At 44.7% G+C, this 54278-nt stretch carries 46 protein-coding genes, 4 tRNA genes and 1 pseudogene; 37 read left to right on the top strand and 14 right to left on the bottom strand.

All coding sequences use genetic code 11. From position 1 onward, the window contains the following. Positions 1 to 430 precede the first annotated feature (430 nt). The 6 genes from ilvL (at position 431) to ilvA (ending at position 6996) form a co-directional block, all read left to right on the top strand. Positions 431 to 526 carry an ilv operon leader peptide gene (ilvL, locus tag IQ211_RS03320; RefSeq protein ID WP_152669737.1) on the top strand — a complete coding sequence of 32 codons (96 nt, stop codon included), beginning with the start codon at positions 431 to 433 and terminating at the stop codon, positions 524 to 526. Between the two features lie 142 nt (positions 527 to 668). Then, positions 669 to 2315, top strand: coding sequence for an acetolactate synthase 2 catalytic subunit (gene ilvG, locus IQ211_RS03315; RefSeq protein ID WP_189760756.1), 1647 nt, complete (start codon positions 669 to 671; stop codon positions 2313 to 2315). Beyond that, complete coding sequence (ilvM, locus tag IQ211_RS03310) at positions 2312 to 2569, top strand: acetolactate synthase 2 small subunit (protein WP_189760757.1); 258 nt, start codon at positions 2312 to 2314, stop codon at positions 2567 to 2569. The genes ilvG and ilvM overlap by 4 nt, the downstream gene beginning before the upstream one ends. Positions 2570 to 2593: 24 nt before the next feature. After that, on the top strand, positions 2594 to 3520 hold the full coding sequence (locus tag IQ211_RS03305) for a branched-chain amino acid transaminase (protein ID WP_189760758.1): 927 nt from the start codon (positions 2594 to 2596) through the stop codon (positions 3518 to 3520). 75 nt (positions 3521 to 3595) lie between these two features. Beyond that, the gene (gene ilvD / locus IQ211_RS03300) at positions 3596 to 5446 is read left to right on the top strand and encodes a dihydroxy-acid dehydratase (protein ID WP_189760759.1); all 1851 of its coding nucleotides are present in this window, start codon (positions 3596 to 3598) and stop codon (positions 5444 to 5446) included. A gap of 2 nt (positions 5447 to 5448) precedes the next feature. Beyond that, positions 5449 to 6996 carry a threonine ammonia-lyase, biosynthetic gene (gene ilvA / locus IQ211_RS03295; RefSeq protein WP_399478409.1) on the top strand — a complete coding sequence of 516 codons (1548 nt, stop codon included), beginning with the start codon at positions 5449 to 5451 and terminating at the stop codon, positions 6994 to 6996. A 139-nt stretch (positions 6997 to 7135) separates the two neighbouring features. Here the strand turns inward: ilvA and ilvY are convergent, their stop codons facing one another. Continuing rightward, positions 7136 to 8017: an HTH-type transcriptional activator IlvY gene (ilvY, locus tag IQ211_RS03290; protein WP_189760760.1), complete on the bottom strand. Its 882-nt coding sequence runs from the start codon at positions 8015 to 8017 to the stop codon at positions 7136 to 7138. A gap of 160 nt (positions 8018 to 8177) precedes the next feature. Between ilvY and ilvC the strand changes: the two genes are divergently transcribed. After that, the gene (gene ilvC, locus IQ211_RS03285; RefSeq protein WP_189760761.1) at positions 8178 to 9656 is read left to right on the top strand and encodes a ketol-acid reductoisomerase; all 1479 of its coding nucleotides are present in this window, start codon (positions 8178 to 8180) and stop codon (positions 9654 to 9656) included. A 53-nt stretch (positions 9657 to 9709) separates the two neighbouring features. Here the strand turns inward: ilvC and IQ211_RS03280 are convergent, their stop codons facing one another. Further along, a complete protein-coding gene (locus tag IQ211_RS03280) occupies positions 9710 to 10825 on the bottom strand; it encodes a class II histone deacetylase (RefSeq protein WP_189760762.1) in 1116 nt (371 codons plus the stop codon). Between the two features lie 826 nt (positions 10826 to 11651). Between IQ211_RS03280 and rep the strand changes: the two genes are divergently transcribed. After that, positions 11652 to 13685 (top strand): DNA helicase Rep, encoded by a 2034-nt coding sequence (gene rep / locus IQ211_RS03275; RefSeq protein WP_189759381.1) that lies wholly within the window; start codon positions 11652 to 11654, stop codon positions 13683 to 13685. Positions 13686 to 13741: 56 nt separating this feature from the next. Here rep and gppA read toward each other — a convergent pair whose 3' ends face one another. Beyond that, on the bottom strand, positions 13742 to 15250 hold the full coding sequence (gene gppA, locus IQ211_RS03270; protein WP_189759382.1) for a guanosine-5'-triphosphate,3'-diphosphate diphosphatase: 1509 nt from the start codon (positions 15248 to 15250) through the stop codon (positions 13742 to 13744). 102 nt (positions 15251 to 15352) lie between these two features. Beyond that, positions 15353 to 16636 carry an ATP-dependent RNA helicase RhlB gene (rhlB, locus tag IQ211_RS03265; RefSeq protein ID WP_189759383.1) on the bottom strand — a complete coding sequence of 428 codons (1284 nt, stop codon included), beginning with the start codon at positions 16634 to 16636 and terminating at the stop codon, positions 15353 to 15355. Positions 16637 to 16755: 119 nt separating this feature from the next. Here rhlB and trxA point away from each other — a divergent pair, with 119 nt between their 5' ends. The 19 genes from trxA to IQ211_RS03170 all read left to right on the top strand — a co-directional run bounded on the left by trxA (position 16756) and on the right by IQ211_RS03170 (position 34626). Next, entirely contained in the window at positions 16756 to 17082 is a 327-nt protein-coding gene (trxA, locus tag IQ211_RS03260; RefSeq protein ID WP_189759384.1) for a thioredoxin TrxA, read from the top strand. A 758-nt stretch (positions 17083 to 17840) separates the two neighbouring features. Then, entirely contained in the window at positions 17841 to 19100 is a 1260-nt protein-coding gene (rho, locus tag IQ211_RS03255; protein ID WP_074020680.1) for a transcription termination factor Rho, read from the top strand. Between the two features lie 340 nt (positions 19101 to 19440). Beyond that, a complete protein-coding gene (gene wecA, locus IQ211_RS03250) occupies positions 19441 to 20529 on the top strand; it encodes a UDP-N-acetylglucosamine--undecaprenyl-phosphate N-acetylglucosaminephosphotransferase (protein ID WP_189759385.1) in 1089 nt (362 codons plus the stop codon). 30 nt (positions 20530 to 20559) lie between these two features. Next, a complete protein-coding gene (gene wzzE / locus IQ211_RS03245) occupies positions 20560 to 21630 on the top strand; it encodes an ECA polysaccharide chain length modulation protein (RefSeq protein WP_189759386.1) in 1071 nt (356 codons plus the stop codon). Between the two features lie 71 nt (positions 21631 to 21701). After that, a complete protein-coding gene (gene wecB, locus IQ211_RS03240; protein ID WP_189759387.1) occupies positions 21702 to 22832 on the top strand; it encodes a non-hydrolyzing UDP-N-acetylglucosamine 2-epimerase in 1131 nt (376 codons plus the stop codon). Continuing rightward, positions 22829 to 24091, top strand: a complete 1263-nt coding sequence (gene wecC / locus IQ211_RS03235) for a UDP-N-acetyl-D-mannosamine dehydrogenase (protein ID WP_189759388.1) — start codon at positions 22829 to 22831, stop codon at positions 24089 to 24091. Before wecB ends, wecC begins: the two co-directional genes overlap by 4 nt. Next, a complete protein-coding gene (gene rffG / locus IQ211_RS03230) occupies positions 24088 to 25158 on the top strand; it encodes a dTDP-glucose 4,6-dehydratase (protein ID WP_189759389.1) in 1071 nt (356 codons plus the stop codon). Before wecC ends, rffG begins: the two co-directional genes overlap by 4 nt. Before the next feature lie 17 nt (positions 25159 to 25175). Continuing rightward, a complete protein-coding gene (rfbA, locus tag IQ211_RS03225; RefSeq protein WP_189759390.1) occupies positions 25176 to 26057 on the top strand; it encodes a glucose-1-phosphate thymidylyltransferase RfbA in 882 nt (293 codons plus the stop codon). Next, entirely contained in the window at positions 26035 to 26763 is a 729-nt protein-coding gene (gene rffC / locus IQ211_RS03220; protein WP_189759391.1) for a dTDP-4-amino-4,6-dideoxy-D-galactose acyltransferase, read from the top strand. The genes rfbA and rffC overlap by 23 nt, the downstream gene beginning before the upstream one ends. Further along, a complete protein-coding gene (gene rffA / locus IQ211_RS03215; protein WP_189759392.1) occupies positions 26750 to 27880 on the top strand; it encodes a dTDP-4-amino-4,6-dideoxygalactose transaminase in 1131 nt (376 codons plus the stop codon). The genes rffC and rffA overlap by 14 nt, the downstream gene beginning before the upstream one ends. A 1-nt stretch (position 27881) precedes the next feature. Beyond that, the gene (wzxE, locus tag IQ211_RS03210) at positions 27882 to 29132 is read left to right on the top strand and encodes a lipid III flippase WzxE (RefSeq protein ID WP_189759393.1); all 1251 of its coding nucleotides are present in this window, start codon (positions 27882 to 27884) and stop codon (positions 29130 to 29132) included. Next, a complete protein-coding gene (locus IQ211_RS03205) occupies positions 29129 to 30226 on the top strand; it encodes a TDP-N-acetylfucosamine:lipid II N-acetylfucosaminyltransferase (RefSeq protein ID WP_189759394.1) in 1098 nt (365 codons plus the stop codon). The genes wzxE and IQ211_RS03205 overlap by 4 nt, the downstream gene beginning before the upstream one ends. A 2-nt stretch (positions 30227 to 30228) precedes the next feature. Beyond that, a complete protein-coding gene (wzyE, locus tag IQ211_RS03200; RefSeq protein ID WP_189759395.1) occupies positions 30229 to 31656 on the top strand; it encodes an ECA oligosaccharide polymerase in 1428 nt (475 codons plus the stop codon). Continuing rightward, positions 31643 to 32380 (top strand): lipopolysaccharide N-acetylmannosaminouronosyltransferase, encoded by a 738-nt coding sequence (gene wecG / locus IQ211_RS03195; protein ID WP_189759396.1) that lies wholly within the window; start codon positions 31643 to 31645, stop codon positions 32378 to 32380. The genes wzyE and wecG overlap by 14 nt, the downstream gene beginning before the upstream one ends. Positions 32381 to 32651: 271 nt before the next feature. Then, the gene (gene thrP / locus IQ211_RS03190) at positions 32652 to 34025 is read left to right on the top strand and encodes a bifunctional threonine/serine APC transporter ThrP (RefSeq protein ID WP_189759397.1); all 1374 of its coding nucleotides are present in this window, start codon (positions 32652 to 32654) and stop codon (positions 34023 to 34025) included. A 171-nt stretch (positions 34026 to 34196) separates the two neighbouring features. Then, positions 34197 to 34273 (top strand) — tRNA-Arg (locus IQ211_RS03185). Positions 34274 to 34348: 75 nt separating this feature from the next. Continuing rightward, positions 34349 to 34424, top strand: a tRNA-His gene (locus IQ211_RS03180). A 15-nt stretch (positions 34425 to 34439) separates the two neighbouring features. After that, positions 34440 to 34526: transfer RNA gene (locus IQ211_RS03175), tRNA-Leu, on the top strand. Between the two features lie 23 nt (positions 34527 to 34549). Beyond that, positions 34550 to 34626: transfer RNA gene (locus tag IQ211_RS03170), tRNA-Pro, on the top strand. A 780-nt stretch (positions 34627 to 35406) separates the two neighbouring features. Here IQ211_RS03170 and hemY read toward each other — a convergent pair. Genes hemY through hemC form a run of 4 tightly spaced genes read right to left on the bottom strand, consistent with a single transcriptional unit; the run spans position 35407 to position 39459 of the window. After that, the gene (gene hemY / locus IQ211_RS03165; RefSeq protein WP_189759398.1) at positions 35407 to 36612 is read right to left on the bottom strand and encodes a protoheme IX biogenesis protein HemY; all 1206 of its coding nucleotides are present in this window, start codon (positions 36610 to 36612) and stop codon (positions 35407 to 35409) included. A gap of 2 nt (positions 36613 to 36614) precedes the next feature. Beyond that, positions 36615 to 37760, bottom strand: a complete 1146-nt coding sequence (gene hemX, locus IQ211_RS03160) for a uroporphyrinogen-III C-methyltransferase (protein WP_223281675.1) — start codon at positions 37758 to 37760, stop codon at positions 36615 to 36617. A gap of 20 nt (positions 37761 to 37780) precedes the next feature. Continuing rightward, entirely contained in the window at positions 37781 to 38521 is a 741-nt protein-coding gene (gene hemD / locus IQ211_RS03155) for a uroporphyrinogen-III synthase (RefSeq protein ID WP_189759400.1), read from the bottom strand. Continuing rightward, on the bottom strand, positions 38518 to 39459 hold the full coding sequence (gene hemC / locus IQ211_RS03150) for a hydroxymethylbilane synthase (RefSeq protein WP_189759401.1): 942 nt from the start codon (positions 39457 to 39459) through the stop codon (positions 38518 to 38520). Before hemC ends, hemD begins: the two co-directional genes overlap by 4 nt. An 833-nt stretch (positions 39460 to 40292) precedes the next feature. Here hemC and IQ211_RS03145 point away from each other — a divergent pair. Next, positions 40293 to 42911 (top strand): class I adenylate cyclase, encoded by a 2619-nt coding sequence (locus IQ211_RS03145; RefSeq protein WP_189759402.1) that lies wholly within the window; start codon positions 40293 to 40295, stop codon positions 42909 to 42911. 115 nt (positions 42912 to 43026) lie between these two features. Here IQ211_RS03145 and cyaY read toward each other — a convergent pair whose 3' ends face one another. Further along, positions 43027 to 43347, bottom strand: a complete 321-nt coding sequence (cyaY, locus tag IQ211_RS03140) for an iron donor protein CyaY (protein WP_189759403.1) — start codon at positions 43345 to 43347, stop codon at positions 43027 to 43029. Between the two features lie 78 nt (positions 43348 to 43425). Here cyaY and lptM point away from each other — a divergent pair, with 78 nt between their 5' ends. The 7 genes from lptM to corA all read left to right on the top strand — a co-directional run bounded on the left by lptM (position 43426) and on the right by corA (position 50116). Then, positions 43426 to 43623, top strand: coding sequence for an LPS translocon maturation chaperone LptM (gene lptM, locus IQ211_RS03135; protein WP_189759404.1), 198 nt, complete (start codon positions 43426 to 43428; stop codon positions 43621 to 43623). A gap of 37 nt (positions 43624 to 43660) precedes the next feature. Continuing rightward, positions 43661 to 44485, top strand: coding sequence for a diaminopimelate epimerase (gene dapF, locus IQ211_RS03130; protein WP_189759405.1), 825 nt, complete (start codon positions 43661 to 43663; stop codon positions 44483 to 44485). A gap of 48 nt (positions 44486 to 44533) precedes the next feature. Next, the gene (locus IQ211_RS03125; RefSeq protein ID WP_223281676.1) at positions 44534 to 45238 is read left to right on the top strand and encodes a DUF484 domain-containing protein; all 705 of its coding nucleotides are present in this window, start codon (positions 44534 to 44536) and stop codon (positions 45236 to 45238) included. Continuing rightward, positions 45235 to 46149 carry a tyrosine recombinase XerC gene (gene xerC / locus IQ211_RS03120; RefSeq protein ID WP_189759407.1) on the top strand — a complete coding sequence of 305 codons (915 nt, stop codon included), beginning with the start codon at positions 45235 to 45237 and terminating at the stop codon, positions 46147 to 46149. The genes IQ211_RS03125 and xerC overlap by 4 nt, the downstream gene beginning before the upstream one ends. After that, the gene (yigB, locus tag IQ211_RS03115; protein WP_189759408.1) at positions 46149 to 46865 is read left to right on the top strand and encodes a 5-amino-6-(5-phospho-D-ribitylamino)uracil phosphatase YigB; all 717 of its coding nucleotides are present in this window, start codon (positions 46149 to 46151) and stop codon (positions 46863 to 46865) included. The genes xerC and yigB overlap by 1 nt, the downstream gene beginning before the upstream one ends. 46 nt (positions 46866 to 46911) lie before the next feature. Further along, the gene (gene uvrD, locus IQ211_RS03110) at positions 46912 to 49077 is read left to right on the top strand and encodes a DNA helicase II (protein WP_189759409.1); all 2166 of its coding nucleotides are present in this window, start codon (positions 46912 to 46914) and stop codon (positions 49075 to 49077) included. An 88-nt stretch (positions 49078 to 49165) separates the two neighbouring features. Further along, positions 49166 to 50116: a magnesium/cobalt transporter CorA gene (corA, locus tag IQ211_RS03105; protein WP_189759410.1), complete on the top strand. Its 951-nt coding sequence runs from the start codon at positions 49166 to 49168 to the stop codon at positions 50114 to 50116. Positions 50117 to 50320: 204 nt separating this feature from the next. Here the strand turns inward: corA and rarD are convergent, their stop codons facing one another. Next, positions 50321 to 51211 (bottom strand): EamA family transporter RarD, encoded by an 891-nt coding sequence (gene rarD / locus IQ211_RS03100; RefSeq protein ID WP_189759411.1) that lies wholly within the window; start codon positions 51209 to 51211, stop codon positions 50321 to 50323. A 406-nt stretch (positions 51212 to 51617) separates the two neighbouring features. On the opposite strand from rarD, the gene IQ211_RS03095 reads away from it, so the two are divergent. Beyond that, positions 51618 to 51896, top strand: a complete 279-nt coding sequence (locus tag IQ211_RS03095; RefSeq protein ID WP_189759415.1) for a SymE family type I addiction module toxin — start codon at positions 51618 to 51620, stop codon at positions 51894 to 51896. Between the two features lie 70 nt (positions 51897 to 51966). On the opposite strand, the gene IQ211_RS03090 is transcribed toward IQ211_RS03095, so the two are convergent. From IQ211_RS03090 to IQ211_RS03080, 3 genes are all read right to left on the bottom strand, one after another. Continuing rightward, entirely contained in the window at positions 51967 to 52323 is a 357-nt protein-coding gene (locus IQ211_RS03090; RefSeq protein ID WP_189759412.1) for a hypothetical protein, read from the bottom strand. Positions 52324 to 52327: 4 nt separating this feature from the next. Beyond that, a complete protein-coding gene (locus IQ211_RS03085) occupies positions 52328 to 52519 on the bottom strand; it encodes a hypothetical protein (RefSeq protein WP_189759413.1) in 192 nt (63 codons plus the stop codon). A 431-nt stretch (positions 52520 to 52950) separates the two neighbouring features. Beyond that, complete coding sequence (locus tag IQ211_RS03080) at positions 52951 to 53190, bottom strand: hypothetical protein (RefSeq protein ID WP_193836323.1); 240 nt, start codon at positions 53188 to 53190, stop codon at positions 52951 to 52953. 23 nt (positions 53191 to 53213) lie between these two features. Between IQ211_RS03080 and IQ211_RS03075 the strand changes: the two genes are divergently transcribed. Then, complete coding sequence (locus IQ211_RS03075; protein WP_193836322.1) at positions 53214 to 53528, top strand: hypothetical protein; 315 nt, start codon at positions 53214 to 53216, stop codon at positions 53526 to 53528. Between the two features lie 218 nt (positions 53529 to 53746). Here IQ211_RS03075 and IQ211_RS19465 read toward each other — a convergent pair. After that, a pseudogene (locus IQ211_RS19465) lies at positions 53747 to 53989 on the bottom strand (hypothetical protein); the annotation flags it as partial. Positions 53990 to 54278 lie beyond the last annotated feature (289 nt).

Here is a 54278-nt window from a genome sequence, read left to right as displayed (position 1 = left end):
CAATCTGGAACTTTTAAGATAAAAAAATATAACGGTAATAAGTGGTATTTTTTGATAATTATAACCATATAAAATACATAAATTTAATTTAATAAATTTTGGTTCTATATACTGATGTCGTGATAATAATTAACTATAAGAATTAATTTCGATCACATTTTTGTCATGTTATCAAGACTTAGACGATTAACTCATTTTTCTATTGTTTTATTGATTAATAATTTTATTAAACAAACAGATAGTAATTTTTTCTGAGCTAAAAATGAATGAATTCCAGTGGATTTAACTGTTTTTTAGTTATCTAAATGAAAAATATAAATAAAATAATTTTGTTATAAAAAAACAAAAATAATCGTTGTCAACAATCATAGAAAGTGATAACTCTTAAATATACGTCAAGCATACGAATTAAAAACGAATAAAGTAAATTATGAACGCATTTGTCCTAGTGATTAGCCTAATTATTGTGAGCGTGGTGGTGATTATCCCACCGTGCGGGGCGGCACTTGGACGAAGAACGGCTTAGACAGAAGAATAGCCAGATTCCAAAAACCCCCGCACCGAAAGGCGCGGGGGTTTTTTTTAGGTCTGATACTAGGTTCGATAAGCAAAAGTCATAAAACATCACAACAGCCAATGACAAGGTAAACATAACAGGGGAGACGGCAATGAACGGGGCACAATCGGTTGTAGAGGCATTACGAAAACAGGGAATTGAAAAAGTTTTTGGTTATCCAGGTGGAGCCATCATGCCAGTTTATGATGCGCTGTATGATGGTGGTGTGGAACACATTTTGTGCCGCCATGAACAAGGCGCTGTTATGGCAGCAATTGGCTATGCAAGGGCAAGTGGCAAGCCGGGTGTTTGCATCGCGACATCAGGGCCTGGGGCGACAAACCTAATCACGGGATTGGCTGATGCATTATTGGATTCGGTTCCTGTTGTCGCGATTACCGGACAGGTGAGTTCTGAATTTATCGGGACGGATGCTTTTCAGGAAATTGATATACTGGGAATGTCTCTTTCTTGTACAAAACACAGCTTTCTTGTTGATTCACTGGAAAAATTACCCCAAATCATGGCCGATGCTTTCTCCATTGCCATGAGCGGTCGCCCAGGCCCTGTTCTGATTGATTTACCAAAAGATATTCAGTTAGCTCAAGGTGATTTTGCCCCCTATTTAATACCGACATCTCCCCAGTTTTCTCTTCCAAAACAAGAGATTGAATTAGCCCGTCAATTGTTAGCTTCATCTCGAAAACCTATCTTGTATGTGGGTGGAGGGATTGGCATGTCTGGCGCTGTTCCTGAATTACGTCATTTTGTCTCTGAAACGGGTATTCCCGTTGTTTCCACATTGAAAGGATTGGGAGCAGCAGATTTTGAACATGAATGTTATTTGGGCATGTTAGGGATGCATGGTACTAAAGCGGCTAATCTTGCTGTTCAATCCTGTGATTTGTTAATTGCTGCTGGCGCGCGGTTTGATGACCGTGTTACAGGGAAATTGAATACCTTTGCGCCTCATGCCAACGTTATTCATTTGGACATTGATCCTGTTGAATTCAATAAATTACGCCAAATCCATGTGTCATTACTGGGCGATTTAAAAACGCTATTGCCTCATTTACAACAACCTTTATCCATCCAAGCCTGGCAGCAAGAAATCAAACAATTAAAAAACGAACATGCATGGCGTTATGACTATCAGGGTGAAAGTATTTATGCTCCGTTACTGTTGAAGCAGGTTTCTGATCGTGCTTCGTCCAGTACGGTTATCACAACCGATGTTGGGCAGCATCAGATGTGGGCGGCTCAGCACATGACTTTTAGTCAGCCAGAAAACTTCATCACATCAAGTGGATTAGGCACGATGGGATTTGGTATTCCGGCGGCGATTGGCGCCCAGATGGCTCGTCCTGAAGATATGGTTATCTGCATATCTGGTGACGGTTCCTTCATGATGAATGTTCAGGAATTGGGCACGATTAAACGCAAGCAATTGCCGGTCAAATTGATCTTATTGGATAACCAAAGATTGGGTATGGTTCGCCAGTGGCAAGAGCTGTTTTTTGACAAACGTTATAGTGAAACGATCTTAACTGATAATCCTGATTTTCTTACGTTGGCGCAGGCGTTTGGTATTCCGGGACAGAAAGTGGCTCACAAAGCACAAGTGGATGAAGCATTGGATGCTTTGTTCAACAGCGAGGGCGCGTATTTATTACATGTGTCTATTGATGAATTAGAGAATGTCTGGCCATTGGTTCCACCGGGTGCAAGCAACGAAACCATGTTGGAGAAATCATTATGATACAGCATCAACTTGCTATTAAAGCGCGGTTCTGTCCTGAGATTTTGGAACGAATTTTGAGAGTTACCCGCCACCGCGGATTTCAGATATGCGCATTGAATATGGATCATATAACAGATAGTGATAATGTAAATATTGAACTCACCGTGTCTAGCCAACGTCCAGTTAGTTTACTTTTTTCCCAACTGCTGAAATTGGTGGACGTTGCGGGTGTTGAGATCAAACATAAAGAATCACGATTAATAAGCGCATAATGCGCCCTTGAAGGAAAACTGAGAATGACAAAGCAAGCTGATTATATTTGGTTCAATGGGGAAATGGTGCCGTGGGCAGAGGCTAAAGTTCACGTTATGTCCCATGCCTTACATTATGGTACTTCGGTATTTGAAGGGATTCGTTGCTATGACTCTCACAAAGGGCCTGTTGTTTTTCGTCATCGTGAACATATGCAGCGCTTGCGTGACTCAGCCAAGATTTACCGTTTTCCCGTCAGTCAAAGTGTGGACGAATTGATGGCAGCTTGCCGTGAAACGCTGCGTAAAAATAAATTGGTCAGTGCTTATATTCGCCCATTGGTATTTGTGGGTAATGTTGGCATGGGAGTAAACCCACCTGCTGGTTATCAAACAGACATTATCATTGCCGCTTTTCCGTGGGGCGCTTATCTCGGTGAGGAAGCCTTAGAGCAGGGTATTGATGCGATGGTCTCTTCATGGAATCGCATGGCAGCAAATACGATCCCTACAAGCGCAAAAGCGGGAGGTAATTATCTCTCTTCTTTGCTGGTGGGAAGTGAAGCACGACGCCATGGTTATCAAGAAGGTATTGCATTGGATGTGCATGGCTATATTTCAGAAGGTGCGGGTGAAAACCTATTTGAAGTGAAGGATGGAATTCTATTTACACCGCCATTTACTTCATCTGCCCTGCCAGGGATCACCCGTGATGCCATCATCAAGTTAGCACGGGATCTTGGTCTGGAAGTTCGTGAACAGGTACTTTCTCGCGAATCGCTCTATTTAGCGGATGAAGTCTTCATGACAGGAACGGCTGCGGAGATCACTCCGGTTCGTAGTGTAGATGGTATTCAGGTGGGTATTGGTAAATGCGGCCCAATTACTAAAAAAATCCAAAGTGCGTTCTTTGGCTTATTTGATGGTACGACAGAAGATAAATGGGGTTGGTTGGACCCGGTTAATCCGTAATAAAAAATATAAAACCCAACGGGCGGTCGTTCCCCGCCTGTTTTAGTTAATTGATAAGACTTGGGAGTGAAGACAATGCCTAAATACCGTTCTGCCACGACGACTCATGGCCGCAATATGGCGGGAGCCCGCGCCTTATGGCGAGCCACAGGTATGACAGATGCAGATTTTGGAAAACCTATTATTGCGGTTGTTAACTCATTCACCCAGTTTGTACCAGGACATGTACATCTGCGTGATCTCGGTAAGCTGGTGGCAGAACAGATTCAGGCATCAGGAGGGGTTGCGAAAGAGTTCAATACCATTGCTGTTGATGATGGTATCGCAATGGGGCATGGTGGAATGCTCTATTCGTTACCTTCGCGGGAGTTGATTGCTGACTCAGTGGAATACATGGTCAATGCCCACTGTGCTGATGCTATGGTATGTATTTCCAACTGTGACAAAATCACGCCTGGCATGTTGATGGCCTCTTTGCGCTTAAATATTCCGGTTATTTTCGTTTCTGGTGGCCCTATGGAAGCGGGTAAGACGCGATTATCCGATCAGCTGATTAAACTGGATTTGGTTGATGCCATGATTCAGGGTGCCAACCCCAATGTCAGTGACGAACAGAGCGAACAAATCGAACGTTCTGCCTGTCCGACGTGTGGTTCTTGCTCAGGGATGTTTACGGCGAATTCGATGAATTGTTTGACCGAAGCACTTGGACTTTCACAGCCAGGTAATGGGTCACTGCTCGCTACTCATGCTGATCGTAAGACCCTGTTTATCAATGCCGGTAAACGCATTGTTGAACTGACTAAACGCTATTATGAACAAGATGATGCTAGCGCTCTCCCGCGTAGTATCGCGACCAAAGCGGCATTTGAAAATGCCATGATATTGGATATTGCGATGGGTGGATCGACTAACACCGTTTTGCATTTGTTAGCCGCAGCACAGGAAGCTGAAGTTGACTTCACGATGGCGGATATTGATCGTCTGTCTCGTCAGGTGCCGCATTTATGTAAAGTTGCTCCGAGCACCCAGAAATACCACATGGAAGATGTCCATCGTGCTGGTGGAGTGATTGGGATACTTGGTGAGCTTGATCGGGCGGGGCTTTTGCGCCGTGATGTGAAAAATGTTTTGGGTTTGGATTTGCCACAAACGCTGGCCCAATACGACATCATGCTGACAAAAGATGAAAGCGTTAAAAGGATGTATGCCGCGGGGCCAGCAGGCATTCGTACCACACAAGCTTTCTCACAAGATTGTCGTTGGCCGTCGTTGGATGCAGATCGCGAGACAGGATGTATTCGTGAACGTAACCATGCTTACAGTCAGGATGGTGGATTGGCTGTTTTGTTCGGCAACATTGCAAAAGATGGCTGCATTGTAAAAACAGCAGGCGTTGATAAAGAAATCCTGACTTTCCGTGGCCCAGCCAAAGTTTACGAGAGCCAGGAGGAGGCAGTAGAAGCCATTCTCGGTGGAAAAGTCGTGGCGGGCGACGTAGTTGTCATTCGTTATGAAGGGCCGAAAGGTGGTCCAGGTATGCAAGAAATGCTCTATCCCACCACCTATCTGAAATCGATGGGATTGGGAAAAAGTTGTGCATTGATTACGGATGGACGTTTCTCAGGCGGAACATCGGGTTTATCTATTGGTCACGTCTCTCCAGAAGCGGCAAATGGTGGCTTGATTGGTCTGATTTATGACGGTGATATCATCAATATTGATATTCCAAACCGTAAAATTCAGTTGGATGTGACGGAAACAGAACTGGCAGAACGTACACAGGCAGAATTATCTCGCGGAGATAAAGCATGGACACCTAAGTCCCGTGAACGTCAGGTTTCTTTGGCATTACGTGCTTATGCTTCATTGGCGACCAGTGCTGACAAAGGCGCTGTGCGCGATAAAACCAAACTGGGGAGTTGATTGTGGCGGTTTATCCTCTTAATACTGAACCCAAGGGAGCGGAATATCTCAAGGCGGCACTGAGTGCGCCAGTTTATGATATTGCTCAAGTCACTCCCTTACAGGAAATGAAAAAAATCTCTGCGCGTTTAGGCAATACGATTTTGGTTAAACGGGAAGATCGCCAGCTGGTACATAGTTTCAAATTGCGCGGTGCGTACGCGATGATCGCAGGTTTGACGGAAGAACAAAAAAGTAAAGGTGTCATCACGGCTTCCGCGGGCAACCATGCGCAAGGCGTTGCATTATCGGCCAGTAAGGTTGGCATAAAAGCCACTATTGTCATGCCGATAGCGACAGCGGATATTAAAGTCGATGCAGTCCGCAGTTTTGGTGGCGAGGTGCTGTTGCATGGTACGAACTTTGATGAAGCGAAGGAAAAGGCCCTTGAGATAGCAAAAGAGTACGGTTACACCTTCATCCCACCCTTTGATCATCCTATCGTGATTGCAGGCCAGGCGACACTGGCAATGGAGTTGCTACAGCAGGATGTTCATCTTGATCGCATCTTTGTTCCGGTTGGCGGCGGCGGATTGATTGCAGGGGTTGCTGTTCTCATTAAACAGCTTGTACCTGAAATGAAGATCATTGGTGTGGAAGCCGAGGATTCTGCCTGTTTGAAAGCCGCGCTGGAAGCTGGGCATCCGGTTGATTTGCCGAGAGTTGGATTATTTGCGGAAGGTGTGGCGGTTAAACGCATTGGCGACGAAACGTTTCGCTTATGCCAGCAATATGTTGATGATGTCATTACAGTAGACAGTGATGCTATCTGTGCTGCCATGAAAGATATCTTTGAAGATGTCAGGGCAGTGGCCGAACCTTCTGGTGCTCTGGCGCTGGCAGGCTTGAAGAAATATGTCCAGCAACACCAGATTCAGGGAGAACGGCTGGCACATATTCTTTCTGGGGCTAATGTGAATTTTCATGGATTGCGTTACGTTTCAGAGCGCTGCGAACTTGGAGAGCAACGTGAAGCTTTGTTGGCGGTAACTATCCCTGAACAAAAGGGGAGTTTCTTACAGTTTTGCCAGATATTGGGTACTCGTGTCGTCACTGAATTTAGCTATCGTTATTCGGATGCAACAGATCCAAACCAAGCCTGTATCTTTGTTGGTATCAGATTGAGTCGGGGAAATACTGAGCGTCGTGAAATCATTGAAGAATTAAAAACATCGGGGTATCAAGTTGCTGATTTTACGGATGATGAAATGGCGAAGCTGCATGTTCGTTATATGATCGGTGGCAGGCCATCCAAGCCGTTGCAGGAGCGATTGTTTAGTTTTGCCTTTCCTGAATCTCCGGGAGCTTTGCTGAAATTTTTGCAAACATTAGGGACGCATTGGAATATCACACTGTTTCATTACCGCAGTCATGGCACGGATTATGGGCGTGTATTAGCTGCCTTTGAACTTTCAGGACCAGAAGTCTGTTTTGATCGTCATTTGGATGTGCTGGGCTATGAATATCATGATGAAACCGATAATCCTTCATTTAAATTATTTCTGACTTAGTCATCAATCAGTTAAAGAAATAAACAGCAAAATATCTTCTAAAAATACCAATTGCCTTTCAAGATGCGTCTAATATCTCCCCGCGTAGCAGGGGAGATATTAGCAATTGCAAGCTAGCCAAATAATAACGATAGTCAGACTACAATAGTTCCCAAAATGCCTTAATCAACGGTTCGTTTAAGCGTTTATTCAACGCACAGACACCCAATTCAAACGGCTCGACCAGTGCAATATTTTCCAGCAGTGAAATTCGGTTACGTACAGGTTCAGGGCTATTTTCAACCACAACCGTAGGGATCAGTGCAACCCCGCAACCTAGTGCTACCATAGAAACAATCGCTTCATGGCCGGAAACTGTTGCGTAAATGACGGGGTGTAGGATCTTATGCCGCCGAAACCACAGTTCAATGCGCTGGCGGGAAGGCCCATGCTCAGGCAGGATAAAAGGGATGTTATTCCAGTCGGGATGTTCTTGTATAGCGAGATTTCTCACGATACAAGGCAGAGCAGGGGCAATCAATACCAATGGTACTTCGCCTATTTTGGTAAAGCTGACATTATCAGGTAGTTTCTCTGGTTTGCCCGCAATCCCTAAATCTACAGCGTCGGATTGAACTTTATCAACGGCATCAGCAGCATCTCCTGTTGTCAGTTTAATTTCCACCAAGGGATGTTCTGCCCGAAATTTATCCAATACTTGTGGAAGATGGCTATACGCAGCCGTAACTGAACAGAATAGACGTAATTCTCCCGTCAGTGATGAACTTTGGTGGTTTAATGAATGCTGTAACTGTTTATATTGCAGGAGAGTTTGCTGAGCAAATTGTTTGAATTGTTCACCGGCGGCGGTCAATTTTACTGTTCGGTTATCCCGCAGAAAAAGCGGATGCCCCAATAATTCCTCAAGGCGCTGGATCTGGCGTGAAAGTGTGGATGGGCTGACGTGCATGGCTTTGGCTGAGCGGCCAAAATGACAACTTTCCGCAAGGTGTAAAAACACTTTTAAATCACGTAGATCCATCGTTTTTAGGCCCTTTATTGAGAGGTTGTTTGTCGTGAAAAAGTTTGTTGCATAAACTGCAATGTAGTCTTGTTAATATATCAATTTCAGCAATGGCTCGCATGTCATATATTGTTTCTATGCAAACGACCTCACATCTAATTATTAAATCGGAGTCACCATGGCTAATTATTTTGATACGTTGAATTTACGCCAACAATTGGCGCAGTTAGGCAAATGTCGGTTTATGGCGCGGGAAGAATTTGCTGACGAAGCAGGGTATTTGAAAGGCAAGAAAGTGGTGATCATCGGTTGTGGTGCGCAAGGGCTAAACCAGGGACTGAATATGCGTGATTCTGGTTTAGATATTGCTTATGCCTTGCGTAAAGAAGCGATTGATGAAAAGCGACCATCATGGCGTAAAGCAACCGAAAATGGTTTCAAAGTTGGCACTTATGAAGAGTTAGTTCCACAGGCTGATTTGGTTATCAACCTGACGCCAGACAAACAGCATTCCGCGGTGGTTCAGGCAGTGCAACCTTTGATGAAAGAAGGGGCAGCGCTAGGCTATTCTCACGGCTTCAACATCGTCGAAGTGGGTGAGCAAATACGCAAAGATATTACCGTTGTGATGGTTGCCCCTAAATGTCCGGGTACGGAAGTGCGTGAAGAGTATAAGCGTGGATTCGGTGTACCCACTCTGATTGCTGTACATCCAGAAAATGATGCAAAAGGCGAAGGGATGGCGATTGCGAAAGCATGGGCAGCCGCAACAGGAGGGCACCGCGCTGGCGTACTGGAATCTTCCTTCGTAGCAGAAGTTAAATCAGACTTGATGGGAGAACAAACCATCTTGTGTGGCATGTTACAGGCAGGTTCTTTGTTGTGCTATGACCAACTGGTTGCTGATGGTGTTGATTCCGGTTATGCCGGAAAATTAATCCAGTTTGGTTGGGAAACTATCACTGAAGCGCTGAAACAAGGCGGCATTACATTAATGATGGATCGTCTTTCCAATCCAGCGAAATTGCGTGCCTATGCTTTGTCTGAACAACTGAAAAACATTTTAACTCCGCTGTTCCAGAAACATATGGATGACATCATTTCTGGTGAATTCTCTTCCACAATGATGGCAGACTGGGCAAATGGGGATAAAAACTTACTGGCTTGGCGTGAAGAAACGGGTAAAACGTCATTCGAAAATTATCCGGACTATACGGGGCAGATCAGTGAGCAAGAATACTTTGATCATGGTGTCCTGATGATTGCTATGGTCAAAGCAGGGGTAGAACTGGCATTCGAAACGATGGTAGATACTGGCATCATCGAAGAGTCTGCTTATTATGAATCTTTGCATGAACTGCCATTGATCGCGAATACCATTGCTCGCAAGCGTCTGTATGAAATGAACGTGGTAATTTCTGATACTGCGGAATATGGTAACTATCTGTTCTCATACGTCGCTGTTCCGTTGCTGAAAGAGAAATTCATGGCAACCCTGCAAGCCGGAGATTTAGGAAAAGCAGTTGCAGATCGTAGCATTGATAATGCGCAGTTGCGTGATGTGAATGAGGCGATCCGTAACCACCCGATTGAAGTTATCGGCCGTACTTTGCGTGGTTATATGACGGATATGAAACGCATTGCAGTTGGTGGCTAATACAATGTTATCCTGCCCGAAGTGACTTTATCGGGCAGGTAGCTCTTTCATTCTTACAAATTGAATTTCAGTCTTAATTCATCGATGGCTTGTCGCTGACATGCTTCAAATCGTTCTTTCGGTTGCTGTGCTTGGATCATGTTCAGGGCCGGATCGTTGACTTTAGTGCGCACACCGCTTAATTCCTCCATGACAGCTAATCCACAGAAAGGTACATAGGCTTCGGAATACCCCCCTTCGTGAACGATGACTAATTTTCCATGACATAGCTCATCGGCTGCTTGCTGTACCCTGCGGGTCATTTCACGGAAGCTGTCACTATGCAATTGCATTCGTGCCAAAGGATCAAAGGCATTGGCATCATAACCGCAGGCAATGATGATCAATTCTGGTTGGTAACGTCGCAATGCCGGGAGCACAATGTGATCCATAGCATAAAGATAGCTATTGTGCCCAGCTCCTGCCATCAATGGGATATTGATATTGAAACCTTCTCCTTTGCCGGCTCCGATATCTTCCTCGCCACTGTAGCCTTCGGGATAGCAGCCATCTTGATGCAGAGAAATAGTCAAAACATCATCACGTTCCCAGAAGATATGTTGGGTTCCATTGCCGTGGTGGACATCCCAGTCGATGACTGCGACTCGGCCAACCCCAAGCTGCTCTTTTGCGTGCTCAATGGCAAGGGCAATATTGGCAAGGAAACAGAATCCCATTGCTCGATCTGGCAGGCAGTGGTGCCCAGGGGGGCGGGAAAGGCTGTAGGCATTATCCAGCTCGCCTTGTAACACTGCTTTGACTGCGGCATAAGTGAGTCCGGCGGATAGTTTGGCTATTTCATAGCTACCTTGTCCTATTGACGCTTCTAAGCCTAATGTTCCTCCACCATTGTCACTCACGGACTTAAAGCGCTGTAAATACTCTTCGGTATGTACCAGTCTCAGCATTATATCATCAAGAGGTTCTGCCCCCTGCTGTTGCAATGAATGACTTAAGCCCGAAATATCTATTAAGTTTTTCATTCTGCGTTTTGTTTCTGGTGATTCTGCATGTCCTGCACCGTTGGGAGGTTGTACCCATCCTCCAACAGGAAATGTCATAACGTGTGATAATCCAGAATTGTGCCAGAAACAGAGTTCATCAAAGAAAAAGCCTGTTTTACGTAACATATTACATCCCTCTTCGATTCCCTTTATCTTTCAAACTACAATTTGAAGTCTATTGGGTATATTGATTGTATGTCAGTAAGCGTAATTGATGGTTATAAGCATTAAACTTCAAGTTGCAATTGACAACCCTATATGAAATCACACGCATCTTGAAGTTAGATTGGTATATAACATCAACGCAGTTAAATAGAACCTATGTATTTCAATTACAGTAGAAATCAAGATTGATATATACCAATCGCCTTTCAAGATGCGTCTTATATCTCCCCAAGAAGCGGGGAGATATAAACAATCACATTGATTTGCAAGCTGCAACTTGAAGTTGGATTGATATATTTTGACAGAGTAATTTAAATTATTAATGAAAAAATTATTTTGTAATTTATCACATAAATTAATAATAAACCGAATGAGATTTAGTAAAGCATTATGAATAACAAAGGGATATGTGAGTCAGCGATAGTATAAAATAGCGTAAAATAGGTATTTATATACCAATCTCACTTCAAGATGCATGTAATTTCTCCCCGCTTCGCGGGGAGAAATCAGGTGTCATATCGTGTTGTAAATTGCAGCTTGAAGTTTAATGCGTATATATTTATGGATTAAGCACGTTGGTAATAGCTCCATGTTTTCTGCTATTTTCTTTATTCGTTGAAAAATAAAATGCACTATAGTTTTTTCATCATTTTTAAAAAGTGGTGATTGATGTTTTTTTAATTTTTCTTGTGATAGTTCATTAAAGTAAAGAAAATCACCTGTAACCTTGCTTTCTGTTACAATTTCTCTCCCTGATCTTTTATCCTGATATAGCTTTCGAAACAGTATGCGATTAAATCCAAGCCAACAACAAGCGGTTGAATTTGTAACAGGACCTTGTCTGGTTCTGGCGGGTGCAGGCTCTGGCAAGACTCGAGTGATCACCAATAAAATTGCTCACCTGATCCGCACTTGTGGTTATCAGGCTCGCCATATTGCGGCAGTCACTTTTACTAATAAAGCGGCACGTGAGATGAAAGAGCGTGTTGCTCAAACCTTGGGCCGTAAGGAGACACGGGGGTTGATGATCTCGACTTTCCATACCTTGGGGTTAGAGATCGTTAAGCGTGAATACAAAGCGTTGAGAATGAAAAGTAACTTCTCATTATTTGATGATCAAGATCAGATGGCTTTGCTAAAAGATCTCACTGCGGATTTGCTGCAAGAAGATAAAGATCTGCTACAAAAACTGACCTCGAACATTTCTAACTGGAAGAATGACTTAATGTCGCCGGAACAAGTGATGAAAATGGCACGTTCAGCGCAAGAACACCAGTTTGCAGAATGTTACCGTCGCTATGACTTGCACCTGAATAGTTGTAATGTCCTCGATTTTGATGATCTGATTACCAAACCAACTTTGCTGTTGATGCATGATGAGGAAGTCAGGGAGCGTTGGCAGAATAAAATTCGCTACTTGCTGGTAGATGAATATCAGGATACGAATACCAGTCAATATCAACTGGTGAAATTATTAGTGGGTAATCGCGCACGTTTTACCGTGGTTGGGGATGATGATCAATCCATTTATTCATGGCGTGGTGCCCGTCCACAGAATTTGATTTTATTGAAGGACGATTTCCCGCAGTTGAATGTGATTAAGCTGGAACAAAATTACCGTTCATCAGGGCGGATATTGAAAGCGGCGAATATTCTGATAGCTAACAATCACCATGTTTTTGAAAAAAAACTTTTTTCAGAGTTGGGATATGGTGATCCACTCAGGGTGATCGAAGCGAACAATGAAGATCATGAAGCTGAGCGTGTGGTGGGAGAGTTGATCGCTCATCACTTTATCAATAAAACGGACTATAAAGATTACGCGATTTTATATCGCGGTAATCACCAATCCCGTATCTTCGAAAAAATGTTGATGCAAAACCGCATTCCTTACCGAATTTCGGGGGGAACATCGTTCTTTTCTCGGCCTGAAGTTAAAGACCTGCTCTCTTATTTGCGTGTTTTGACCAATCCTGAGGATGACAGTGCGTTTTTACGTATCGTCAATACACCACGGCGAGAAATCGGTGCAGTGACAATCCAGAAATTGGGCGAATGGGCGAATAGTCGTAGCAAGAGCTTATATCAAGCCAGTTTTGATCTTGGGCTGGAACAGCATTTAACGGGACGTGGTTTGGCAGCATTACAGCGTTTTACCCACTGGATGGACGAAATAGCTGGTCAGGCGGAGCGGGAGCCACTGCTGGCGGTGAGAGACTTACTGCGTGGCATGGATTACGAAAGCTGGCTATATGAAACTTCCCCCAGCCCAAAAGCAGCTGAAATGAGAATGAAGAACGTCAACCAACTTTTCACTTGGATGAGCGAAATGCTTGAGGGAGATGATTTGAATGAGCCAATGTCTCTTTCCCAAGTTGTGGCGCGTTTTACGTTGCGGGATATGCTGGAGAGAGGCGAAGAAGATGAAGAGTTGGACCAAGTTCAGTTAATGACGTTACATGCTTCCAAGGGGCTGGAGTTTCCCTATGTTTTTTTGGTTGGTATGGAAGAAGGTTTATTACCACACCAAAGCAGCATTGATGAAGACAATATTGAAGAAGAGCGTCGTTTAGCTTATGTCGGTATTACGCGGGCGCGGAGAGAACTTTTTTTCACCCTCAGCAAAGAGCGTCGCCAGTTTGGTGAACTTATCCGCCCAGAACCGAGCCGATTCTTACTTGAATTGCCACAGGATGATTTGGATTGGCCCCAAGGTAAGCGAGTGATGAGCGCAGAGGAAAGGATGAAACAGGGGCAATCACGCCTTGCCGACATTAAATCCCGTCTGGGGCTTGGGCTGAAAACCAGCAATAATAAATAGTATGATAATAACCCCCTGCATTTATGAATATAATTGCAGGGGAATAAAGTAAAACTTTAGCCGAGACGAGCGTTATTTTGCTCCTCAAGCAGCAATAACCATTGGACATAACTCTGCCACTTCTTCTCTTGCTGTAATGCTTCAGTTCTGAGTGGATGTTTTATCTGCCATTGATGGGGCAAGGTGATAATGAGCGTTTCATTTTTCGCCTGTAATCGTAAAGCTGGCAATGTGTCATCTCGTCGACGGCTGGCGAAAATAATTGCCAGACGCAATAAGCGACATAACCGTTGTGCCTGTAGCGATGGCACAGCATTTTGCTGACTAAGTGATGCCAGATCCACTGGGCCACTTTGATTTTTCAATAGAATAGCCAACAGTCGTTTTTGGGCTGGCGTATAACCAGGCAGATCTAAGTGGCTTATTAAATAAGCCGAGTGTGCAGGCCCCTGACGAAAATCAACAAACAGACCTATTTCATGGAGTAAACAGGCACTGATCAATAACTCACGACAACGCTCGTCTAATTCCCATGACTTAGCAACTTGCTGGCAAAAATTTTCGGCTAACTGTTTGACACGCTGTGCCTGCTCAATATCCAGTTGAAAACGATGCTGAATATTGCGCAGGGTTCTTGTCCGAATATCCGACTCGATCGGCAAATCCAGCATCCCGTAAACCAGGCCTTCACGTAATGCTCCGCCTGCTAATATCATACTTTCGATATTCAATGCCTGAAAAATGGCGATTAAGATGGCCAATCCACTTGGAAAAACCAACGCTCGTTCCAGTGTCAGCCCATCGATTTCTAACTCTTCCAGTTTGCCGCACTCAATCGCCTGATGTTTAAGTTGCTGGAGTTTAGGTAGGGTGATCAGTTCATCCATACCTTGAGCAATCATAATTTCCTGTAAGGCTTGCACCGTACCAGAAGCGCCTACACAAACGTTCCAGCCTTGCTCAAGCAGCTTAGTGGTCACAGGGCTGAGAATATCATGGGCAGCAGCTTCTGCATTGGCGAAATTTTCTGCTGTCAGGCTGCGATCATTGAAATAACGTTCCAGCCAGGTCACACAGCCCATTTCAAGGCTGAAAAGCTGATTGGCTTTGGCTCCGATACCGGTGACCAATTCAGTACTGGCGCCACCAATATCGACAACAAGTCGCTTTTCAGATCCGCCGGTCGTGTGAGCGACACCTTGATAAATGAGTTGAGCCTCTTCTTCGCCGCTGATCACATGAACAGGTTTGCCTAATACTTCTGAAGCCTTTCTGGTAAATTCGTCTGAATTTTTTGCCAGCCTCAAGGTTGCGGTAGCAACAACGCGGATCTGTGAGGCAGGAATATCTTGCAAATATTCGGAAAAGAGGCGCAAGCACTGCCATCCTCGTTCCATTGCCTGTTGTGATAAGTGATTATTTTTATCTAATCCGGCAGCCAGCCTGACTTTGCGTTTAATGCGAGTAACGACTTGAATGCTGCCGGATACTTCACGGACAACCAACATGTGAAAACTGTTTGAGCCTAAATCGATAGCCGCATAAAGCGAAGAAGCACTTAGCATAGTATTTATTCCGGCCTGTGTTGTTTCAGCATCGTGTTATTTCAAAATTACGTTATTCCAATACGATCGTACTATTCCAGTATTTTTCAGCCCTGCTTTATTTTAGCCTGGGCGCTTACTGTTGCGTGTTGCATTGCCACGGCGTGGTATGTTGGTACGCCGAGGGTGTCCCCCTGAGCGGGTGCGATTACGGCGCTTAGGTACTGGCAGATCTTTTAGCAATGCATCACTGTTATATTTGCTAACAGGTATCTGGTGCTGAATATATTCTTCAATGGCCGGTAAGTTGAGCGCATACTCTTCACACGCCAGGCTGATAGAATGACCACTTTCTCCCGCACGGCCTGTCCGACCAATCCGATGCACATAATCTTCACAGTCATCTGGTAGATCATAGTTAAATACGTGTGTCACAGATGGGATATGCAACCCACGGGCAGCAACATCTGTGGCAACCAGAATGTCCAGATTGCCCAGGCTGAATTCTTCAAGAATACGCAGGCGTTTTTTCTGTGCAACATCACCAGTCAGCAAACCAACCCGATGACCATCAGCAGCCAGATGTGCCCAGATGTCTTCACAACGGTGTTTAGTGTTGGCGAAAATGATGCAGCGATCAGGCCATTCTTCTTCCAGCAGAGTCTGTAGCAGGCGCATTTTCTCTTCGTTGGAAGGATAAAATAGCTCTTCCTTAATGCGGTGTCCTGTTTTTTGCAGCGGCTCCACTTCCACATAGTCAGGATTATTCATCTGCTCAAAAGCCAGTTCACGTACTCGATAAGAGAGAGTTGCGGAAAACAGCAAATTCATTCTTTCTGTGGCCGCAGGGAGTCGGCGGAACAACCAGCGAATATCTTTGATAAAGCCCAGATCATACATGCGATCCGCTTCATCAAGTACAACAACTTGAATGGCACCAAGATGGATATGGCCCTGTTTGGCGTAATCGATCAAACGCCCTGTTGTGCCAATGACGATATCGACGCCAGCTTCCAGGACCTTAAGCTGTTTATCATAGCCATCGCCGCCGTAGGCAAGGCCCATTCTCAACCCAGTGACTTGTGCCAATTCTTCTGCGTCAGAGTAGATTTGCACCGCCAATTCACGGGTAGGCGCCATAATCAGCGCGCGTGGCTGATTAGTTTTACGCTCTTTCTTTGCAGGATGAGTCAATAAGTAATTAAAAGTAGACGCCAAAAATGCCAGCGTCTTGCCCGTTCCGGTTTGTGCTTGCCCCGCAACATCTCGGCCTTCGACAGTTAAAGGCAATGTTAGCGCCTGTATCGGCGTGCAGTTGGAAAACCCCTTTTTCTCAAGGGCTTCTAAGACTTTGGGGTGCAATGCGAAGTCGGAAAACTTCTTTTCTGTCAAATGTGTTTTGCTCATAGTAAGGTAGAATATCAGTTAACTATTGCTTTAAGAAAGTGTATCCGCTGAAATAAAGACACCCTTATGTTGGTTAATGTACACTTACACTGTAAAAGATATTACTTTTGGAGCAAAAAATGAGTGCGAATATTATCTCTCTGACTGATGCTGGCTTTGGAAACGATGTTTTGAAAGCACAAGGTCCTGTTCTCGTTGAATTCTGGGCTGAGTGGTGCGGTCCTTGCAAAATGATAGCCCCTATTCTGGATGAAATTGCCACAGAATACGAAGGAAAATTGACAGTTGGCAAGCTGAATATTGATGACAACCCAGCAACAGCACCAGAATACGGTATTCGTGGTATTCCAACTATGATTCTGTTTAAAGATGGTGAAAAGGTTGCTGTAAAAGTGGGCGCTTTGTCAAAAACTCAACTGAAAGAGTTTTTAGAACCACACCTATAATTTAGAATCAGGTCACAGTAATTACGGACGTTTGGCGTATGAGATGATTTATCTCATTGACCGCTAGACGTCCGCTACGAAGCATGGTAAGTTAGCGACCATGTGCTTGTATGAAGCTTTGCTGGAGCGAATTCTTTATTCGATATAAAGGCTTATTGATATAAAGAGTTGACATTAAGCATGTTACATACTAAACAATTTGTAGTGTCTGATAAATCTGTTATCTCTGGGTCACCTGAAGTATCTGATGACATATCGCATTTGGTAAAATTCCTGAGTCTATATACGATTAATCCAGTATATAGCTTAGTACACTCATAGCGTCCTAATGTTAAACTATCTTTAAGCAGAGTGTTTTTATCCTAGGCATTTTTATGTCGAGCCTTCTCCTTCTTGTGCTAGGTGTTAGGTATAGAATCTGCTAACAGTGCTTATGTTAAAAAAACGTTTATGCTGAAAGATGTGTATGCTGAAATAGTGTCCACTGTTAAACTTTAATAGTGTTCGTATTATAAAATTGTATCTATATTATAGATAGTTATAACATATGGCACATAGATAGTTAGAAGATAGTTTTGACAGTTTGTCAGCCTTATTTTGAAATCAATCTAAGTACTTCAAACTATTGCCTTGTAATATAATTTAATATGTTGGAAGGTGTTATTTGTTTCTGGTACAAATAAACAGGCATCGATAATGCTGCCATACCATTCACGTTCATAGTTCGAGATATACCCCGAGTTAAAGAACCCACCATTATGAATCTTACCGAATTAAAGAATACGCCGGTATCTGAGTTGATTACTCTCGGCGAAAATATGGGGCTGGAAAACCTGGCTCGTATGCGTAAGCAGGACATCATTTTCTCTATTCTCAAACAGCATGCGAAAAGCGGAGAGGATATTTTCGGAGATGGTGTGTTGGAGATATTGCAGGATGGATTTGGTTTCCTCCGCTCCGCAGACAGTTCTTACCTTGCAGGCCCTGATGATATCTACGTTTCTCCTAGTCAAATCCGCCGCTTTAACCTCCGTACCGGTGATACCATTTCAGGGAAAATCCGCCCACCAAAAGAAGGTGAACGCTATTTTGCTTTGTTGAAAGTTAATGAAGTCAACTTTGATAAACCTGAAAACGCTCGCAGTAAAATCCTGTTTGAAAACCTGACTCCACTTCATGCTAACAACCGCTTGCGTATGGAACGCGGTAATGGTTCTACTGAAGATTTGACAGCACGTGTTCTGGATCTGGCAGCGCCGATTGGTCGTGGTCAGCGTGGTTTGATTGTTGCACCACCAAAAGCGGGTAAAACCATGCTGCTGCAAAATATTGCAGCTAACATCGCTCATAATTACCCAGATTGCGTTCTGATGGTTTTGCTGATTGACGAGCGTCCAGAAGAAGTCACCGAAATGCAGCGTCTGGTAAAAGGCGAAGTGATTGCATCAACCTTTGATGAACCTGCTTCCCGCCATGTTCAAGTGGCTGAAATGGTGATTGAAAAGGCAAAACGTCTGGTTGAGCACAAAAAAGACGTTATTATCCTGCTGGATTCCATTACCCGCCTGGCTCGTGCATATAACACTGTGGTTCCTGCGTCCGGTAAGGTTTTGACTGGTGGTGTGGATGCGAATGCCTTGCATCGTCCAAAACGTTTCTTTGGTGCTGCACGTAACGTCGAAGAAGGTGGTAGTTTGACCATCATTGCGACTGCGTTGGTTGATACTGGCTCCAAGATGGATGAAGTTATTTACGAAGAATTTAAGGGTACAGGTAACATGGAATTGCACCTGTCCCGTAAGATTGCGGAAAAACGTGTCTTCCCAGCCATCGACTACAACCGTTCAGGAACGCGTAAAGAAGAGCTGCTCACTGCACAGGATGAGCTGCAGAAAATGTGGATCTTACGTAAGATCATTCATCCGATGGGTGAAATCGACGCGATGGAATTCCTTATCAACAAACTGGCTATGACAAAAACAAACGAAGAGTTCTTCGACTTTATGAAACGCTCATAGTTTAGTTTTGCGATAAAGATAAAAAAGATCCTTCTGTGACAACTTAAGCGCCACGTTTTGTGGCGTTTTTTTATGGTTGTATATTATTACATCGCTTGAGTGATGTGGCACATATTTTGCATATCTTATTTGGATGGTCGAGTGGGTATATGCCAAGTAAATTTCTTACAAATATTCAGTAATTGATCATGTACTACGGCCAGCGTTATCCATGTGTTGATTTTCTTGCATGGCAGAACTCCTTATTTTGTGAATACCAACTTATAGGTCAATAGCTACAAGCATCTATAAGTCTATCGATAATAGATGGCCCATCGTTATCTTACAGAGAGTTGTTATTGTGAATATTCCTAGGATGAGCGCCGAAATTTTTTACATTTTTATATTTTCATTCGCGTTTTTGTTTATGGCGCGTAAGGTCGCAAAAAATATAGGTTTGGTTGACAAGCCCAATTACCGTAAGTGTCACCAAGGATTGATTCCTTTAGTCGGTGGTATATCATTGTTTTTTAGTGTTTGTTTTGCGTTTGCAATCACAAAAGAGTTTATCCCTCACAAATGGCCATATTTGGCTTGTGCCGGAATACTGGTTTTTGTCGGTGTACTAGACGATCGTTTTGATGTCAGCGTGAAGATTAGAGCAATTATTCAGGCCTTGGTTGGCATTAGTATGATGTTTTTTGCTGATCTTAAAATTGAGAGTTTAGGAAATTCCTTTGGTCCTTGGGAAATGATCTTGGGACCATTCAGCTATATTGTGACTCTATTTGCTATCTGGGCTGCCGTTAACGCTTTCAATATGATGGATGGTATTGATGGTTTGTTGGGGGGATTATCTTGCGTTTCATTTGGTGCATTAGGGATTTTGCTTTACGAAAATGGAAATATGGCGCTGGCGTTTTGGTGCTTTACATTTATTGCTGGGATTTTGCCTTATATCTTCCTCAACCTTGGCCTACTGGGAAAGCGTTTTAAAGTATTTATGGGTGATGCAGGGAGTACCTTAATTGGTTTTACTGTAATTTGGCTACTGACTGAAACGACTCAAGGGGAACACTATTCTATTAATCCTGTGACAGCATTGTGGATCATTGCCATTCCACTGATGGATATGGTTGCGATTATGTACCGTCGATTGCGTAAGGGACTGAGCCCATTTGCAGCAGATCGTCAGCATATTCACCATTTGATGATGCGTTCTGGATTTACTTCTCGTCAGGCATTTATTTTGATCACTTTAGTTGCGGCGCTGTTGGCATCAATTGGAATGATTGGAGAGTGGTTAAGTTTTGTTCCCGAGTGGATAATGTTGGCATTATTTTTGCTTGCATTTATGTTGTATGGCTATTGCATCAAAAGAGCGTGGAAGGTAGCCCGTTTTATCAAACGGTGTAAGCGCCGTATGCGTCGGGCAGCAAGCCATCATTAACGACATCGACAATCAAAGAGGTTTTGTGCAGTGATAAACTCAGAAACGAAATCTAAACAGGATCAACCTGCTATAGAGCATGAACTGGATATTCGGGCGCTGTGTTATGCTTTGTGGCATGGAAAGATATGGATTATCGCACTGGCAATAATTTTCGCTGCCGCTGCTCTGGGTGCATCTTATTTGATGCAGCAAAAATGGAGCGCAACCGCTATTGTGGACCTACCGACAACGAATAATTTGGGTAGCTACTATTCGCAACAACAATTTCTGCGTAACTTGGATACTCATATCAATGCTGCACCAGAAGCGCAATTACCGACCATTCCAGACGGTGCATACAAAGAATTCATGACACAGGTTTCTGCGTATGATACCCGTCGTGAATTTTGGCTTCATTCCGAATATTACAAACAACGCAAGGAAGAGCGTGCCAAAGCGGATGCTGTATTGTTGGATGAATTGATCAACGCTATTAAAATCACGCGTAGTGATGATAAAACATCATCAAATGACAGTATCAAATTGACAGCAGAAACCGCCGTTGATGCCAATCAACTTCTGCGTCAATATATTGCATTCGCCAACCAACGGGCGAGCACTCACCTGAACAACGAAATTAAAGGGGCATGGGCGACACGTACCCAGTCAATGAAAGCGGTGGTGAAACGTCAGGAGATGGTGGTAAAGGCTATATATAATCGTGAATTGAATGTCTTGCAGCAGTCACTGAAAGTAGCTGAGAAGCAAGGTATTCACCGTAATCAGACAAACATCCCTATCGAAGAACTGCCTGAATCCAAAATGTTTATGTTGGGTACATCATTACTGCAAGCCCAAATTGAAACGTTGGAAGCCACAGGTCCTGACTACAGCATCGATTATGATCAAAATATCGCGATGCTGGCTACGTTAAATGTCGGTCCGACTTTGCAGGACGCTTTCCTAACTTACCGCTATCTCAGAACACCGGAGGAACCTGTTAATCGAGACAGCCCTCGCCGTGCTTTCATGATGATTTTATGGGGAGCCGTAGGCATGTTGATTGGCTCCGGTGTTGCTTTGGTAAGACGTCCTCGCTCTGATAGTTCACATAAGTAGCTATAAACGATAGGTTTTTGATTCCCATTCTTGGAAGTATCTGCAATGATTGACAAAATAAGAGAGTCACTGTGAAAGTGTTGACTGTGTTTGGTACCCGGCCGGAGGCCATTAAAATGGCACCGTTGGTACATGCGTTGGCTATGGATACTGCCTTTGAAGCAAAAGTGTGTGTCACAGCTCAGCATAGGGAAATGCTGGATCAGGTATTGCACCTGTTTGGGATAACGCCGGATTTTGATCTGAATATCATGCAAAAAGGACAAGATCTGACGGATATCACATGTCGTATCCTGCAAGGTATAAAACCTGTATTAGAAGAATTCAAACCAGATGTGGTACTGGTGCATGGCGACACAACAACAACTATGGCAACCAGTCTGGCTGCTTTCTATCAACATATTCCGGTAGGCCATGTTGAAGCTGGCTTAAGAACAGGGGATCTTTATTCACCATGGCCGGAAGAAGCCAACCGTAAGATTGCCGGACACTTGGCTATGTACCATTTTGCACCGACGGAAAATTCCCGGAATAACCTCTTAAAAGAATCCATTGCGGAAAACCGTATTTTTGTTACCGGCAATACAGTGATTGATGCTCTGCTATCGGTGCGTGATCGCATCATGAATGACGAAGCCATGTATGGGCAGTTTAGCGAGCTTTATCCTTTCCTTAACCTAAATAAAAAAATGATCTTGGTGACAGGTCATCGTCGGGAAAATTTTGGTAAAGGGTTTGAGCGTATTTGTGAAGCATTGGCACAAATTGCCAAAGCGCACCCTGATGTCCAGATAGTGTATCCGGTCCATTTGAATCCGAATGTCAGTGAACCCGTTAAGCGCATTTTGCATGACATTGATAACGTTATCCTTATCAAACCGCAGGATTATCTGCCTTTCGTCTATTTGATGAATCATGCCTATTTAATTTTGACCGATTCAGGAGGGATTCAGGAGGAAGCGCCTTCTTTGGGAAAACCGGTTTTAGTGATGCGTGATACCACTGAGCGACCTGAAGCGGTTGCTGCGGGGACAGTACGGCTAGTGGGAACAGAAACACAAACTATAGTTGCGGAAGTTACGCGTCTATTGACGGATGTTAACGCCTACCAACAAATGAGCCATGCCCATAATCCTTATGGTGATGGTCGGGCTTGCCAGCGAATTCTTGATGCATTAAGAAAAAATCAGGTGACATTATGAGTTTTGAAACAATTTCTGTTATCGGTCTGGGTTATATCGGTTTGCCCACCGCAGCGGCATTCGCCTCCCGTCAAAAGAGGGTGATTGGCGTGGATGTTAATCAACATGCGGTAGAGACGATTAACCGTGGTTCGATTCATATCGTTGAACCTGATTTAGATAAGATAGTAAAAGTTGCGGTAGAAGAGGGCTTTTTGAAAGCCGTGGCGGTTCCACAAACAGCGGATGCTTTTTTGATCGCAGTTCCGACGCCCTTCAAAGGGGAGCATGAACCCGATATGGCTTATGTACGTTCTGCGGCGGAATCAATAGCACCCGTCTTGAAAAAAGGCGATTTGGTTATTTTGGAATCCACTTCTCCCGTTGGTGCGACAGAGCAGATGGCTGAATGGTTAGCCGCGGTACGTCCAGATCTTTCATTCCCTCAACAAGCGGGTGAAAACTCAGATATCGATATCGCCTATTGCCCTGAGCGTGTTTTGCCGGGGCAAGTTATGGTGGAGTTGATCAAAAATGATCGTGTAGTTGGGGGCATGACAGCCAAATCTTCCCGCAGGGCGAGTGAGTTGTACAATATTTTCCTTGAAGGTGAATGTGTTATCACTAATGCCAGAACAGCGGAAATGTGCAAGCTGACAGAAAACAGTTTCCGTGATGTTAATATCGCTTTTGCCAACGAACTTTCCTTAATCTGTGCCGAACAGGGAATCAATGTGTGGGAACTAATTAGTCTGGCAAACCGCCATCCACGTGTAAATATTTTGCAACCTGGCCCTGGTGTAGGGGGGCATTGCATTGCTGTCGATCCGTGGTTCATCGTATCTCAGAACCCTGAGCAATCCCGTTTAATTCATACTGCGCGTTTGGTGAATGATGGCAAGCCGCTGTGGGTTGTGGATCAAGTGAAAGCCGCAGTTGCTGACTGTTTAGCTGAAAGTGGCAAACGGGCAAATGAAATTAAAATTGCCTGTTTTGGCTTGGCCTTCAAGCCAAATATTGATGATTTGCGGGAAAGCCCAGCCGTTTATATTACAAAAATGGTTGCGCAGTGGCATGCAGGGCAAACTATCGCGGTTGAACCCAATGTGCATGAGCTGCCTAATTCACTGAAAGATAAGGTGGAATTAATGGATGTCAATCAGGCATTAGAAGAAGCGGATGTTGTCTTGATGCTGGTGGATCATCGCCAGTTTAAAGCCATTCATGGTTCTGCCATAAAACAAAAATGGGTTGTTGATACAAAAGGAGTTTGGCGTTGAAACGTATTCTTATTACAGGTGGTGCAGGTTTTATCGGTTCTGCGGTTGTGCGCCACATTATTAATCAAACTGAAGATAGTGTCGTTGTCGTTGATAGCCTGACTTATGCCGGTAATCTTGAATCACTGGCTCCCGTTGCCAACCATCCCCGCTATGCGTTTGAGCAGGTTGATATCCGCCAGCGTGATGCTTTAGATCGTGTATTCCAGCAATATCAACCGGATGCTGTCATGCATTTGGCCGCAGAAAGCCATGTCGACCGTTCCATTGATGGGCCGGCCGCTTTTATCGAAACCAATATCATCGGCACTTATACTTTGTTGGAAGCGGCTCGTGCATTTTGGCAACAGTTGGATCAGGAAAAACAGACCCAATTCCGCTTCCACCATATTTCAACAGACGAAGTATATGGCGATTTGCACGGTGAAGATGGTTTCTTTACGGAAATCACACCTTACGCGCCAAGCAGCCCTTATTCTGCATCAAAAGCGTCCAGCGATCATCTGGTTAGGGCATGGCGCCGTACTTATGGCTTACCGACCGTGATCACCAATTGTTCAAATAACTATGGTCCTTATCATTTCCCTGAGAAACTGATCCCATTGGTGATTCTGAATGGGCTGGCAGGCAAGCCTTTGCCGGTTTATGGCAAGGGAGAGCAAATCCGTGACTGGCTCTATGTGGAGGATCATGCGCGGGCGTTGCACTTGGTGGTCACCAAGGCAGAGCCTGGCAAAACCTACAACATCGGTGGACATAATGAACGCCGAAATATCGAAGTTGTGGAAACAATTTGTGAATTACTGGAGGAGCTGCGCCCCGAAAAACCTGCTGGGGTAGAATATTATCGCGATCTTATTACTCATGTAACGGATCGTCCAGGGCATGATATGCGTTATGCAATTGATGCAGCGAAAATTGAGCGTGAATTAGGGTGGACTCCTGAGGAAACGTTCGAATCCGGCATTCGCAAGACTGTGCAATGGTATCTGGAAAATGAGAATTGGTGGAAAAGAGTTCAGGATGGCTCTTATACAGGGGAACGACTTGGGTTAGGAAATAAATAAGCCTATCGGGGGAGCAGATGAAAGGAATTATACTGGCTGGGGGTTCTGGCACCCGTTTGTATCCAATAACACGTGGCGTATCAAAGCAGCTATTACCGATTTATGACAAGCCGATGATTTATTATCCGCTGTCAGTGTTAATGCTGTCGGGCATACGCGATATCCTGATCATCTCGACACCGGAAGATTTACCCGCTTTTAAACGATTATTAGGCAGTGGTGAACAATTTGGTATCCACCTTAGTTATGCCGAACAGCCTTCACCTGATGGCCTGGCGCAGGCATTTCTGATTGGCGAAGAATTTATCGGCAATGATGCTTGCTGTCTGGTATTGGGTGACAATATCTTTTTTGGTCAAGCATTTAGCCCGAAATTGCAACATGTCGCCGGCCGAAAAACAGGAGCGACAGTATTCGGTTACCAAGTGATGGATCCTGAACGATTTGGTGTCGTGGAATTTGACGAGCAGTATCGGGTACTTTCCATAGAAGAAAAACCTGTACGGCCTAAATCCAATTGGGCGGTGACTGGTCTCTATTTTTACGACAACAAAGTCGTGGATTTCGCCAGACAAGTAAAACCGTCTCCGCGTGGGGAACTGGAAATCACCAGTATCAACCAGATGTATCTGGAATGCGGTGAATTGAATGTTGAATTATTGGGGCGTGGTTTTGCCTGGTTGGATACAGGGACGCATGACAGCCTGATTGAAGCCAGCACTTTTGTTCAGACCGTCGAAAAACGGCAAGGTTTTAAGATTGCTTGTCTGGAAGAGATCGCATGGCGTAATGGTTGGCTCAGTGAGGAGCAATTGAAAATAGCGGCCACGGATTTGGCGAAAACAGGTTACGGCAATTATCTGATGGATTTGCTCAATGTCTATTCACGCCAACCTTGAACCTTTGGCTTGGGAAAGCCAGTTTTTTGATTTATCTACGGCTCGCCTGAATTTTTCGTCGGAAGCGGCAGTGTTGACGGTTGCTGATTTGGACCAATATACATTGGTACAAGCCAAAGTAGCGGCCCAGCAAACGGATATTATCGATGGGCTTTCTGCCTTCGGGTTTTCACTGGTTGAAGGTGAGGTTGATTTACGGTTATCGGTTGAGGCGGGAGATATTCCTGGCATTCATACGGGAAGAACAGCTATTTCGGCAAAACAAGAAAATATCCCTGTATTGAAGGCTGTTGCAGCGCGTGTATTTACCGCCAGTCGCTTCCGTGCACCATGGTATCAACAGGATGACAGTGGCAGGTTCTATGCTGCTTGGGTTGAAAAAGCCGTTTTAGGTACATTTGATCATGAATGCCTGCTTATCCATGATGAACGAGGTCAAATAGCGGGCTTTGTCACCTTAAGGGACATAGGTAACAGCGAAGCACGCATTGGCTTACTGGCTGCTGTACCGGACAATCATCATCAAGGGATTGGCAAAAAATTAATGTCGGCGGCGCAACAGTGGTGTCATAACCATCAGATACAATGGCTGAGAGTGGCTACGCAAATAAGTAATATCGCTGCGTTGCGTCTTTATACACGTCGTGGTGCCATCATTGAAAGCACCGCATATTGGTTATACAGAGGACGAAATGATTCCATTTAATAAACCACCGGTAGTCGGCACTGAACTTGAATACATGCAACAGGCGATGGCTAGCGGTAAGTTGTGTGGTGATGGCGAATTTACCAAACGCTGTGAAGCGTGGATGGAACAGCGTTTTAATTGCCCGAAAGTATTGCTGACACCCTCTTGTACAGCTTCACTGGAAATGGCAGCAATGTTGTTGGATATCCAACAGGGTGATGAAGTCATCATGCCGAGCTACACCTTTGTTTCGACCTCCAATGCTTTTGTTCTGCGTGGTGCCACCATTGTGTTCGTGGATATTCGTCCTGATACCATGAACATTGATGAGAACAAAATTGAAGCAGCCATTACAGCAAAGACCCGTGTTATCGTACCCGTGCATTATGCGGGTGTAGCCTGTGAAATGGATACCATCATGGCACTGGCGAAAAAATATAACCTGTATGTAGTAGAAGATGCCGCACAGGGCGTCATGTCTACCTATAAAGGCCGTGCATTAGGCACGATTGGACATATTGGTTGTTTCAGCTTTCATGAAACCAAAAATTACTCAGCCGGTGGTGAAGGTGGGGCAACATTAATTAATGATAGTTCCATGATTGCCCGTGCTGAAATCATTCGGGAGAAAGGCACTAACCGCAGTCAATTCTTCCGCGGACAGGTCGACAAATACACATGGCGTGATATCGGTTCCAGCTATCTGTTGTCTGATTTGCAAGCGGCTTACCTGTGGGCACAACTGGAACTTGCTGAAAAAATTAACCAGCGTCGCCTGACTTTGTGGGATAACTACTATCAAGCCCTGAAACCATTAGCAGACGCGGGGCATTTAGCTTTGCCAATTGTCCCGGAAGGCTTGGAACACAACGCCCATATGTTCTATATCAAGCTCAAAGATGTAGAAGAGCGTAGCGCATTCAATCGTTATATGAAAGAGAATGGTATCCTGAGCGTATTCCACTACGTGGCATTGCATACCAGCCCAGCGGGGGAGAAGTGTGGCCGTTTCCACGGCGAAGATCGCTTTACCACCCGCGAAAGTGATCGCTTAGTTCGCTTACCAATGTTCTACAATATCACTGATACAGAACAGCAAATCGTTATCGATCGTATCAAGGAATTTTTCGCCTGATATGTCACTTGCTAAAGCTTCTATTTGGACAGCGGGCTCCACATTGATCAAGATCGGTGTGGGGTTGCTGGTCATTAAACTTCTGGCGGTATCTTTTGGCCCAACAGGTGTTGGACAGGCAGGTAATTTTCGCCAACTCATTACTGTATTAGGTGTGCTCTCTGGGGCAGGAATTTTTAATGGTGTCACTAAATATGTGGCGGAACATCATCAGCAACCGGAAAGGCTCAGGGCCGTATTGGGTACATCGTCCTTGATAATTTTAGGTTTTTCGACCTTACTGGCAGTGAGCTTCCTCTTGTTCAGTGAAATTATCAGTACTGGCCTATTTGGTCACACCCGTTACAAAACTGTTGTGCAGGCGCTCGCATTTATTCAAATGGGTATCTCTTACGCCAACTATTTTCTGGCAATCCTGAAAGGGTTCAGAGATGCTAAAGGAAATGCGTTAGCCATTATTTTGGGCAGCCTGACAGGCGTATTGGCTTATAGCCTCTGTTATTGGCTGGGAGGCTACGAAGGGGCATTGGCGGGCTTGGCATTGGTGCCTGCATTGGTGGTTTTACCTGCCGGCCTGATGATACTGCATCGCAAGGTGATTACATTTTCTGCCCTGAAACCTGTATGGGATCGTGCGATTGCCAGCCATCTGGGGAAATTTACCCTTATGGCGTTGCTAACTTCTATTACATTGCCCGTTGCATATGTCATGATGCGAAACTTGCTGGCAGCGCGTTATAGCTGGGAAGAAGTAGGGATTTGGCAGGGAGTGAGCAGTATTTCAGATGCTTATTTACAATTTATTACCGCCTCCTTCACTGTCTATTTATTGCCGACTCTTTCTCGTCTGGAGAGTAAGCAAGCAATTACCAGTGAGATTGTGAAGGCGCTGAAATTTGTCTTGCCTGCTGTGGCTGCTGCCAGTTTCTCTGTCTGGTTGTTGCGTGATTTTGTGATTTGGCTGTTATTTTCAGACAAATTCATCGCCATGCGGGATCTGTTTGCGTGGCAGTTAGTGGGCGACGTATTGAAAGTTGGCGCTTATGTTTTTGGTTATCTGGTGATAGCGAAAGCTGCACTGCGTTTTTATATATTGACTGAAGTGAGCCAATTTCTTTTACTGACGGGCTTTTCTCATTGGCTGATACCGGCAAATGGGGCATTGGGGGCTGCTCAGTCATATATGGTAACTTACATTGTTTATTTCATTCTTTGTTGTAGCGTATTTATTATTTATCGCAGGCGAGCATGACAACCCTAATTCACGTTTTGGGATCGGATATCCCACATCACAATCAAACGTTACTGCGTTTCTTTAATGACGTCTTGGCACAGGAAATACATTTTTCCGCCAAACCGTGTTTTATGGTGGTGTCTAAAGACCACACATGGTTATCGAATTACCCTAATTTGGCTGTTTCTCTTTATAACAGCAAATCTGCCTTGTCGCAGGCGGTGGTAGAGAAAGCGCAAGCAAACAGAACCGTCCGTTTCTTTTTCCACGGGCAGTTTAATGCTGCTTTGTGGTTGGCTTTATTAATCGGCAAAATTCAGCGACACCAATTCTTCTGGCATGTTTGGGGCGCTGATCTCTATGAAGAATCTCGCCAACTGAAATTCCGTTTGTTCTATCTGCTTCGTCGTTTGGCACAAAAGCGGGTGGGGCATATTTTTGCCACGCGTGGTGATCTGCGGCACTTTTTTCAGGATAATTTGCGTTCAAGTCGGGCCAAACCTGATGTGCCATCATCATTGCTCTATTTCCCAACTCGGATGGAACCTGCGTTGACAGTGACAGAGAAAACGTGCTCACCGCAAGGAATTACCATCTTATTGGGCAATTCAGGGGATCAGTCTAACCGTCATATTGAAGCCTTGCAGAAGATCCACCACCAATTTGGAAATGAGGCTAGGGTCCTAATCCCAATGGGCTATCCTGATAATAACCAAGCCTATATCCAGAGCGTGGAGCAAACTGCGTTGTCGTTATTTCCAGCGCAAAATGTCCGTATCTTAAAAGATCAAATGGCCTTTGATGAATATTTGTCATTGTTGCGCCAATGCGATTTGGGGTATTTCATTTTCAATCGTCAGCAAGGCATTGGAACACTCTGTTTGCTGATTCAATTTGGTATTCCGTTTGTTCTAAGCCGTCAAAATCCATTCTGGCATGATTTAACGGAGCAGCAGATCCCTGTTCTGTTTGACGGTGATGAACTTAATAAACACTGGGTGCAGGAAGCACAGCGCCAGATGCTATCCCTCGATAAAAAGGCGATTGCTTTTTTTGATCCCCATTTCATTGAGGGGTGGAAAACCGCCCTGTCGGAAGCATCTGGAGAGTAGTAATGACTTTGATACAATTCGGTGGGCTTTTTGTTGTTTACGTGATTTCGGTGGCCTTTATCCTGACTTTGACATATCAGGAGTTTCAGCGTGTCCGTTTTAACTTTAATGTTTTTTTCTCATTGTTGTATCTGCTGACATTCTATTTTGGCTTTCCACTGACTAGCTTGTTGGTATTTCAGTTTAATGTGGAAGTGGTACCAGTAGATTCATTATTACATGCAATGCTGGCGTCTGGCTGTTTTTACGCCATTTATTATGTGGCTTATAAGACACGCCTCACTTATAAAATACGGTCAGACGATAATATAAAGTCTGAAACCTTAACAGTGACGGCACCGCGTAAGCCCTTGTTTACAATGAATCGGGTGGAAACGAATCTAACGTGGTTACTGCTTGCTGGTATTGCTATCGTTACGGTAGGTTCGTTCTTTATGCAAAACGGCTTTTTGCTGTTTAAATTACAGTCCTATAGCCAGATATTTTCCAGCCAGGTTTCCGGTGTGGCGCTCAAGCGATTCTTTTATTTCTTTATTCCTGCCATGCTAGTGGTCTTTTTTCTGAAACCGACCAAAGTACGATGGTTGTGCTTTTTGGTAGGAACGGTGGGATTTGGCGTCCTGACATATGTGATCGTTGGCGGAACGCGAGCTAACATCATTATCGCATTTGCATTGTTCCTGTTTATCGGGATTGTTCGTGGCTGGATCACACTGTGGATGCTGTTTACTGCGGGTGCGATGGGAGTTGTCGGTATGTTCTGGCTGGCGTTGAAACGCTACAGCTTGGATGTAAGCGGGGCGGAGGCATTTTATACTTTCCTGTATCTCACGCGAGATACTTTCTCACCGTGGGAAAATTTGGCCCTGTTACTGGATAATTACAGCAAAATCGATTTTCAAGGACTGGTACCGATTATCCGTGATTTTTATGTCTTCATTCCTGGTTGGGTATGGCCGGACAGACCCAATCTGGTCTGGAACACCGCTAACTATTTCACGTGGGATGTATTAGATAACCATTCTGGTCTTGCGATCTCCCCAACACTGATTGGCTCTCTTGTGGTGATGGGGGGCGTATTCTTTATTCCCCTGGGGGCAATCGCAGTTGGTTTTATTATTAAATGGTTTGACTGGATTTATGAAGCAGGAAAACAGGAGAGCAATCGCTATAAGGCAGCAATTTTGCAAGCTTTCTGCTTTGGCGCCATCTTTAACATGATTGTGTTGGCCCGTGAAGGAGTCGATTCTTTTGTTTCTCGGGTAGTGTTCTTTTGTCTTGTCTTTGGCCTATGTCTGGTTGTGGCGAAATTGCTGTATTGGCTGTTTGAAAGCGCTGGGCTGATTCGAAAATTTACGGTCAATAATCTGGCAGCTTCGCGAAAAACATCTGTTATTTTGGATGTAAGGAAAAAAAATGGCATTGAATAATATTCCCAAATACTGCATTCGTGGTCTCAGTATCTGGGGATTCCGCGGTATGTCGCATTTCCTCGACCACCTTTTTCTGGCTGAGCAGGTGAAAACAGGTACATTGATTGCGATTAACGCAGAAAAAGTGCTCACGGCGGAGAAAGACAATGCGCTGAATGCATTACTGGATGAAGCCGAATATTTATACGCAGATGGTATTAGCATAGTACGCGCTATTCGCCGCAAATACCCTGATGCGGATGTATCGCGTATTGCGGGTGCTGATTTGTGGGAAGCCCTGATGGAGCGGGCAGGGCGTGAAGGCACACCGGTCTTTCTGGTTGGCGGAAAACCCGATATTTTGGCACAGACTGAAAACAAACTGCGCACCCAATGGAATGTCAATATTGTAGGCAGCCAGGATGGGTATTTTACACCTGATACACGTGATGAGGTATTTGAGCGGATTTGTGCCAGTGGTGCTGCGATCATTACTGTCGCGATGGGATCGCCCAAACAGGAAATCTTTATGCGTGATTGCCGCAAGGTGCATCCAGATGCACTGTATATGGGGGTTGGAGGAACCTATGATGCCTTTACTGGTCACGTTAAACGTGCACCGAAAGTCTGGCAGAATCTGGGTTTGGAATGGTTGTATCGCTTGCTTTCTCAGCCAAGCAGAATTCGTAGACAGATAAAGCTATTGAGATTCCTTGGTTATTATTACGGTGGCAAGCTCTAATCCCAAAATTTCTCTGTTTTTGCCTGCTGTATCGAACATATACAGCAGGTTTTTGCTTTATTGTATTACTGTCTTTGGGTTGACCAATGGCTTGTTGTTTCACTGCTTGTTTTCAAATCCCATGTCTGCAATCCCTAGTTTTAGCATTTTTTTATTTCACTAACAGGCAAAACGTGTTTTGATCCCAGCCTTTTTTACAACGATTGATTATCAATTCCTGTATTTTTTCTGTTTGTAAGTATAGACATCATAAAAGTGGATAGGGAGTTTTATGAGTGATTCAAAACAGAGCCTGCAAAGGGGACTTGAGGCACGTCATATTGAGCTGATTGCGCTAGGTGGCACAATCGGTGTAGGGCTGTTCATGGGATCAGCCAGTACCTTGAAATGGGCCGGTCCTTCTGTTTTGCTGGCTTACATTATTGCTGGGCTTTTCGTCTTTTTCATTATGCGTTCCATGGGAGAAATGTTATTTCTTGAACCTGTAACGGGTTCATTTGCTGCTTTTGGGCATAAATATTTAAGTCCTTATTGGGGATGCCTGACCGCATGGGGTTACTGGTTCATGTGGGTTTCTGTCGGGATTTCAGAGATTACTGCGGTTGGCGTCTATGCTGAATTTTGGTTTCCTGAGTTGCCTCAATGGGTTTCGGCACTGGTAGCGGTTGGATTAGTTGCTTTAGCAAACTTAGCGGCAGTCAGGCTGTATGGCGAGCTGGAGTTTTGGTTTGCCATGATCAAAGTCACAACGATTATTGTGATGATCCTGATTGGCATTGGTTTGATTTTCTTCGGGTTGGGTAATGACTGGCAACCTATTGGTTTGGATAACCTGACCACACATGGTGGTTTTTTCTCTGGTGGGTGGCAAGGCTTTTTATTTGCCCTGTGCATTGTGGTTGCTTCTTATCAGGGGGTAGAGCTGGTTGGCATTACTGCCGGTGAAGCAAAAAAACCACAAGTTACGCTTAGAAAAGCGATCAACAATATCTTGTGGCGTATCCTGATTTTTTATGTTGGTGCCATTTTTATCGTTGTTACATTGTTCCCGTGGACAGAAGTAGGTGCGCATGGCAGCCCATTTGTGATGACTTTTTCTAAAGTCGGTATCACTTCTGCGGCTGCAGTAATTAACTTTGTTGTGTTGACTGCTGCGTTGTCGGGCTGTAACAGCGGAATGTACAGCGGTGGCAGAATGTTATATGCCTTGGCACAGAACCGTCAATTGCCTGCTTCACTGCTGAAATTGTCGAAAAATGGTGTGCCAGTAAGATGTATTGCAATTACCATTGGTTGCTTGATTGCAGGTTCCAGCTTGAATTACCTGATACCAAATCCGCAGTCAGTATTTGTTTATGTTTATAGCGCCAGCGTGTTGCCTGGCATGGTGCCATGGTTTGTGATTCTGGTCAGTCAATTGCGTTTCCGCCAGCATCATGAGGAAGCCATAAAACAGCATCGGTTTAAATCAATTCTGTTCCCTTATGTCAATTATCTGACACTGATTTTCCTGTGCTGTGTATTAGTGGGGATGGCAATTAATACGGATACCCGTTTTTCCCTGATAGTCGGGGGCGTATTTTTGCTGATCGTGTCACTAATTTATTGGTTAATGAAATGGTATTTGCCTAAAAAATCGAAATAGTTTTATTGGTTGGTTTTTGAACGCAAAACTGTTTTTGCTGATACTGCGGTGGAAAAGTGCTGGCTTTATCATCTAAATGAATAAAGCATAATCAAACGCATCATTTCTTTTAAAAAAGCACTGGACAGTACGACATTAAATCCGTACTATCCTCCACCGCAACGGCGTTAAGCGCCCGTAGCTCAGCTGGATAGAGCGCTGCCCTCCGGAGGCAGAGGTCTCAGGTTCGAATCCTGTCGGGCGCGCCATTTAAAGCGTGCAAGAGCAGTGGTAATGAGTTATCGTGGTCGGGCATTGTTGTATGTAAAAAGATAGCTGTTATGGTGGCTATAGCTCAGTTGGTAGAGCCCTGGATTGTGATTCCAGTTGTCGCGAGTTCGAGTCTCGTTAGCCACCCCATCTTTTTTATGAAACGCGAGGGTGGCGGAATTGGTAGACGCGCTAGCTTCAGGTGTTAGTGTCCTTACGGACGTGGGGGTTCAAGTCCCCCCCTTCGCACCATAAGAAAGATAAAAAATATATTTCGGCGAGTAGCGCAGCTTGGTAGCGCAACTGGTTTGGGACCAGTGGGTCGGAGGTTCGAATCCTCTCTCGCCGACCAGATTCTGAGAAAACCCTCGCGATAGCGAGGGTTTTTTCTTTCTAACAACCGCTCAGTCACTTCTTTTTTCTATCGACTTTTTCTGCGAATAAAAATTTTTCCCTTTTTATTTTTCCATAATTTCCGTTTTATTTTTAATCAAGAAATGGAATGTGATTGTTTTTGTTAACGCATTAATATTATGTTTTTAAATATATTTTTGTATTGATGTTGTATTTCAACGACAAACCGCACGACTTGATGTCTCAAATAGGAGACGTTCAACAGTATGATTTATCTGGCCTATATGTAAATTGCTTGAATGGCGTCGCAAATGAGAGACGGTATTTTTAACGATGTTTGGTGAAAGTCAGGTTATCTATTATGGAAAGCCAGTCAAACCTTGGGTAAAGAAAATCTATCCTGATTGAAAAAGTTGGCACATAAAATGCAATATTCCAATCGTAGATACTCATTCCACTCCTTATGACAGCATATGACTTCATAAACCTAGGGATGATGTAGAGCTGATTGTCGGTGCCTATGGTCCACGTTATAGATGAGTAAGCATTTTGTCTTTTCATCGCAAACCGGACACAACGTTGAGTGAGGCACTATCCGTCTGTAGACCTGATTGTATTTATGCACCTGTCTTCTTTGATAGGTGTTTTTTTTGTCTGTAGAAAAGTGAGAACAGGTTTCAAGCGGTTTACCATGCGCTTCAATGGTGAATGCACCTCAGTTAACGGCTCAATTGCATTCCATATATTTCATCGTTAACTGAGGTGTGTCCTCCGCGCTTTATACTTTGACGTCGCTATCACGCTTCAAGGTCAGCATAAAGCCTTTATTGCGGGTTTGGGTAGCTTCTTCATGTTTTTGCAATCTGTCCAGTGCATCGGCAAGCCATGCGTAATCATGAGCATCTGGTCGCTGAGCAAGGGCGGCTTTAAATGCCGATTCAGCATTCGCCCATTCACCATGGTGCAAGGCAACTTGTCCCAGTGTACTATTGAGCAGTGGGGTTGCACCATGCTGCTTTAACAGGTGAGAGAGGGCTTTTTGTATGACGTCAGAATCGCTTGCCTTAAGATGGGGAATTAATAGCAGCAACCGTTCGTCATATTGCTGTTTTAATCCGTCTAAAATGATTTGCTGGGCAGTTTCGTGATCATTGCATTCAATCAAATGCTCGGCCATGGCAACTTGCAGCACAATGTCATGGCGAATTTTGCGGCTTTGATCTTTCCACCATATTTTCAGCCCCGTACTGCTTTTTTCTGCCATAACCTGATTCATTAATCCAATATAGGCTTGCTGACGCAATTTCAGGATCTCTTCTTCACTATGCAAATTAGCTTTCAGCATAGAAGGCAAGATATCAATCAAGGATTGATAAGCGCCTGTAAGAGTGTAAGCCTGTTCCGCCAATCGTAATACTTCAGGGTGACGAGGAGCATGATTCAACAGCTTGTCCACACCAGCGTGCGCGGCATGAGTTTCACCTTGTGCTAATTGGACTCGGATACGGGTAATATCAACAGGGAGTTGGTCTTTATCAGCAACCGCTGCCGCTTGTTCAATATATTGGTTGGTGCGGAAATAATCACCGCGCCGTTGGGAGGCCTCTGCCGCCAGCAGATAATTCACGACCGGAAGTTCTGCATGGTCAGCGTTGCGAGCCATCAGGCGCTCAACTTGCTTGAAGTCCCCTTCGGCAAATTTCAGCAGCGCCTGTTTGGTTTGTGAATGGGCTCGATGACGTTTATACCCACCAAAGATCCAGCTATGGGTAAATGTACTGGTGCGTTTTAAGCGACGATAACACCAGCCGATGAAAATCAGCAGGAATTGCAGCAGCAGGAAAATGATCGCCAATCCGGTGATACTGGTGGTGATATTGAGTTTGTCTGTCTGGATTAAAACATAGCCTTGATGACCTGACATCAAAGGGCCAACTACAATTCCTACGATAAGGATAATGAACAGCAAGAATATTTTTAGCATGTTCAGCTCTCCCCAACGGATGTTTTTGCTTGATCGATGGCTTCTGTTGTCGTTGGTTGTGATTGTGTTTCAGTTTGGGATTGCTTGGAATGCGGTAAATTATAAATACGCTTACGAACCAGTTCTGCCAATATGGGCTGGCTGTTCATCTGTTCAGGCACATTGATGGATAATGGTTTCTTTTGCAGTGAAACAACGTTTGTTAAAAAGTTCTCTGCCTCCGGGTAAGAGGTATCAAAATAAGCATTCACCCAAGCTTGCACATCTTGCAATGCATCCTGATAAATTTTAACTTGATGGCGAGGAACCGCCTGTGCAGCAATCAACAGTTTGGAACGAATGTTCTCGCGCAGGTAAACGCCTTGATTAGGTGCCAGCAATGGCGCTTTGCTGTTATCACGTGGGGTAATGGTAATGAAGTTATCCATAAAGCTGTGCCAGCTATTGCTCAGGTTCTGGCGCCAATCAGAGAGGGAAGCTGTGATCCCATGATCGTTTGCCTTCTCCGATATGGCTTGTTCTACTTTATTGGCAAGGTGTAAGTTATCGACTTGGTTTGATAGCTGATTTAGCATCAGGATAATACCATCTAAATCAATCTGTTTGATTTTGGTCAGAGAATCGATATCTGCCATGATAGCCTTACGAACATAGAGCAGGCTGGGATCATCCATTTCAGCCAGGTTCTGGTCGGCATCTTTCAACAAGGCGATGGCAGTAGTAATATCCTGTTCACTCCAGACTTTTCGGCCGGCCATCTTAACGAGGGAGCTTGCCTGTGCCAGTCGCCAGTTTTCAATATCTGTATTTGAAAATGCCGAAACACGTTTTTGAAGCTCTGCCATGCGGCCATCGAGTTGCTGACTTTGTGAGTTGGCTTGTTGTAAAGAATCCGTCAACTCTTGGAGTTTGGTGCCAAAGTTTTGCTGCTCGGCAGATTGCTGTTGTGTCAGAGAAGCCATCTCTTGTTGAAGAACGAGATTTTCGGCTTTTAATGCTGCATTCTGCTGTTGACCATGATAATAAATATAAAGACCACCAACACCTATCGCCAAAGAAATGGCAATTGAAAGCGTATTACCTAACCAACCATAACGTTTAACCGCATCGGTAGGTTGCTTTTGTTCCGTCTTTTTTTGTTCCGTCATAATGGACATCCCATATTAATTTATTCCAGTGCCTGGATTAAGGCGTCATTATCTGCACTCTTGGCGACTTGTATTGTTTGCCAGCCCAACGTCTGGGCGATATGAGCAAGACGTTCGCTGACCACAATCAGCTTGCAATTCAGTAACCATGTTTTTCCATCGCTATCAGTGACTAAGTTATATAACAGTTGCAGCATTTCGCCACTTGTGACAACGATGGTTTTTATACCACATTGCTGCCAGTGACGACTGAAATCGGCGGTATCGTATTTAACTGGCTGGCGTGAATAACATTCACAGTAATCGACTACACCTCCACGGAGCCTTAATGTTGAGGCAATCACTTCACGGCCGCCATTGCCTCGAAGCAATAAAATCTTTTTATTGTCCATTGACTGTAACGTGGGGAGTTGTAGTAGATCTTCACTGGTTTCACCTTGCTTAGAATAGAAGATTTCTAATCCAGTTGATTGATGAAACATGAGGGAAGTTGATTTGCCGATCCCATAATAGGATAGCTGTTCAGGCCATGACTGGCCTGTTTGAATAAGCTGTTCATTGGCATAATGAACAGCATTTTTTGATAATAGAAAAACCAGATCTCCCGCAGATAGCCATTGCAGTTTTTGTGGCAGTAATGGCAAATCTGCCCCCGGATGAATGGCAATGAGGGGGGCGCTGAAGGCTGATTTTCCAATAGACCGCAGTCGCTTGACCAATTCCTCTCCTGCGGGAACAGGGCGGGTGATCAAAATGCTCATTTCGGTAGGTTCCTCTGGTATACGCTTGCCAGAATCTGGCGTGCGCCTTTCTCCAATAACTCTTCCGCCAATGCGATACCTGCTTGACGGGCTTCTTTGGCTGAAACCACTCTTTCACCACGTACGATCACTGTGCCATCAGGAGAACCCACGAGCGCGCGTAGCCAAATATTCTCTCCTTGCCAGATGGCATAACTGCCAATCGGTACCTGACAGCCCCCTTCAAGGTGGGTGTTCATTGCTCTTTCAGCGAGAACGCAAGCTTCTGTTCTTGCATGGTTCAAGGGCGACAGCAATTCACGGGTTTGCTGATCGTCGAGCCGACACTCAATACCTACCGCTCCTTGGCCGACGGCTGGCAGCAATAACTCAGGTTCTAATGGCATACGAATGCGTTCTTCCAACCCCAGCCGTTTCAGGCCCGCCGTTGCAAGAATAATTGCATCATAATCGCCGTTATCGAGCTTGTTCAGACGGGTTCCGACATTACCGCGTAAGTCACGAACGACAAGATCAGGACGTCGCTGACGGATTTGGCATTGGCGGCGTAAACTGGACGTACCCACAACACTGCCAGTCGGCAGGTCATCGAGCGAGGCGTATTTTACTGAAACAAAAGCATCCCGTGGATCATCCCGTTCGCAGATTGTGACCAATCCCAAACCATCAGGAAATTCGACAGGGACATCTTTCATGGAGTGGACGGCAATATCAGCTCGCTTTTCGAGCAGAGCTAATTCCAGTTCCTTCACAAATAGCCCTTTTCCTCCCACCTTTGCTAATGGCGTATCGAGGATAATATCGCCGCGTGTCACCATTGGAACCAGTTCTACTTGCAGTTCTGGATGAAAGTGTTTCAGTTGCTTTTGAACATATTGCGCTTGCCACATAGCTAATGGGCTTTGGCGGGTAGCGATGCGAATGGTTTTCATTGTCATGGATAAATCTATTAGGTAAGTATATTGGGTGACTGTATTCACTAATGATTTCTATATTCTTCATCTTGCAATTTTTGTTGCTTTATTGACCGTTGTATTAACGACTACGCAACTTGATTTGATGGAAAATAAGGGTTTTTAGCCACCAGTTAGTGAGAAAATAGTGCCAGTTTTAACATCTCAATGATTTTTTTTCCAGTTACGAAAAAGCCAGAAAAAATCAAAATAGTATATGGGTATATACCAATCTAACTGCAAGATGCGTGTGATTTCTCCCCGCAAAGCGGGGAGAAATCAGGTTTTATAGCGTGTTGTCAATGGCAACTTGAAGTTTAATGCGTATACAGTTTATGAAATAAAAATAATTTTAAATATTAAAATAATATTTTATTTGAATGGAGAAAATAAACAAAGAGATTGATTTAAAAGCAAATTGAATTTTGTGATTATCTTAATGATAAAAAGCGGTGAGAATATTTAACAATAAAAAAAATATTATTCAGTTAAATATTGATGAAAGAGTGATGTATTTACAATGCTTTACAACTACGATATGAAAAATAATCAACGGTAATTGTTGTGCTAAAAAAACATATTATTGTGTCTGTTTCGTGATTAACTTAATATTTTACAATGAGTTAATTGTATTTTGGCTATTGCAGGTGAAGAGGAAAGATGGTATTGCGTACTTTACGCTTTGATTGCAAGGTGTTAAATTGATCACGTTTCCGACAATAAGTTTGTAAAAATAATTTTAAATAATCTTGTAATACCATGCGTTATCGGAAACAGGGGACTACTTTGGGCACTGGAACTGATATCAGGCGAAACTCTTGTATCTCTATATTGAAACGCTGAAGCAGCGACTGGATGCAATTAACCAACTTAGATTAGAGCGCGCTACGAGCTTAATGAGTGACGCTTTCAAGCAAGTTTATAGTTTAATTCCAGTATTATTACATTATCATCATCCAATGATGCCAGGTTATATCAAAAGCGATGTTCCTCATGGCGTTTGTTTTTTTATGCCTGATGAAGCACAGCAGTTTTGGATTAATGATCTGGATAGTCAGCTGACAGGTGTCCTGCCAGATGTATCGTCACATACGTCTAATGGTGAATTGCCGATTACGGGAATTTATTCCATGGGCAGCACGTCTTCTATCGGGCAAAGTTGTTCTTCTGATTTAGATATTTGGGTTTGTCATCAATCTTGGTTAGATAGTGACGAGAAAGCTTTGCTGGAACAAAAATGTACCTTGATAGAACAGTGGGCAGCTTCACTGGGTACTGAGGTTACTTTTTTTCTGATTGATGAAAACCGTTTTCGGCATAATGCCTGTGGTAGTTTGAACGGTGAAGATTGCGGTTCTACCCAACATATCCTTCTGCTGGATGAATTTTATCGCACAGCGGTTTGTCTGGCTGGCAAGCGCTTGTTGTGGGCAATGGTTCCTGTGGAAGAGGAGGCTCATTATGATGAGTACGTCCTTTCTCTCTATGCTCAAGGTGTGTTGACGCCAAATGAATGGTTGGATCTGGGTGGCTTGGGAGAATTGTCTGCAGAAGAATATTTTGGGGCGAGCCTCTGGCAACTTTACAAGAGCGTGGACTCTCCTTATAAGGCTGTATTGAAAAGTCTGCTGTTGGAAGCTTATTCATGGGAATATCCCAATGGAAAGCTTCTGGCGATGGAAATGAAGCAATATTTTCATGACGGTGCAATTGTTTCTTTTGGTCTCGATGCCTATAGCATGATGCTGGAGCGTGTAACCCGCTACCTGACTGCCACGAATGACCTTGCGCGCCTTGATTTGGCGCGTCGTTGTTTTTATCTGAAGGTATGTGAGCAATTATTGGCAGGCCAGAATGATAAAGGTTGTACAGGATGGCGTCGTCAGGTTATGTCCCAGTTAGTGCGCGAATGGGGTTGGGATGAGAGTAAACTGGCTATGCTGGATAACCGTAATGCATGGAAAATTGAGCAGGTGCGTGATGCCCATAATGAATTGCTTGATACCATGATGCAGAGCTATCGCAACTTAATCCGCTTTGCCCGCCGTAATAATTTAAGTGTGAGTGCCAGCCCACAGGATATTGGCGTATTGACACGTAAATTGTATGCGGCTTTTGAAGCATTGCCCGGTAAAGTGACTTTGGTGAATCCTCAGATATCACCGGATCTGTCGGAAAAGGATCTGACCTTCATCTATGTCCCTCCGGGGCGAGTAAACCGTAGTGGTTGGTATCTTTATAACCATGCTCCCACGATTGAATCGATCACTGGTCATCAACCATTGGAATACAATCGCTATCTGAATAAATTGGTTTCCTGGACCTATTTCAATGGCCTGTTGGCTAAAGAAACTCGGCTCCATATTCATCATGGTGGCTCTCAGTGTGACAGGCAGAAATTATGTGATTTGGTAGATGACATTGCCGCTCATTTCCCAATCCGTCTACCTGCTCCTACACCAAAAGCACTATACAGCCCATGTGAAATTCGTCACTTGGCGATCATTGTCAATTTAGAACAAGATCCAACGACTGCATTTTCTGATCAAATCGTTCGCTTTGATTTAAGGAACCTGAATGTTTTCAGTTTTGGCGAGTTGCAGCAATGTTTGGTAGGTAGCATTGATTTGCTTTACCGCAATTCATGGAATGAAGTAAGAACCTTGCATTTCAATGGCGAGCAATCGGTATTGGAAGCATTGAAAACCATATTGGGAAAAATGCATCAAGATGCAGCACCGCCATCTGATGTTGAAGTTTTCTGTTATAGCAAACATTTACGTGGATTGATCCGCACGCGTATCCAGCAATTAGTTTCGGAGTGTATAGAGTTACGCCTGTCCAGTAACCGACAAGATCCAAACCGTTTTAAGGCATTACGCATCTCAGGGCAAACATGGGGATTATTCTTCGAACGGTTAAACGTTTCGGTACAAAAATTGGAAAATGCAGTGGAATTCTATGGTGCGATTTCCAACACCAAATTGCATGGACTGCCAGTCAAAATTGACACCAAAGAAAAGCACTTACCGCCTGTAATAGACGGTTTTGCTTGTGAAGGTATTATCCAGTTCTTTTTCGAAGATATTGAAGACAAACAAGGGTTCAATATTTATATTCTTGATGAATCAAATCGGGTGGAAATTTATTCCCATTGTGAAGGCAGTAAAGAAGAGTTAGTGCGAGATATCAGCCGGTTTTATTCATCATCACATGATCGTTTTACTTATGGCTCTAGCTTTGTCAATTTCAACCTGCCACAGTTTTATCAAATCGTTAAGAAAGGTGAGCGTACCCATGTCACTCCATTTATAGAGGGAGTGTATCCGGTGGCTGATATAGAAGCGAATGATACCAGGCTTCATATTGACGAGCGCCTTGATAAAACCTGTGGGGTACATGCACACGATCCTTATCATTCTTTATATCACTATTGATGTAATCAATTGTTTAAGCGCCTGTTTTATCAGGCGCTTTTATTAGATGTCTTTCGTTGACTCATTATTTTTATTTGGTTTTGATGAAATGCATCTTGCAGTCAGATTGGTATAGTCACGAAAATTGGAATGGCTCACCGCTTTGCTCAGTAATGGCTTGTGCCAGCATGGAGATAAAATCATTACCACTGCGGTCACAAATCCACTGGCTATCCTGATAATCAAAATGGTAACCCCCATTTTTGGTTGCCAGCCATATCTGATGGAAAGGTTCTTGGCGATTGATAATAATTTTGCTGCCATTTTCAAAACTCAGCGTCATCACACCGCCGTTTGTTTCATAGTCGATATCCGTATCACCATCGTAATTATCCAGTTGCTCTTCAATATGAAACATCAATTGATCAGCCAATTGATGAAATTCGCTATCGTTCATGTTTATTTCCTATTTGCTTTTCAGGGCCTAGCTGCGATTATAGAGAGTATTGGCGCATGAATCACAGGCATTAATATAATGAAAAAACAACTTCGTTGGTCACTGGCTATCATAACATTACTTTCTCTGGCTGGTTGTGGCTTGAAAGGGCCTCTCTATTTTCCTCCAGCGGAAACATCTGCAACACAGCTACCTACGCATAAAATGGATCAGGTGCAGTCAGAAAAGCTGTTAGAAAACAGCTTATTAAAAGACAATATATCGATGAATGCATAATAGTGATTGGGTAATGTGATTTCTTCTGGAGTCGTATATGCAGTTCTCCAAAATGCATGGTCTTGGTAATGATTTTATGGTCGTTGATGCAGTGACCCAAAATGTTTATTTTTCTCCAGAGTTAATTTGCCGTCTGGCTAACCGGAATACAGGGGTGGGTTTTGATCAACTTTTGATTGTTGAAGCACCCTATGATCCTGACTTAGACTTTCATTACCGCATTTTTAATGCTGACGGCAGTGAAGTTTCCCAGTGTGGTAATGGGGCACGTTGCTTTGCCCGTTTTGTCCGTCTCAAGGGGTTGACCAATAAGCGTGATATCAAGGTCAGTACACAAGCAGGCCGAATGATATTAAGCATCACAAATGATGACCAGGTCAGTGTCAACATGGGAGAGCCGGATTTTGAGCCGCAGCATATTCCGTTTCGCGCCAATAAGGCTGAGAAAACCTATATTATCCGCGCTATTGAACGGACGGTGCTGTGTGGCGTTGTGTCGATGGGGAACCCTCATTGTGTCATACCGGTTGAGGATGTGGACACTGCTGAAGTGGAAATATTGGGGCCTGTATTGGAAAGCCATGAACGTTTTCCTGAGCGCGCCAATATTGGTTTTATGCAGGTAATAAATCGGGGCCATATTCGGTTGCGTGTTTTTGAGCGCGGTGCTGGTGAGACACGGGCATGTGGCAGTGGCGCGTGTGCCGCAGTAGCCGTTGGTATCCAGCAGGAGCTGTTGGATAATCAGGTTCGGGTTGATCTTCCGGGTGGGACACTGCAAATTCGTTGGGATGGGGCGGGTAAACCACTTTTTATGACTGGGCCTGCAACCCACGTCTATGATGGTACGATTCATTTGTGATTGATTCTGTGTTCGCAGAGTCTCTCTCGAAATATGGGGCATTGGAAAATGAGTGAAAAAGACGATCCATTGCACATCGAAAGCAGGCTGGATGATCAAGCAGTCTTGGATTATTTATTGAATAATCCAGATTTTTTTATCCGTAATGCCAATATGGTCGATAAGATAAGAGTTCCTCATCCAGTGCGGGACAGTGTCTCTTTAATGGAATGGCATATGAACCGCCAGAGGAAACGTATCTGTTATTTGGAAGACGATCTGAACCATTTGATAGCGCAGGCGAAACAGAATGAAGTGCTGTTCAGTAACCTATTGCAATTACTGTCGGATCTCTCTGGTGCCAAGAGCTTGCAGGATTTTCTGTCCTGCTTAACTTCATGGTCAAAAACATTGGGGTTGAGTAACAGTTATATTCGATTGTTTAGTGATAAATGGCATCTTGGCGCCCCATTGAATGTACCGGAACTGGCGATTTCCCGTCAGTCCTTTGAACCCGTCCGCATTAAGCGATTTGGCGAAAAGAATCATTATCTTGGCCGATTGCATGGCCCAGAGATTTTATTGTTGATGCCACAGGCACGTCATGTTGGCTCAGTGGCCATTTCCCTTTTAGGATCACGAGGGGATTTGGGTATGGTCATTTTCAATAGTCATGATAAACAGCACTATCACGAAGGCATGGGAACGGACATTCTCGCCCATTTAGCGAAGTTATTACCGGGTTTGTTGTCCCGTTGGATTGAACGCGCATGACTCAGCCGATTGATTTACTGTTAGCACCCGTGGAAGGCTTCTTGCACTATTTGCGGGTTGAGCGACGTTTAAGCCCCGTGACGATCACAAACTATCGACGCCATTTAGTCGTTTTGGCGGAAATGTCATTGGAGATGGGGATACTTGAGTGGCAGGAGTTAGATCCGGCTAAAGTCAAAATGTTTGCCTCCCGCAGTCGGCGGGCAGGCTTGCAATCTGCCAGCCTCGCTTTGCGCTTGTCTTCTTTGCGCAGTTTTCTTGACTGGATGGTAATGCAAAATAAGCTGGCGGCTAATCCGGCTAAAACAGTGAGTACCCCGCATAAAAAACGCCACTTACCGAAAAATATGGATGTGGATGAAATTAACCAACTGCTCAATATTAATCTGAACGATCTGCTGTCAGTGCGTGACAGGGCCATGCTGGAAGTGATGTATGGCGCGGGATTGCGTTTATCTGAACTGGTGGGCCTGGATTGTCGCCATTTGGATTTGGAAGGCGGGGAAGTCTGGGTACATGGCAAGGGCAGCAAAGAACGTAAAGTGCCGTTTGGCCGTATGGCGCAGGAATGGCTCCAGCGTTGGCTGGAAATGCGGGGATTACTTGAGCCGGAAGATGATGCAGTTTTCATTTCCTCCAAAAGCGGAAAACGTCTCTCTGCCCGTAATGTACAGAAACGATTTGAACAATGGGGGATTCGGCAAAGTGTTAGTAGCCATGTTAACCCTCATAAATTGCGTCACTCTTTTGCCACACATATTCTGGAGTCCAGTGGAGATCTGCGTGCCGTGCAGGAATTACTGGGGCACGCGAACCTGTCGACCACCCAGATTTATACCCATTTGGACTTTCAGCACTTGACCAAAGTCTATGATGTGGCTCACCCTAGAGCCAAACGAGGAAAATCATAATGCGTTTTTATCGGCCTATCGCGCCGTTTGCTGCGATGACATTCGATCTGGATGATACGCTTTACGATAACCATCCTGTAATCGATAAAACCGAAAAAGAAGTGTTGTGTTTTATCAGGCAGTACGATGCCAAATTCGGTCACTTTGAGCATGAAGATCTGTATTTATACCGTCAGGCGGTTCTTGAACGGGAACCTGATATTTATCATGATGTAACTTCATGGCGTCGGCAATCCGCAGAACTGATGTTTACCCACCAGGGTTTCAATGATGAAGAAACCGTACGTGGTACAAATGAAATTATGTCTTGCTTTACGTACTGGCGTAATCAAATCGCTGTGCCAGAATCTACCCATAACACTTTGTCCATACTGGCGGAACAAATGCCGTTAGTGGCAATTACCAATGGGAACGCTGAACCGGCTGCATGTGGGCTTGCCCATTACTTTGAATTTGTTTTGAAAGCGGGCATAGATGGACGGTCCAAACCTTACCCTGATATGTACCAGCTCGCGGCAGAGCGGCTTAACCTGCCTATAAATCAGATCCTGCATGTGGGGGATAATCTGAATACAGATGTCGAAGGAGCACTTTGTAGTGGTATGCAAGCCTGTTGGATCAACATCGAGAATAAAAACTTGATGCAGGAACCAGAGGGGCGTCTGGTGCCACATATTGAGATTTCTGATTTGGCTTCTTTGGTAGCACTGATATAATTTCAAATCGAAATCTATATAAAAATATTAACAACTGACGGTAATTATGGACGTTTCTTATCTGCTCGAAAGCCTCAATGATAAACAACGTGAAGCGGTCGCAGCTCCCCGTAGTAATATGTTGGTACTGGCTGGTGCTGGCAGTGGTAAAACGCGCGTGCTGGTTCATCGGATTGCTTGGTTACTGTCAGTTGAAAATGCCTCGCCGTTTTCCATCATGGCGGTCACGTTTACCAATAAAGCGGCTGCTGAGATGCGGCACCGAATTGAAAACCTGATTGGCACCAGTCAGGGTGGTATGTGGATTGGTACATTCCATAGCCTTGCTCACCGCTTGTTGCGCGCCCATCACCTTGATGCAAATTTGCCGCAGGATTTCCAGATCCTCGATAGCGAAGATCAGCACCGCCTCATCAAACGCATCATTAAAGCGATGAATCTGGATGACAAACAGTGGCCTGCCCGTCAGGGGATGTGGTACATCAATGGCAAAAAAGATGAAGGATTGCGTCCACAGCACATTGAAAGTTATGGCAATCCGGTAGAGGCAACCTGGCTGAAAATCTACCAGGCTTATCAGGAGGCCTGTGACCGCGCAGGGCTGGTGGATTTTGCCGAATTGTTACTACGCGCCCATGAACTTTGGCTGAACAAGCCACAAATCTTGCAACATTATCGTGAACGCTTCACGAATATTCTGGTGGATGAATTTCAGGATACTAACAGTATTCAGTATGCCTGGATTCGTCTTCTGGCTGGTGATAGCGGTAAAGTCATGATTGTCGGGGATGATGACCAGTCCATTTATGGTTGGCGTGGTGCACAGGTAGAAAATATCCAGCGTTTCCTCAAGGATTTTCAGGGAGCCGAAACGCTCCGTCTGGAACAAAATTACCGTTCGACCAGCAATATCCTTAAAGCGGCCAATGCCCTGATTGCTCATAACAGTGATCGTTTGGGTAAGAATTTATGGACAGAAGGCAGCGAGGGAGAGCAAATTTCACTTTATTGTGCCTTCAATGAATTGGATGAGTCCCGTTATGTTGTTGGCCGTATCAAGCATTGGTTGGATAATGGCGGTGCACTGAAAGAGTGTGCGATCCTGTATCGAAGCAATGCTCAATCCCGCGTTTTGGAAGAAGCCTTATTGCAGGCTTCCATGCCTTACCGTATTTATGGCGGCCAGCGTTTCTTCGAACGTCAAGAAATCAAAGATGCCTTATCCTACTTGCGCCTGGTCGCAAACCGTCACGATGATGCAGCTTTTGAGCGCGTGGTGAATACACCCACACGTGGCATTGGCGACAGAACACTGGATGTGGTGCGTCAGGTTGCGCGGGATCAGCAAAAAACTTTGTGGGAAAGTAGTCTGGTATTGATACAGGAAAAAGTGCTGGCTGGACGTGCGGCATCTGCACTGCAACGTTTCATCGAATTGATCGATGCGCTGGAAACAGAAACACAGGAGATGTCGTTGCATGTGCAGACCGATCGCATTATCCGTGATTCAGGCCTATGGGCGATGTATCAACAGGAAAAAGGCGAAAAGGCGCAAGCGCGTATCGAAAACCTTGAAGAATTGGTCACAGCAACCCGCCAATTTAGTTATCAGGACGAGGACGAAAACCTGCTGCCATTACAGGCTTTCCTCTCCCATGCTGCGCTTGAATCGGGGGAAGGTCAGGCGGATGCCTATCAGGATGCGGTGCAACTGATGACCTTGCATTCAGCGAAGGGTTTGGAATTCCCGCAAGTTTTTATTGTCGGTATGGAAGAGGGCATGTTTCCGAGTCAGATGTCCATCGAAGAAGGCGGTCGGCTGGAAGAAGAGCGTCGTCTGGCCTATGTAGGCGTTACTCGGGCGATGGAAAAATTGACGCTGACTTATGCGGAAAATCGTCGTTTATATGGCAAGGAAGTACATCATCGCCCATCCCGTTTTATTGGAGAATTACCGACAGAATGCGTGGCAGAAGTTCGTTTGCGAGCAACGGTATCCCGCCCGGTCAGCCACAAACGGCTGGGCACACCTATCAGTGCCAATGACAGTGGTTATGCTCTTGGACAGCGTGTACGTCATCCCAAATTTGGTGAAGGGACGATTATCAATATAGAAGGTAGTGGGGAACATTGCCGCTTGCAAATCGCGTTTCAGGGTGAAGGTATTAAGTGGCTGGTAGCCGCTTATGCCAGACTCGAAACAGGCCAATAATCCGGTCGAAAGTTGACAGACTTTTTCTTCTAAGCGTAACATTCGCGCCTTACGATAAACGTAGGGAGTATAAGGAGACTTATGGTACATGCTGAACGCATTTAAATTAGAGAATAATCGCCTGCTCCGTCTTGAACTTGAAGAAGGTGATAAGTTATCAGACTCCATGTGGGTAGATTTAGTGGGGCTGGGGGATAATGATCGCCTCCGTGTCCAGAATGAGCTGGGACAAATCCTGGCGACCCGCACCGAGTTGGATGACATCGAGGCATCAGCCCGTTTTTTTGAAGATGAAGATGGTATGCACGTCCATTCATTCTTCTACTTTGAAGATGCCGAAGACCATGCTGGCAACTCGACAGTCGCATTTACTATCCGTGACGGTCGTCTCTACACATTGCGAGAGCGTGAACTCCCTGCATTTCGATTATACCGAATGCGTGCCCGTAACCAGACGATGGTTGATGGAAATGCTTATGAGCTGTTGATGGACTTGTTCGAAACTAAAATCGAACAATTGGCTGATGTTATTGAAAACATCTATAGCGTGCTGGAATCCCTGAGCAGGGTCATCATGAATGGTAAACAGGGTGATGAGTTTGATTCTGCATTATCTAACCTTGCTGAACAGGAAGATATTGGCTGGAAAGTCCGCTTGTGCTTGATGGATAGCCAGCGCGCCCTGAACTTCCTTGTGCGCCGTGCCCGCTTGCCTGCCAATCAGTTGGAACAAGCTCGTGAAATTCTGCGGGATATTGAATCCTTGCTGCCGCACAATGAATCCCTGTTCCAGAAAGTGAACTTCTTGATGCAGGCGGCGATGGGCTTTATTAACATCGAACAAAGCCGCATTATCAAGATCTTCTCCGTTGTCTCTGTGGTATTCCTGCCACCCACGCTGGTTGCGTCCAGTTATGGAATGAACTTCGAATTTATGCCGGAGTTGCATTGGACATTCGGCTATCCTGCGGCAATTGGATTGATGATAGCAGCGGGTTTGGCTCCTTACCTTTACTTCAAACGCAAAAACTGGCTATAGCCATCTCACCCGCTATCTATTTTCTAATGAATTGCTTTGTCGGCTGTTTCCACTAACCCAAAAGCATATACGCATTAAACTTCAAGAACACTCTATGAAACTTGATATCTCCCCGCGAAGCGGGGGAGATATCACACGCATCTTGACGTTAGATTGGTATAGATATTTTAGATAACACTTAGGAATGTTTTTGAAAGAATTGAGCTATTTCCGTAAACGGCGTTGCGTATAGAGCGCATCCAGAGTAAACAGAATCAAGGCAGCCCAAATAAAGCCAAAAGTGATTAAACGATCTGGTCCTATTTCCTCACCATAAACTAACGTTGCCAGCAAGAACATCAATGTTGGGCCAAGATACTGGAAGAAGCCCAGCGTAGACAAACGCAGATGCGCAGCGGCCGCGGTGAAGAGCAGCAGAGGCACCGTTGTAATAATACCGGCAGCAATCAACATAAGGTTCAAAGAGTACGCATTATCCAGCATATTACTTGTTGAACTATGGGTGAAAAACAGCAGGTAAATCAAGGCGACAGGGAATACCCAGGTTGTTTCAATCAACATACCTGTCTGTGCATCAATGCCCAATTTTTTGCGGATCAGACCATAGACCGCAAACGTCGTTGCTAAATACAAACCAATCACGGGGATAGAACCAAACTGCCATAGCTGGATCAAGACACCGGTAAAGGCCAATCCTACGGCAACCCACTGCATACGGCGGAAACGTTCACCAAGAAATATCATACCAAACAGCACGTTAACCAGAGGGTTAATAAAATATCCCAGACTTGCTTCCAGCAAATGCCCATTATTGACTGCCCAGATATAGGTAAGCCAGTTACTGGTAATAGTGAAGGCTGTAATGCCTAGCAATAGCAGTATCTTTGGTTGGCGAACAACAGCCCAGACCTGGCGCCAATGACGAGTCAACGTCAGCAGCAGTACCATAAAAAAAACTGACCATATAACACGGTGTGACACGATTTCATCGGGTGGTACATATTGTATGGCTTTGAAGTAGATGGGCGCCAATCCCCAAATAAGATAAGCCCCCAAGGCATACAAGATACCTTTGGCAGTCTGTTGGTTACTCATAATATCCTTGAATGTTTAGAGAATGTTCAGAAAATCAGAAGAGCTGGTTAAGGTGGTAGCTCATAGACCTATACAATGTGTCATTGGGATGAATGATTTACAAGTAGTTAATAGCATGAGGAATAAATTAAATCTTTCCACTTAGCTAAATGGCACTTTATGCTAAATGATTATGTTTAGGTAACAGGATTATCTATTTTTATGCAATCTGACTCCTGTTTTATCTGTTATTCATAATTTAATTTCTTTTTAATTTAAAATTTTTTCATTAATTTCATGTAAAAACAAAGTATTAAGATATTTTTGGATTATTGGTTTCTAATCATGGCTAAGGTAGATTCAGCGTGGCTGCTGTTGGAAATCGTATCAGTGGCACTATGATTAATTTATTTGTATTGGCTTATAAATAGCCAAAGCAGAACGTTATTACACCGTGGGATACGTGCCGCAAAATGACAAGGCCACCGCCCCGCCTGCGATCCATTTAAAGGGTCAATGGCTTAAGGCGGCGGGCTTTGATATTGGTGGCACACTCACAGTTAAAATCATGGATGGTTGTCTGGTGCTTATTCCTGACAGCGATAAAACCCACAGTCTCAGGCAGCAATATCAGCGCCAGCGAGCGCAATTTCATGAGATTAAGCTGCGAATGCGCGAGCTGATTGGAGACTATAAAATCCGCTAAGAGCAAGGACTGAGCAGCTCTTAAAAAGAAGAAAGCCGGAAGATCCCTGTGATCTTCCGGCTTTTTGATTTTATTCAGTCATTATTTCATACTTGCCTACAATATCAAAAACATGATCATAAGTGCTTAATATATATCTTTTATTCCCCGACCGATGTTCTTCTTCAACTTCATCAAAACTAGAGGATGAATATTTCTCATATGGATAATCATCTAGCATATATATTTTAATAAATTCAATATCATAAAAATTAATTGAAATATTTATAGGATCTTTATCTTTTATCTGCGGTCTACAGCCTGATAATGATAAAGATGCACTTATTTTTACACTTAATGGAGTCATATTTAATGCTACGTCAGTAGCAATTAGCGCATTTCTTGAATATATAATTCCATATGTTGTTTCTATAGCTTGAGTTTTCATTCTATCAACCACATTTCCTAATCTGAATGGATTTACCGCCATCTTCTGTAGAGAATCTACGATCAAGATTTATTTCTTTTAATTCTTCAGGAGTTGCCCATCTAGATGGGATTTTCTCTATACCAGCCTCTTTTGCCGCATATAACCTACGGTTATCTAAACTGAATACCGAATGTTTGTGTGCTCCTTGTGACATAAGCCTTTCCTGTGTGGAAGGAGGAAGATCTTTCATTCTTACCTTACGTATTGGCTCAACCTGATTTATATAAGACGGATCATTAATTAGTCTATGTTTTAACGCATTAATATTTCTTCCATCGTCAAATATAGGATTAATGTCATTTTGAGAATAGTGAACAGTTTTCGGACTGACAGATTTTAATCCCAGAGGATCTACCCATCCGGTGGGGTTATGGACATACGAATACGGATTGGTTCCCCCCATTAGCCCGATGGGGTCTTAGGAACGATTCCGGTGCGGTCATACTGTTTTAAGCGATTTTTTCTTTGACTATCAGCTTGTTAAAGAACCATTTTTACCTGTTCCGCCCATCCCCGCGAACCTAAAACGCCGATGTGCACTTTTGGCCTGTTTTGCGATGTTGCCCCGGTGCGCTTTTTGCCCTGCTACCGCCGCAAGTCGTTGTGCAGTATAGCGCCTCTGTTTCTTATTGATGGAGTAAACAACCTGATTTTGTGAGGGTTTTCACTTTCGGCAACGGACGAACGGGGGCCGGCTTGCCGGACGCCGGGCGGCCGTTCTGCGGGTGCGGGCGGCATAGAGCCTGCAAGCGGCGCCCTGCGACGCTCTGATGCACGATAGCCTAAGCAGAAGCACGGCTTTGCATGACCGCATCGGGTTTCCAAGGGAAGCCCCCTGCGGGGGCTGCATGGGGCGGAGATGGCGAGCACGGCAACGAGCAAGGAGCGTAGCGACTGCGAGCCGGGCGCAGCCAGTGCAGCGGGGTTGGGGCGGGGGAGGTAAACGCGGAGGCCGCAGGCCGACCTGCCTACAGGGTTGTTGGCCTGCGCAACGCAAGGCCGCTAAAGATGAAGGGGTTTTGGCCGAACGGGGGCACGGTGTTCCGGTCTGGCGCGGTTTTTGGCAGGGATCGGCTCAGGCGGTTAGAGCAGAAGGCGCAGCCTTGTGCGGCGGCACGTCTGCGGCGCCGATAAGCGGGGGCGCCAGACATAATGCAGATTAGGCGATGTGAGCCGCTCTTCGGGCGGTGAGCGGGACAGCAGGGCCGCCCGGCGAATTTCGCATAATCTCCCTGCATTATGTTAAATGGGCTTTGGGCGGCCAGTACACACGGGTTGGGGACACCGGGGCCGCCGCCGCCCATTGCCCATTTACCCCCGCAGACGCTGATGCCGACGGGCAGTCCGGCCACGGTCTGCCCCTGCCCGTACCCCGACGGACTCAACGGGGCGGATCGGACTGTCCCGTGCCCTGTGACGTCGGTTTGGCCTCAGACTCGCCACTGGCTCTGCCTGAACCGTTCTCCGGCGGTTCGGTATGGCAGTCGGCGTCCGGTTGGGTTTGGGGGGCACGCTCTGCCGGATGGGTCTGGCTGTGCACCTGCTTGAGCTGTTTGATGGCGACTCGCGTATAGACCTGGGTCGTGTTGATTTTCTCATGCCCCAGCATCGCCTGGATATGGCGGATACAAAAGCAACTAGGCGCAGGAATTAAGCGGCTCTCATATACAGGATCTTAAGCATTAACTGTATATTTTAGATAGAAAAAAGGCTTCATTTATGATCTGATAATCGTCGCCAAACTAATACCAAAACCACGGATGAAGCCTGTGACGATTATTGCTATAAAACACCAGTTAATGCAATTTTTTAGTGATGTTTCTTTGCAAAAGATAGCGTTTGGCTGCGGATTTACTCAACGCATTAGAAATATTGAACCCCGCACATTGCTGCTTAGCCTGATTACGGCGCTC

Origin of the sequence: Xenorhabdus griffiniae (assembly GCF_015163655.1) — a bacterium.
Lineage (GTDB): Bacteria > Pseudomonadota > Gammaproteobacteria > Enterobacterales > Enterobacteriaceae > Xenorhabdus > Xenorhabdus griffiniae.
Note: the sequence above shows the minus strand (reverse complement) of the source record. Positions and strands in the feature narration are given on the sequence as shown.

What these genes read in the sequence shown, in the direction of transcription:
- thrP (WP_189759397.1), top strand. Translation starts at nt 32,652, where the DNA reads ATGAGTGATTCAAAACAGAGCCTGCAAAGGGGACTTGAGGCACGTCAT.
- IQ211_RS03090 (WP_189759412.1), bottom strand. Translation starts at nt 52,323, where the DNA reads ATGAAAACTCAAGCTATAGAAACAACATATGGAATTATATATTCAAGA.
- gppA (WP_189759382.1), bottom strand. Translation starts at nt 15,250, where the DNA reads ATGCTAAGTGCTTCTTCGCTTTATGCGGCTATCGATTTAGGCTCAAAC.
- ilvD (WP_189760759.1), top strand. Translation starts at nt 3,596, where the DNA reads ATGCCTAAATACCGTTCTGCCACGACGACTCATGGCCGCAATATGGCG.
- rffA (WP_189759392.1), top strand. Translation starts at nt 26,750, where the DNA reads ATGATTCCATTTAATAAACCACCGGTAGTCGGCACTGAACTTGAATAC.
- xerC (WP_189759407.1), top strand. Translation starts at nt 45,235, where the DNA reads ATGACTCAGCCGATTGATTTACTGTTAGCACCCGTGGAAGGCTTCTTG.
- rep (WP_189759381.1), top strand. Translation starts at nt 11,652, where the DNA reads ATGCGATTAAATCCAAGCCAACAACAAGCGGTTGAATTTGTAACAGGA.
- yigB (WP_189759408.1), top strand. Translation starts at nt 46,149, where the DNA reads ATGCGTTTTTATCGGCCTATCGCGCCGTTTGCTGCGATGACATTCGAT.
- hemX (WP_223281675.1), bottom strand. Translation starts at nt 37,760, where the DNA reads ATGACGGAACAAAAAAAGACGGAACAAAAGCAACCTACCGATGCGGTT.
- IQ211_RS03305 (WP_189760758.1), top strand. Translation starts at nt 2,594, where the DNA reads ATGACAAAGCAAGCTGATTATATTTGGTTCAATGGGGAAATGGTGCCG.
- wzyE (WP_189759395.1), top strand. Translation starts at nt 30,229, where the DNA reads ATGACTTTGATACAATTCGGTGGGCTTTTTGTTGTTTACGTGATTTCG.
- ilvC (WP_189760761.1), top strand. Translation starts at nt 8,178, where the DNA reads ATGGCTAATTATTTTGATACGTTGAATTTACGCCAACAATTGGCGCAG.
- IQ211_RS03125 (WP_223281676.1), top strand. Translation starts at nt 44,534, where the DNA reads ATGAGTGAAAAAGACGATCCATTGCACATCGAAAGCAGGCTGGATGAT.
- ilvM (WP_189760757.1), top strand. Translation starts at nt 2,312, where the DNA reads ATGATACAGCATCAACTTGCTATTAAAGCGCGGTTCTGTCCTGAGATT.
- IQ211_RS03280 (WP_189760762.1), bottom strand. Translation starts at nt 10,825, where the DNA reads ATGTTACGTAAAACAGGCTTTTTCTTTGATGAACTCTGTTTCTGGCAC.
- wecC (WP_189759388.1), top strand. Translation starts at nt 22,829, where the DNA reads ATGAGTTTTGAAACAATTTCTGTTATCGGTCTGGGTTATATCGGTTTG.
- corA (WP_189759410.1), top strand. Translation starts at nt 49,166, where the DNA reads ATGCTGAACGCATTTAAATTAGAGAATAATCGCCTGCTCCGTCTTGAA.
- IQ211_RS03085 (WP_189759413.1), bottom strand. Translation starts at nt 52,519, where the DNA reads ATGTCACAAGGAGCACACAAACATTCGGTATTCAGTTTAGATAACCGT.
- rfbA (WP_189759390.1), top strand. Translation starts at nt 25,176, where the DNA reads ATGAAAGGAATTATACTGGCTGGGGGTTCTGGCACCCGTTTGTATCCA.
- rarD (WP_189759411.1), bottom strand. Translation starts at nt 51,211, where the DNA reads ATGAGTAACCAACAGACTGCCAAAGGTATCTTGTATGCCTTGGGGGCT.
- rho (WP_074020680.1), top strand. Translation starts at nt 17,841, where the DNA reads ATGAATCTTACCGAATTAAAGAATACGCCGGTATCTGAGTTGATTACT.
- lptM (WP_189759404.1), top strand. Translation starts at nt 43,426, where the DNA reads ATGAAAAAACAACTTCGTTGGTCACTGGCTATCATAACATTACTTTCT.
- cyaY (WP_189759403.1), bottom strand. Translation starts at nt 43,347, where the DNA reads ATGAACGATAGCGAATTTCATCAATTGGCTGATCAATTGATGTTTCAT.
- dapF (WP_189759405.1), top strand. Translation starts at nt 43,661, where the DNA reads ATGCAGTTCTCCAAAATGCATGGTCTTGGTAATGATTTTATGGTCGTT.
- ilvY (WP_189760760.1), bottom strand. Translation starts at nt 8,017, where the DNA reads ATGGATCTACGTGATTTAAAAGTGTTTTTACACCTTGCGGAAAGTTGT.
- trxA (WP_189759384.1), top strand. Translation starts at nt 16,756, where the DNA reads ATGAGTGCGAATATTATCTCTCTGACTGATGCTGGCTTTGGAAACGAT.
- wzxE (WP_189759393.1), top strand. Translation starts at nt 27,882, where the DNA reads ATGTCACTTGCTAAAGCTTCTATTTGGACAGCGGGCTCCACATTGATC.
- hemD (WP_189759400.1), bottom strand. Translation starts at nt 38,521, where the DNA reads ATGAGCATTTTGATCACCCGCCCTGTTCCCGCAGGAGAGGAATTGGTC.
- ilvL (WP_152669737.1), top strand. Translation starts at nt 431, where the DNA reads ATGAACGCATTTGTCCTAGTGATTAGCCTAATTATTGTGAGCGTGGTG.
- uvrD (WP_189759409.1), top strand. Translation starts at nt 46,912, where the DNA reads ATGGACGTTTCTTATCTGCTCGAAAGCCTCAATGATAAACAACGTGAA.
- rffC (WP_189759391.1), top strand. Translation starts at nt 26,035, where the DNA reads ATGTCTATTCACGCCAACCTTGAACCTTTGGCTTGGGAAAGCCAGTTT.
- wecG (WP_189759396.1), top strand. Translation starts at nt 31,643, where the DNA reads ATGGCATTGAATAATATTCCCAAATACTGCATTCGTGGTCTCAGTATC.
- IQ211_RS03205 (WP_189759394.1), top strand. Translation starts at nt 29,129, where the DNA reads ATGACAACCCTAATTCACGTTTTGGGATCGGATATCCCACATCACAAT.
- ilvG (WP_189760756.1), top strand. Translation starts at nt 669, where the DNA reads ATGAACGGGGCACAATCGGTTGTAGAGGCATTACGAAAACAGGGAATT.
- IQ211_RS03075 (WP_193836322.1), top strand. Translation starts at nt 53,214, where the DNA reads ATGGGGCGGAGATGGCGAGCACGGCAACGAGCAAGGAGCGTAGCGACT.
- hemY (WP_189759398.1), bottom strand. Translation starts at nt 36,612, where the DNA reads ATGCTAAAAATATTCTTGCTGTTCATTATCCTTATCGTAGGAATTGTA.
- rhlB (WP_189759383.1), bottom strand. Translation starts at nt 16,636, where the DNA reads ATGAGCAAAACACATTTGACAGAAAAGAAGTTTTCCGACTTCGCATTG.
- hemC (WP_189759401.1), bottom strand. Translation starts at nt 39,459, where the DNA reads ATGACAATGAAAACCATTCGCATCGCTACCCGCCAAAGCCCATTAGCT.